Source organism: Marinobacter bryozoorum, assembly GCF_023156245.1.
Classification (GTDB): domain Bacteria; phylum Pseudomonadota; class Gammaproteobacteria; order Pseudomonadales; family Oleiphilaceae; genus Marinobacter; species Marinobacter bryozoorum.
Map to the genome: position 1 here is coordinate 1 of NZ_JAKZAH010000015.1, position 57,671 is coordinate 57,671.

Sequence of the window (57,671 nt, forward strand, 5' to 3'; positions counted from 1 at the left end):
TTCTGCTCCTTCTCCCAATGCATCGTCCTCCTCGGCTCTGGCCGAGGAGAATGCACTGCTGCGTGAGCAGGTCCAGACCCTGCAGCGCCAGCTGGACTGGTTCAAGAAGCAGCTGTTCGGCCCCAAATCCGAGAAGCAGGTATTTGACCTGCCGGGCCAGAACAGCCTGTTCCAGGACGGCGATGCACCGGTTCCGGAGAACCCACCGGAAGAGAAAAAGCGCACGGTTAAAGCCTATCAGCGTGGCACCGGTAAGAAGCAGCGGGACGACGACTGCCTGAACGACACCGGCCTGCGCTTCACCGCCGATGTGCCGGTGGAGCTCATTGAACACCTGCCACCGGAACTGACCGGGCCGGAGGCTGACCAGTACGAAGTGATCGGCAGCAAGACCACCTACCGGCTGGCCCAGCGGGCCTCCAGCTATGTGGTGCTTAAGTGCGAACGCCCGGTGTTCCGGCGCAAGGGCACCGAGAAGCTCATCACGACACCGGCTCCGTTCAACGTGCTGGACAACAGCCTGGCCGATGTCAGCCTGCTGGCCGGGTTGCTGGTGGACAAATTCCAGTTCCATCTGCCGCTGTATCGCCAGCACCAGCGTATCCAACAGGCCGGTATCACCGTCAGTCGCAGCACTCTGACCAATCTGGTCAAGCGTGCCATCGACCTGCTGCGCCCCATTGTGGATGCCCAGACCGACAACGTACTGCGCAGTCGGGTACTGGCCATGGACGAAACGCCCATCAAGGCCGGTCATCAGGGCCGGGCCGGCCCGCAAAAGGGCAAGATGAAATCCGGCTGGTTCTGGCCGCTGTATGGCGATGCCGACGAGGTGGTGTTCACTTACTCTAACAGCCGTGGGCGTGCCCATATCGAAGAAGTACTCAGCGAATCGTTCAGCGGCACCCTGATCAGTGACGGCTATGCGGCCTATGCCCGTTATGCCGCAGCCCAGGAAAACGTCATCCACGCCCAGTGCTGGGTGCACAGTCGCCGTTACTTTATCGAGGCGCAGAAGGATCATCCGGAGATAGTCACCGACGCGCTGCAACAGATCGCCAAGGTGTACCGGAATGAAGAGGCCATCAAAACCCAGGGGCTGACTGGCGAGAAGAAACGCCAGTACCGGTTGGATCACTCGAAACCGGTGGTCAGCGACTTCTTCCAGTGGTGCCGGAATCAGCTTGAGCAAGGCGCTCTGGTGCCCAGCGACCCGCTGACCAAGGCTCTGAACTACGTGCTCAGTCGGGAAGCCAGCTTGAGCGTGTTCCTGGAGAACCCGGACGTGCAGCCAGACACCAACCATCTGGAACGGGCTCTGCGCCCAATCCCCATGGGCAAGAAAAACTGGATGTTCTGCTGGACCGAACTGGGGGCGGAACACCTGGGCATCATCCAGAGCCTGATCAGCACCTGCAAGCTGCACGATATTACCCCGTACACGTATCTGGTGGACGTGCTGCAACGCATCAGCCAACATCCGGCCAGCGACGTAGCCAACCTGACCCCACGACTCTGGAAAACCCGGTTCGCAAACCAACCGTTACGCTCGCTGACCGACCCACGCCACCCAGATCGACAGAGCCCAAAACCGGAGGCTACCGTCCATGCGTATTGACGACATGAGCATCGACCAGTTGCTGGAACTGAATCAAATCATCTGCCGGCGCATTGATGAACTGCGGGACCGGGAAAATCTACAAGCACTGAGCCAATTACGGGTGGGCCTGAAAGTGACTTTCGAGGCCCGGGAAGGCCCCGTGCTGGGGATCGTTACGAAGATCAACCGCAAGAGCGTGATCTTGTTGGCCGAGGACGGTACAAAACAATACAAGGTCTCGCCGGAATTATTAAGGCCCCTGCGTGACGTGCAGTAGGCCAACTACGTCGTGGAATGAACGCTTACGCTGCAGAAGACGATGAAAACGGCAGCAACCTGGAAGAAGCCTTTGTAGGCCTGAAGTACGGCGTGGCCTCCGTTTCTTTCGGCAAGCAGAACTTCGCCTCCGACGAATTCGGTATCGAGGAAGCGATCGAAGTCGAGACCATTGATGAAGACCGGTTTGACGACACCGGAACCGACGGCGATGACACCATCCGTGTCGACGTTGAACTGGACAAGGTCTACTTCGCAGCCTCCCATGAAATGGATGCCAGCGACGATGACGACGGCATTGATGGCGAGTTCTATGACCTGTTCGTCGCTACTGACCTGGCAGGCCTGGAGCTCGCTGCCGCCTATCAGCTGTGGAACCCGGTTGACCTGGACGACTCCGTGGGTACATGGGGCCTGAGCGCTTCCTATAACTTCGGTTTCATGAACCTGGCCGCCGACTACAGTGTGTCTGACTGGAGTGACGTGGGTACCTGGGAAGAAGAAGACATGACCCAGTACAACGTCGCCGCCGTTTTCCCGGTTGCCAGCACCACCGACGTGGCACTCGGCATGGGTAACAAGGATTCTGATGCCTGGGAAGAAGACATCACCGAGTGGTACGCGAACGTAACCTACAAGTTCCCGGCCCACAAGAACGTCAGTGTATTCGCAGAAATCGCGCAGAGTGACGAGGAATACGCTGATGGTGATGACGCCGAGCTGGGCTTCCTGGCCGGTATGCGGGTGAAGTTCTGATCGCGGAACCTCAACCGGTTTGTGCCCTTTACATCTGACTTGAGTTTGAGTTGACGACGCTTCGCCGGCCCCCAGGGCCGGCTTTTTTGTTTCAGGCAGGGCGCCAGTAGGCGGTTTCGCGACCGGCAGGGGCCGGCGTGGGCAGGTCCAGGGGGGGCACCTGCTGGTGCAGGAACCAACGCTCTGCGACCACCTTGCGGGTAAACCAGTGGGACTTCATCAGGCTGGCGGCCAGTGGGACCTTGACCCAGTCCGGTACCAGGGCCCCGCTTTCATGGTTCATGGACCGGGTGCCAAAACGACGGGCAATGGCTTCGCCGTAGGGCTGCAGGCTCCGCGCTGTCAGGTCGGGCTCGGAGCGGATGACATTAGCCGCGATCAGCGCAGACTCTACTGCAGGGCGGATGCCCTCGCCGCTCTGGCCGAAGGCCAGGCCCGCAGCATCCCCGATCAGCATCAGGCCATCGTCGACCAGGGGGCGCTCGGCATGGTCGTACAACAGGTAGGCGTGTCCCTTGAAACGGCCCGGGAGGTCCGCGGGAATCCGTCCCTGTTTCTGCATGAGCGCGATGAATTTTTCCAGGTGACGCGATAGCCGCCGCGGATCTTCCCGGCCCAGGCCGACATTCAGGTGGTTGGATTTACGGAAGATCCAGGCGTAACCGCGCAGGTCGCCACAGAACCAGAGTTCAGGCCGGTCGCCCCGGACCTGGCAGGTCGCGGCCTGCTCCGGGGTCATCTCGAACTCCATTTCCTTGGCCGTTACCACGCTTTCCCGGCTTCCCGGTCCCGCACCGATGTACTGGGCCACCGGGCAGAAGTGCCCGCCTGCACCCACCAGTAACGGGGTTTCCCAACGGTGGTTGATGACCCAGTTGCCGTTGGCCTGGTAGATGGACTCAATGGGGGTGTCCAGGGCCTGGTCTGTGCGGGTGCGGCTGAGCAGGTAATGGTCAAACTCGGAGCGGCGGACGCCATAGCTGACGGTTTCGCCGTGATCATTCTCAACGGCGCGGCGGCCAATCATGCCGATACGGAACCCCCGGACGGGTTCCAGCACATGGTCGCGGCCATAGTCGCCCGGGGTTATCTGGAGTGCGTCGAACACCGCCGGTGTCACCCAGCCGGCACAGCTTTTGTCCCGGGGAAAGCGGGCCTTGTCGATGAGCAGGATCCGTTTGCCAGTATTCTGCAGTGCCCAGGCCAGGGTTGAACCTGCAGGACCACCCCCGACGATAATCAGGTCATAGTAGTCCATATCAACGGGCCCCGTGGCATGACAGACGCAATGTCAGCATGTGGCTGGCTCCTGGTTTATTGTTCTTGGTTAACTTTCCTTAAGACTCCAACAGTATAGAAAATGATCGGAATTTGTCACCTGTTTGTTCACGACATGGCAAAGGCCACCACCAGCCCGGCCGCAAGGGAGAGGGCCATGGGACCGCCCACCAGCAGGCCAAGGCGCCCGCTGCCGATGGAGGCGGCCATAACCGATTTCACCAGGTTGTTCACAGAGGCGGCGATGACGATGCCCAGGACCGCAGTGGCAGCAGCGATGCTCTCCAGCGACATGCGGGTGAGGGAAAGGGTTATGGCATCGACATCGGTAATACCCGAGGTGGCGGCCAGCACATAGATGCCCAGGTCCCCGAGCCATTCCCTGAGCCACTCCCCCAGTACCAGGATCACCGTGAGCAAGACCCCGAAAACCAGGGCAGACTTGAGGTCCAGGGGGTTCTGGTTCAGCTCCGGCTGGTCCACACGGATATGGTGCCGGTGGGTGACCCAGATCACCGCGGCAGCCACGTAAAGGATGGTGGCCATGGTCACCACCGGCCAGGTCAGGGCGGGCAGCAGGCTATGGTTGATAATGGCGCCATAGACCAGGATACGAGGAAACATCGTGCCACAGGCAATCAGAATGCCGGCCCCGTACATGGGCGCCAGGCCAGGACTGTAGCGGGACTGGCGGGCAAAGTGCAGGGTCAGTGCGGTGGAGGAGCTCAGGCCGGCAAACAGACTGGTGAAGAGAATACCCTTCTCGGTACCGCCGACGCGGATGGCGAAGTACCCCACAAAGGACACGGAGGCAATCAGCACGACCATCCACCAGATCTCATAGGGATTGAGCACGTCGCCCGGTCCCATGCCCTGGTCCGGTAGCAAGGGCAGCATGACAACCGTGATCAACAGCAGTTTCAGGCCGGCGTCCAGCTCGTGGGCCTGCAGTTTATTGAGGGCACCGTGGATCTCTTCCTTGTTGTCCAGGATCAGTGCGGTAATGACGGCTGCGGCAGCCGCCAGCGCCATGTCCACCGCCACGACCATGGCGCCGAAGCAGAAGGTAAGCAGCAGGCCGATGATCCCGGTAATACTGTAGTCGCCGGATTCCGGCGCGCGGGCCCGGTAGGACACCAGGGTTACACCGGCAAGGCCCAGCAACATGACCGGAAACACCCAGGCTGTCAGGGTCTGGCTGAGCAGGGCCGAGATGGCGCCCAGAAGGCCGGTCAGGGCGTGGGTGCGGATGCCGGCAATGCGCTTGCCGGGCTCCCTGGCGCGGGCCTCCCACCCCCTTTCCAGGCCGATCAGTGCACCGAGGAGCAAAGCCACCGCCAGTTGAATGGCGATCTGGTTGTTGTCCACGAAAGAGCTTGCAACGTTTTCCACTGGGTTACATCCGGTTTACCGAGGTCAATGTGATTGCATCGAGGCGGGTAACTGCTTGTCAAGCATAGCGGAACGGGCCGGGGAGAGTGAAATGTCAGTCGTAACGCAGCGAGTTGTTGCGATTGGAACTCCCCTGGGGAACTCGGGTCAGACCGGCTTCATGTGACCACTACGACACTTTTCTAGAGGCCCCTATGTCCATTTTGTCCCAGACGGTATCTCTTGGCCCGCTTGGCTTTACCCTGTCCCAACTGCTGATGGTTTTTGCCCTGGTGGTGGCGCTGGTTGTCGGTGCACTGCTGGGCAGGCGTCACCGGGTGGTGGTCAGTGATGCCCTGTTCACCCTGGTCATGGTGGCCTTCGCCGCAGCCCGGGTCGTGTTTATCCTGCGATACCGGGAAAGCTACGACAGCTTGCTGGCCATGATCGATATCCGGGATGGCGGCTTCGACCTGACCGCCGGTGTCATCGCGGCCCTGTTGTGGCTTTGCTGGCGCGGCTGGCGCAGCAAATCGCTTCGCAAGCCCCTGTCGGCCGCGGTGTTGTCCGCCGTGGTGGTGTGGGGTGGCCTCAGTGGTCTGATCCTGTTGATGGACAGCGAGGCCAGGCCGGTGCCGGAGCTGGAGTTGGCGTCCATGGACGATGAGCCCGTCAGCCTGCGGGGGTTCCAGGCGTCTGCGGAGCGACCCATGGTGGTCAATCTCTGGGCCACCTGGTGCCCGCCCTGCCGCCGGGAAATGCCGGTGCTGGCCCAGGCCCAGGCCGAGCAGCAGGAGATCGAGTTTGTCTTTGTGAATGTGGGTGAAGGGCCGGAAACCATCAATGACTTTCTCGGCTCGGAGGAACTGGAGCTGGACAATATCCTGCTGGACCGCAACAACCGCCTCGGTGCCATGACCGGCGCCCATGTCCTGCCGACCACCTTGTTCTACAACGCCGACGGCATGCTGGTGGACAGCCATACCGGTGAGTTGTCCCGGGCAACCCTGCGCCAGGGACTGGAGAAGCTGGACTCCGAGTAATGGCCCAGGTGACGGCCAGGCTCAGGGCAGCGACTCCGGGGCCCTTGCCGTTAACAGCGGTACCGGCGCGGCGGGCTTTGCCTCCCGGTGCTTGCGTATGTTCCGGAACCAGCGCAGCGCCGGTTTCTCGATACCGTAATGGATCACCGCTGCCAGGCTGAAGGCCGTCAGCAGGGCCAGGCCGACACCGGCCCCTCCCGGTAACGCCAGTTCGTAACTCCAGCCGATTACGCCATAGCCGACATTCTGATGCACCAGGTAGAGTGCGTAGGACAGGCTGCCCAGCCACAGCAAGGGGCGAACGGCCAGCCGGTCCAGGTAGCCATTCACCGCGAGGACGAAGACCCCGTGGCAGCCCAGCACGAAGTAGCTGAACGGTACCTTGTAGGCCACCATGCAATGGCCGATGGCTAGCGCCAGCAACAGTCCGTCTGCCAGGGACAGGTGGCGATGCCGATGCCAGCGGTAGAGCAACATGCCGGTCACAAACAGCGGGGCATACCGGACGAACAGCAGGTCCTTGACCAGGAATTCGATGGCAGCTGGAATCTCCTTCCACCACAGGACTCCGACGTAGCTCACCGCGACCCAGATCCATAGCAGTGGCCGGATCCGGGACCACTGTCGCAGGGTGTAAAACATCAGGCCGATCCAGACGTAGAAGGTCGCCTCGATGACCAGGCTCCAGTAGGCGCCATCCACATGGGGAAAGCCCAGGTACTCGTGCAGCAGCGTGGTATTGAGCAAGGCACTTCCCAGCCCTACCGCCCGATCGTCGGGGCCGAGGGCGGCGACGAACAGCCAGGTAATGACAATGCCGGCCCAGAGGCCGGGTAACAGCCGCATGGAGCGGGCCATGGCGAACCAGCCCGCGGAGCGGGTGCGCTCAAGGGTCATGAAAATGACGAAACCGCTGAGGATAAAGAACAGGTGGACACCGTAGCGGCCGAACTCCAGCCATGCCCAGGGAGTAAAGCTGTGGCCGTAGAGCTCATGGTAGTAGGGCAGGTAATGGAAGAGCACGACGGCGAGGGCAGCGATGCCGCGCAGTGCGTCCAGGGCCTGTAACCGTTGCTGAGAGTCACCCATGATCGTTATCCTCCCTTTGATTGAAGCAGTATATCGGAGGCTTGGCGGGCGCCGAACGGCCTGGCTATACGATCCGGTTGCCTGCGGCTTACGCTGGCGTAAGGTCCGTAACGGCTGAACAACCACCTTGAACCGGGGATGCGCGGATGGTTCCAGATCTTGGAATAACGGAAGGGTTCTATGGGCCCATGTGGCAGTGGGCAGACCGGCGGGAACTGATGGCGCTGTTGCAGCCCCATGGCTATAACTTCTACTGGTACGCCCCCAAGGCCGATCGCTATCTGCGCCGGGCCTGGCAGGAGCCCCACCCGCCGGAAGCCGCAGAGGGCATCGCCGGGTTTGCCCGCTGGTGTGACGATCGGGGAATCGCCTTCGGGGTAGGGCTGAGCCCCTGGGAAGTGTTTAACCGGTTCGACGAAGCGGCAAAACGTGCCCTGTCGGACAAGCTGTCGTTCCTGGAGTCTGTGGGCGTCAGTCGCCTCGCCATCCTGTTCGATGACATGAAGGCGGATACGCCGGACCTGGCGTCGCGGCAGGGGGAAATCATTGACTGGATTGCCCAGCGCACCGGCTTCCGGCAACTGGCTGTGTGCCCCTCCTATTATTCCGATGATCCCGTGCTTGACCGGGTGTTTGGCCAGCGTCCCTCCGGTTACCTGGAAGGCCTGGGCCAGGCCCTTGATGCCGGCGTGGATATCTTCTGGACCGGGGAGGAGGTCTGTTCCCGGGAGATCTCGCCGGGCCACCTGCGCCGGGTGGCCGGCCAGTTGGGGCGCAAGCCGTTGCTGTGGGACAACTATCCGGTGAACGACGGCGATCGCATGTCCCGCCACCTTCACCTCAGGGGCTTTACCGGCCGTCCGTCAGCCAATGCCGGGCTGGTCAGCGGCCATGCCATCAACCCGGCCCTGCAGCCGCAGCTGACCGCCATTCCGGCGCTCACCCTTGCACTGAGCTATCAGCGGGGCGAGGACTATTGTTACGGGAAAGCCTTCCAGGAAGCCGCCCGGACCGTGGTGGGAGAGACCATGGCCCGGCAACTACTGGCAGACTTGCTGGTTCTCCAGGACACCGGGTTGCACCGGATTGGCCCCGAACGGCTGACGGGGCTGAGCGAGGCTTACCGGGGCTATGACCAGCCCGCCGCCCGGGAAATTCTGCGGTGGTTGGCTGGTGAGTACCAGGTGACTGACGAGATGGTCCAGACCCAGTAATCTGCGTGCCGGCCACCCTCGGTCAGCTGCAGTCGGGGGTAGGGCGGTTGCGGAATTGTTCCATCATCTGTTCCCGTTCGCGGTTTTCGTCCCGGTACCGGGTCGGTAACTGCCAGAGGGTGTACCAGTAATCACCTTGCACTACTTCGGGGTGGTCCTGCCCTTCATCCATGAATGGGGTCAATACCCGTACCTCCAGCTCCGGCGCCCTTTGCTCAAGGATAGCCACCAGCCCCTGGCGTTGCTCACTGTGGAAGGTGCCCGTGATCATCAGCACCTGGTGGCCGGGGTACTCCTGCCGTGCCTTCAGTATCTGTTCGGCCATGGTGCTGTCCCGCAATAGCTGGGCGAGGTAGGTGTTTTCCAGCCTTTGGCGGTTTTCGGTGGCATGGTCCCCACGGTTGCCACCGAGGGTTTCGAAGAAGCGTTCACGGTAACCCGGAACCGGCGGGAACGGTTCGGAAGGCAGCGCCTGGCGGCGGTCCCCGGGCAGTGATTCCACATAGGCGGCGCCCGCCCGTCCTGTACAGCGGACCGCCTCCGACGGTGCGTTGGCCGCAATCACCGGTAACCCGTGGCGACGGGCATACTCCATTAGCGGCCGGTAAGATCCCCGGTAGTTCTCCCAGGCGTTGGCATCCTCGATCAGTTCGTCTTCCCCCAGCTTATCCGCCAGGTAAAGGTCGATATCGGCCTGGGCGTCGGTATTGAACGCTTCCATGGCCAGCACCTGAGCTGGCCGGCGTTGATGGAGTTCGGCCTGCAACCGGGCCTGCAGCAGGTGAGCGCCCTGATGACCATGAAACTCGCCGATGACGACCACGTCAGCGGAGGTCAGTTCGTCGGCGAGGCGGCCCAGGGGGACAGGTTGTTGCTGGTGATCCCTTACTGTGGTGTCGTAGAACGTGGCTGGCGCGTCAGGGGCCTTTGCGGATGGTATTGACGTGCACCCATTCAGGAGCAGCCCGAGGAGGGCGGTAGTCATCAGGCCGGAAATCTTCATGGTCGCTAAGCACTCCCGTAAACGTGGTCTTCGCCATGGCTCGAGGCAGCCGGCGCTAACTGCGTTATTCTATAGGGCATTGTTCACCAGGCAGAGACTCTATGCTTCCCTTTCGTATTGTCGATCGCGTCAAGTTCCTTGTTGAGCGTCAGCTGGTCAAGGGCGCCGGTTTCCAGTTACTGGTGGTGGCCGCCTTCATTGCCATCATCTCCCTGGTGGGCGGCATCCTGGTGGTGCCCCTGGACGGCGACTTCGACCATATCGGCAATGCCATCTGGTGGGCCTTCCTGCGACTCACCGACCCGGGCTACCTGGGCGATGACGTTGGCGCCTGGCAGCGGTTTGTGTCCACCCTGCTGACCGTCAGCGGCTACGTGGTTTTCATGGGTACCCTGGTGGCGATCCTGACCCGCTGGCTGATTGCCCGCATGGACGAACTGGAGCGGGGGCTGACGCCGGTCACCCTGAAGAACCATATTGTCGTACTGGGCTGGACCAGCCAGACCCTGCCGCTGTTGTCCGAGCTGCTGGGTTCCACTGGCCGCATGCGGCGCTTCCTGGAAAAGCACGATGTATCCCGCCTGAACCTGGTGGTGCTGGCGGAGGAGGCCAGCGCTGAACAGGTCCATGAGTTACGAATGGAGCCGGGTATCGGGTCACGGGCGCGACAGGTCATCCTGCGCTCGGGCCTTGCCATTCAGCCGGACGCCCTGCACCGGGTGGCCTGTCTGGATGCGGCGGCGGTGATTGTGCCGAGCTCAGCCCATGAGGCGGGCAGCCTCGTAACGTCCGATGTGGAGACGGTGAAGGCCCTGTTATCCATTGCCGCCCAGGCCAGGCATTATCAGTCACCGTTGCCCTTCGTGGTGGCTGAGTTGCAGGACGTGCGCAAGTTGCCGGTGATCGAGCGTGCCTACCCGGGTTCGGTGGAGGTGGTAGCCGGGGATGTCACCATCAGCCGGTTGATGGTCCAGAACATCCTTCACCCCGGTCTGTCCGAGGTTTACAACGAGCTGCTGGCTGGCGAGGGTGGCAATGAGCTCTATGTTCGCAGCGGTGAGCCCGTCGCCGGCATGACCCTTGCCGAACTCGCAGCCCAGCGCCCGGATGCCGTAGTGCTGGGTTTGCTGCAGCCGGCCGGTGGAGGCTGGGGAGTGCACCTTGCGGCCCCTTCCGACACCCGGATCGAAGCCGTGGACAGGGTTGTTTTCATGGCACGGGCCTACGACGATACCGAGGCCGACAGCCACAAGTCAGCGCTGCCTGAAATCCGGCGCAGTCCCGCTGGCAGGGGCCGGCGGCCGGCACCGAGTCGTCACCGGGTGCTGGTGCTTGGATGGAACCGCCGTGTGCCCAGCCTGGTATCTGAAATGGCCAGTTATGGTCACAGTGACTTCGAGGTCGACGTGGTTTCGGTTGTGCCGGCCGGCGAGCGGGAGCGGGCGATCAGCCGATACCCCGGGGTTGACGGCGGCGTCAGCTGTCGTCACCTGGAGGCGGACTACATGGTGGAGGAGGAGCTTCGCCAGGTCGCACCGGCGGGCTACGACGCTATCCTTCTGGTCAGCAGCGACCGGCTGGCATCCGGGGAAGAAGCGGATGCCCGTGCCATGGTCGGCTACCTGCAGCTCGAAGACCTGTTATCGGAAGGGCCCCGGCGACCACAACTGATCATGGAGTTGAGCGACCCGGACAACCGCCAGTTGCTGTACGGCCACCAGAGCGAGATGATGATCAGCTCCATGATCCTCAGCCATGTGCTGGCCCAGGTGGCCCTGCGCCGGGAGCTGCGGGTGGTGTTGGACGACCTGTTCACCGTGGGCGGCCCGGAGATCCAGTTTCGCGATCCGGCCAACTATCCGCTGCCGGCCAGTGCGGACTTCCTGCTGCTGGAGAAAACCCTGGCCGCCGAGGGCGAGGTGGCTCTCGGTGTCTACCGTGCAGAGGCTGATGAGCGCGGCCATCGCCTCCAGCTCAACCCACCCCGGCGCGACTACCTGGAGCTGAAGCCTGGAGACCGGCTGGTCGTGCTTGCCCTGACTGGCGAAGGCAGGGAGGCTGGCGTCATTTAAATCAGTATGTTATTGGTCTGTCATGGCTATTCACGGGAAAAATGCCGGAAATAGATAATATAAATTTCAATTATGCGGCGTGAGTGACTAAAGTAACCCCCACTCTTCGGTGATCTGCTCAAATTTTGAGCGGGACGCTGGTTCACTGCAAGATCCTCAACCCTCAACTGCAAGGACTGAGACCATGCCTTACTCAAAAGACGTTGACCAGATTGCTGCTATCCTGAAGCAGAATCCGACCTGGAACGCTATCAACCCGAAGCACGCTGCCCGCATGCGCGCCCAGAACAAGTTCAAGACCGGTCTGGATATCGCCAAGTACACCGCCAAGATCATGCGCGAAGACATGGCGAACTACGACAACGACACTTCTCAGTACACCCAGTCCCTGGGTTGCTGGCACGGTTTCATCGGCCAGCAGAAGATGATCTCCATCAAGAAGCACTTCGGTAGCACCAAGCGTCGTTACCTGTACCTGTCTGGCTGGATGGTTGCTGCCCTGCGCTCCGAGTTCGGTCCGCTGCCTGACCAGTCCATGCACGAGAAGACTGCCGTATCCGGCCTGATCGAAGAGCTGTACACCTTCCTGCGCCAGGCAGATGCCTGGGAACTGAACCACCTGTTCCGTGCCCTGGAAGAAGCCGAGAACGCTGGCGACAACGCCAAGGCTGAAGAGCTGATCAAGCAGATCGACAACCACGAAACCCACGTTGTGCCGATCATTGCCGACATCGACGCTGGTTTCGGTAACGCCGAAGCGACTTACCTGCTGGCCAAGCAGATGATCGAAGCCGGTGCTTGCTGCATCCAGATCGAGAACCAGGTGTCTGACGAGAAGCAGTGTGGCCACCAGGACGGTAAGGTTACCGTTCCTCACGCCGACTTCCTGTCCAAGATCAACGCTGTTCGTCTGGCGTTCCTGGAGCTGGGTGTTGATGACGGTGTTATCGTTGCACGTACCGACTCCCTGGGTGCTGGCCTGACCCAGAAGCTGGCCGTTACTGACGAGCCGGGCGACCTGGGCGACCAGTACAACAGCTTCCTCGATGGCGAATACATCGACGACGCTTCCCAGATCAACAACGGCGACGTTGTCATCAAGTCTGACGGCAAGCTGATGAAGCCGAAGCGTCTGGCTTCCGGCCTGTTCCAGTTCAAGCCTGGCACTGGCGAAGACCGTGTTGTTCTGGACTGTATCACCAGCCTGCAGAACGGCGCTGACATGCTGTGGATCGAGACCGAGAAGCCCCACGTTGGCCAGATCGCTGGCATGGTAAACCGCATCAAGGAAGTGGTGCCCGACGCCAAGCTGGTCTACAACAACAGCCCGTCCTTCAACTGGACCCTGAACTTCCGTCAGCAGGTATTCGACGCGTGGCAGGAAGAAGGCAAGGACGTATCTGCCTACGACCGCGCCAGCCTGATGAACGAAGAGTATGACAGCACCGAGCTGGCCCAGCTGGCCGACCAGTGGTGTCAGAACTTCCAGCGTGACGCATCTCGCGAAGCTGGTGTGTTCCACCACCTGATCACCCTGCCGACTTACCACACTGCGGCCCTGTCCACCGACAACCTGGCCAAGGGCTACTTCGGTGACGAAGGCATGCTGGCCTACGTTGCAGGCGTACAGCGCAAGGAAATCCGTCAGGGTATCGCTACCGTGAAGCACCAGGACATGGCCGGTTCCAACATCGGCGATGACCACAAAGAGTTCTTCGCAGGCGACGCAGCCCTGAAGGCCGGTGGTAAAGACAACACCATGAACCAGTTCTGATCGAACGGTTCGTTGTCTGGTCCGGGCAGCCTTCGGGCGCCCGGCACCACTGACAAAAAAGCCGGCGGGAGATGATCCCGCCGGCTTTTTTGCGTTCAGAGGCAGTGGTTAACTGCCCACTGCCTGTTCGAACTGCTGGATGCGTTCCCGGGTGAGGGGGTGAGAAGACAGCGCACCGCCGATACGTTCACCCCAGCCGCTTTCCCCGGCTTCTTCGCCTGTGTCCTGTTGATGGGATGCTTCCAGTCGGAGCATCAGGTTGCTGAAATGGCTCGGGTCGAGCCCCTGTGAGAGCATCAGGTCCAGCGCATAGGTATCTGCTTCCCGCTCCATGTCCCGTGAATAGGACAGGTTCATCAGCACGGCCGGGGCAACCACGACCATGTCGGATGCGGCAGACAGGTCCCCCGTCATCATCACGATCATCCAGCCCACCAGCGACGACTGCACCACGCTCCGAAGGCCATGGCTGGCCACGACATGGCCCATTTCATGGGCCAGCACGGCTGACAACTCATCGGGGTCTTGCGCCAGTTCCACCATCTCGTCGGTAAAGATAATGGTGCCATCGGGCAAGGCGAGGGCGTTGGCGCCAATACCTTCGCCGCTGCGAAACATTACCTGGAAACTATACTCCGGCTCCTGGGCCAGGAGCGGGGCGAAATGCTCGTTCAGGGATTGTTGGCGTTCCGCTGGCAGTTCAGACGGCGACAGCATGTAATCGTCCATCTGCTGCAGGGTTTCCCTGGACATCCGGGCTGCCAGCTCGTCCGGGAGGGTATGGGCCACCAGCGACGACAGCGCCGGGATGCCGTGGGTAAAGGTCAGTACCGTTACCAGCGCGGTGACCAGCGCCGCCAACAGGATCAGTCCAAGGTGATTTTCCAGTTGATGGACCAGCCGGGCACCCAGACCCTGGTGAACACGGCGCGAGAGGGTGTCCACCTGGTCGTTCTCGATGGTTTCGAATACCCCGTCGTCCAGCAGGTAAAGGTATCGAGGCGTGTTGCCTACCCTGGGGCTCAGGGTGATTTCTGTGGACTTCAGGTCGCGGCAGTCCTCTGGCTGGTCGGTCTCGAGCCGCAGCCCGCCCTCCGCCAGGGACAGGCGGGCGGGGCGGCTGCGGGAGTCGGCGCCAGTGTAGAACCGGCCGTGTATGGTGAGCGCGGGCTCAGATCGGAGCGAAACCAACGTCGAATGCCTCCCCGAGTTCCTCGCCAAGGGCGCTGGTTCGACGACCCTCGGCGGCGACGAAGTGGTCCAGGTCACCCTGGATGGCCATGCTGGTGCAATCGGCGCGATACCGGGCCAGGCGCACCCTGGCCCAGGGCAGGTACAGGCCCAGGGTGAGGGCGGTAAGGAAGCTGTTGCTGACAAAGATCCAGGCCAGGCGGATGGGTTCCTGCTCGGACGCCAGCTGGTGATCGGCCAACTCGGTATGGTTCAGCATCAGGTTTGCCAGCCCGGCCTTGAAATAACCAAACAGGCCCAGGTACCCCAGGGCGCCGACGATCGGACCGATAACCGGGTTGATCATCGACAGCAGGGTAGCGGCCACAATCACGCCGATGGCGATCAGCAGGCCAATACCGAAGAAGCGATAGTAGGTGCCGGTGGTACCGTGCCACTGGAACGGGGTCGTGCCGTAGCGGCTGCCTTCCACCAGGAACCGGTGCCCCTTGCGGGCAATCAGCGGGGTCAGCAGGAACAGGCAGAAGGCGTTGAGGATTGGCCAGACCAGGGTGAGCATCAGTGCATCCAGGTAACGACCCTCGAAATCGAACCGTACGTTACGGTAGGCGGTATTGATGGCGTAGAACCGCAGCGAGCGAACGATAATCCACGGAGTCGCGAGGACCAGTAAGAGCATCAGAAACAAAGCAGCCATCGGGAAGAAAGCAAACGCCACGGAGTACAGGATCAGGGCCGCGAGGGCAATCAGGCGGCCCTTGAGTATCGTGAGGGGCTTGGCCAGGAACTGGAAACTGGCACCGTCCAGCTCGGTGTTGCCATAGAAGTATTGCAGGTTGCGTACCTTGGCCCAGGCAGAGTATATGCCCAGGGTAACAATGGTCAGAAGGATATTGACGATCCAGATCCCAAAGTATTCCTTGCCGTTACCGTGGAACAGGAACCTGGCGATGCGGGGTTGGCGATCGTCGCGACCTGTTTCGGTGGGCTCCGTGGGGTTCGGGGGCGGAGTGGGTGGTGTCGGCGGTACCACGGCAGCGGGAGCCCTCATGGCCACCTTGCTGGCCACGATGCCGGCCTGGAGCAGGCGGTTCGTGTACTTGTCTGCGGCACTGTCATCAAGGCCGGATTTCATCACCACGGGCTGTCCGGAGAACAGTTGATCTACCCTGGCGACCGAAATGCCGAACAGCGACTGGATATTGTCCCGGGCCTGGTTTGCCGGAACGTTGTCCGCAATGCGTCCGTCGAAGACGATTTTATATTTCTGGTCTGCCATGGCACTCCCTTGCTTGGTTGTATTGAGTGTTACTGGATGTGGAGAAGGTAACCCTCGTAGGATGAGCAGCAGTATATTAACTCACCGTCATAAATGAGCTGTGATGTCAGGCACAGTTTTCTGACATGCTTCCGGCTTAAACAGCTGTTTTGTAGACAAATCGGGAAAGGATCAGGAACGTTGACGACCGATCAGGGCATCGTATTTGCTGTACTGCTGGCCACTCTCGGCCTGTTCATCTGGAACCGCATCAGGTTCGACCTGGTTGCCATGTTGGCGCTGCTGGTGGTGGCCGTAGCAGGGCTGGTACCAACGGACGCGCTTTTTAGCGGGTTTGGGCACCCTGCCGTAATTACCGTTGCAGCGGTGCTGGTGATCAGTCAGGGGCTGGTGAATGCCGGCGTGGTGGACAGCATCGCCCGGGTGCTGGGGCGGGTCGGTGACCGGCCGGCCTTGCAGGTGGCTACCCTGACCGGTGTCGTGGCCCTGTGTTCAGGGTTTATCAATAACGTGGGCGCACTCGCGTTGCTGATGCCCGTAGCGGTTTGGATGGCGCGGGAATCCGGGCGTTCACCCTCCTACCTGTTGATGCCCCTGGCCTTTGGCTCGTTACTGGGGGGTACCATGACGCTGATCGGTACGCCGCCGAATATTATCATCGCCTCTTACCGTGAAGGAGGCAGTCCTTTTGGCCTGCTGGACTTTTTGCCGGTGGGTGCCGCCATTACCGTTGCGGGGGTTGCTTTTATCGCCCTGATTGGCTGGCGACTGACTCCCCGGCGGGGCGACGCAGACGACGGTGAAAAGCTGTTCAGTGTCGGCGATTACCTCACTGAGTTGAGGGTTCCGGAGGAGTCGGATTACATCGGTCGCCCGCTCCATGACCTGCTGTCCGACAGCCGTGATGACGCTGACCTGGCGGTGGTGGGCCTGATCCGTAACGGAAGCCGCCAGCTGGCGCCGTCCACCTACCAGGTACTGCGTGCTGGTGACCTGCTACTGGTGCAGGCGGATACTGACAGTCTCCAGGCGGTGGTGGACAAAGCCGGGCTTGAGCTGGGTGAAGACAACGGCGCAAACCGGGACGACCTGGACCAGGAGGACTACCGTATCGCAGAGGCGATCGTTACGCCGGACTCCTCCCTTATCGGCCATACCGCTAACCGGCTGCGGCTGATGGAGCGTCATGGGCTGGTGATTATTGCCGTCGCTCGCCAGGGGCACCGGCTCAAACAGCGGGTAGGTCAGATCAGGCTGCGGGCCGGTGATATCCTGCTGGTCCAGGGTAAGGACGACACCCTCAGCAATGCCTTGAGGGATATTGGCTGCCTGCCGCTGGCGGAACGAGGGCTGCAATTCGGTACCCAGCGCCGCACATGGATTGCCAGTGGCATCTTCCTGGGTGCGATCGCTGTCATACTGGCGGGGTGGCTGGCGGCTCCGGTGGCATTGGTGGGCGCGGCGGTGGCTATGGTGCTGGCTGATATCCTGGACACCACGGAGGCTTACCAGGCTATCGACTGGTCCATCATCGTATTGCTGGGCGCAATGATCCCTGTCGGTGGAGCCCTGGAATCATCAGGGGGCGCTGCCCTTATTGCCGGCCAGTTGATGGCGGTCGGTCAGGGGCTCTCGCCTGCGGTGCTGTTGGTTGTGCTGGTTACCGGGACCATGCTGTTGTCCAACGTTGTCAATAACGCAGCGGCTGCCATCCTGGTTGCTCCCATTGCACTGAGTCTATCGGGACAGCTGGATATTGCCTCGGATGCCACCCTGATGGCGGTAGCGGTCGGTGCCTCCTGTGCCTTCCTGACCCCGATCGGGCACCAGTCCAATGCCCTGGTCATGGAGCCCGGCGGCTTCCGTTTCGGTGATTACTGGCGCCTCGGCCTGCCCCTGTCCGCCCTGGTCGTTGCCATCTCGGTACCGGTGATCCTGCTAGTCTGGGCCTGAGGCACCGGTTTTATGCCCGGTCCCGGAAGTTGACTCCGGGGCGTAGCAGTCCTCTCAGAATGACATCCACCAGCGCTGGTGTCTGCTCCGCCAGGTTCCAGCGTTGGGGTGCTTTCAGCCATTCGAAGTAAATACCGGCGAAATAGGTGTGTATCGACATGGCCGCCAGCTTCGGGGTGACCCCCTCAGCGAGGTCGTGCCGGACCGGCTCGGCGCTGAAGTAGTCTGTCAGTTGCTCGACGGCTTTTCCGGACAGCTGGTCCTGGGCGGCCAGGCCGGTGTCGGACTCCGTGCGCAGGAACAGGATTGAAAACACCCGGAAGTGGTGTTCACTGGTGGCCAGCTGCCGCAGCGAGTCGATACAGATTGCCCGCAGGGCGGTAATGTCCCGTTGTTGCTCCAGTAAGTCCTCGAGGCGTGCGCTCATGGGGTTGCTGACCCGGCCGAGCATGGCCTCGAACAGGTCCTGTTTGTTGCGGAAATGCCAGTAGATGGCGCCGCGGGTAACGCCGGCGGCGCCGGCAATCTGCTCCAGCGATGTGCAGCTAACCCCTTTTTCAAAGAAGAGCTGTTCTGCCGCATCGAGGATGGCCTCCCGGGTGGCTTCAGCTTCCGCCTTGGTTTTTCTGGCCATGGTGGTCCTGGGTGGTAACGAATGTGGGCCACCGGATCAAGGCGGCAGGGCCGGGCCATTGTAGCCAGTTTTTCGTTGCATACATACAACCATGAATGTATTTTTGTCTGCCTTGCCTTTTCTCAAAAAATGACGGGAGTCCCTCCATGCTGTCTCGAAACCGGTCAAGGTCTGCTTTCACTGGCGTGTTGATCGTTATTACAGCGATGCTGCTGGCAGCCTGCAGTAATAACGATGAAGCGCAGTCGTCTCAGGAAGGGCCGGGAGGGCAGCAGCCGCCACCGCAGGTTCGTGTTGAAACTGCAGAGCCCACCCGTGTGGAGGTGAAAGAAGAGTACGCCGGCCGTGCCAGGGGCGCCCGTGAAGTTGAAGTGCGGGCCCGTACCCAGGGTATCCTGGAAGAGCGCCTCTACAATGAAGGTGAGCTGGTCGAGGAAGGTGACGCCCTGTTCCGCATTGACCGGGCCCCGGCGGCGGCGGCCGTTCAGGGTGCCGAAGCCAGGTTGCAGGTGGCTCGTGCTGAGCTGAGCCAGGCCCAGCGGGAATGGAACCGTATCTCCTCCCTCTATGACCGGGGAGCAATCAGTGAGCGGGACCGCGATTCGGCCCGGTCTACGCTGGAGCTGGCACGGGCGAACGTGGCGGTGGCAGACGCAGGCCTGTCCCAGGCCCAGCTCGACCTGGATTACACTGAAGTGACCGCGCCGGTGTCCGGTGCCACCAGCCTGGAAGATCTACCCGAGGGCAGCCTGATCCAGCAGGGAACCTTGCTGACCACCATTGTTCAGCACGATCCGATTCACGTTCGGTTCGCACTCCCGGAGAATGACGCGACCATCCAGCGCCGGGCGCGGGAGGCGATGGCGGCTTCCGGAAATGGTGACGATACCTTGTCTGCAGTGCTGATTACGGTGGATGGCGAGGCCTACCAGCACGAAGGGACCGTGGACTTTACGGCCAGCACCCTGGACCCGCGTACCGGCACGGTCATGGCACGGGCAGTGTTTCCCAACAAGGAATACCACATCGTACCGGGGCAGTTTGTAAGGGTGCGAATCCAGCTGCAAACCCTTGAAGGTGCCTTTACCGTGCCGGAGAGTGCTGTCGGTCAGGGGCCGGAAGGTGCCCGTGTGTTCGTGGTTGGTGAAGATAACAAGGTAGTCAGTCGCTACATCACGCTGGGCCCGGTGGTTGATGGCCTGCAGGTCATCACGGAGGGGCTGCAGGCTGGTGACCAGGTTGTCACCAGTGGCATGGTAGCGCTGCGGGATGGCATTGAAGTCGAGGTGGCCGGGTCCGAACCGGAAGGAGCCGAGTAATGCTGCGCACCTTTATCGACCGGCCCATCTTTGCGTCGGTTATCTCCATTGTCATTCTTCTCGGCGGCACTATCTCCCTGTTTGGCCTGCCTGTTGAGCAGTACCCCAATGTAGTGCCACCCCAGGTGGTGGTGGATGGTCGTTATTCGGGGGCCAGTGCTGAAGTGATCTCTGACGCAGTGGTGGCACCGCTGGAGCAGCAGATCAACGGCGTGGACGACATGATCTACCTGGAGTCCAACGCCACGGACTCCGGGAGCTTCCGCATTACCGTCTCCTTCGAGATTGGTACCGACCCGGACCAGGCCACCATCAACGTCAATAACCGGGTTCAGCAGGCCACTGCCAGCCTGCCCCAGGCGGTAAGGGATCTGGGGGTTACCGTGGAGGCCCGCTCCACATCGATCTTGATGGTGCTGGCGATGTCATCGCCAGACAGCAGCATGGACGTGGTGGAAATCTCCAACTACGCCCTGCTGAACGTACTGGACGAGCTGGTGCGGGTTCCCGGGGTAGGTAACGCTTCCCTGTTCGGTGCCCAGGACTACTCCATGCGTATCTGGCTGCGGCCCGACAAGCTGGCCCAGTATGAACTGACCCCTGCCGACGTGGCCGGGGCCATTCGTTCACAGAACGCACAATTCGCTGCTGGCCGTATCGGTGCGGAGCCGGCGCCGCAGGGCCAGGCCTTTACCTACAGTGTGTCGGTGCCCGGACGCCTGGAAAGCACGGAAGAGTTCGGTAACATCATCCTGCGCAGCGATGAGGATGGCGCCAGCCTGCGGCTCGAGGATGTGGCCCGTATTGAACTGGGGGCACAGAACTACGACTTCGACGCCACCTTCAACGGTGAGCCCACGGTGCCGGTTGGGGTTTACCTGCAGCCCGGCGCCAACGCGCTGGATGCTGCGGAAGCCGTGCGCGAAGCCATGGATGACATCAGCAGTCGCTTCCCCGAGGGGCTGTCCTACAGCGTGCCCTATGACACCACCCGATTTATCGACATCTCCATCCAGGAGGTGATCAGCACGTTTATCGTGGCGGTGCTCCTGGTGGTCGTGGTTACCTTCCTGTTCCTCCAGCACTTCCGGGCCACCCTGATCCCGCTGGTGGCTATTCCGGTCTCGTTGATCGGCACCTTCGCCGGCATGCAGGCCCTGGGCTTTTCGGTGAACCTGCTCACCCTGTTCGGACTGATACTGGCCATCGGGGTGGTGGTGGATAACGCCATCATCATCATGGAGAACGCCGAGCGGCTGATGAAGGAAGAAAACATGTCGTCCTACCATGCCTCGGTGGAAACCGTGAAGCAGGTGTCCGGAGCCGTGGTGGCATCGACCCTGGTACTGGTGGCGGTGTTTGCCCCTGTGGCGTTCCTCGGAGGGCTCAGTGGCGAACTCTACCGACAATTTGCCATTACCATCGCCGTATCCGTGGTCATTTCGGGCGTGGTTGCACTGACGCTTACCCCGGCCATGTGCGCCATGCTGCTCGGCGGTCAGCCGAAAAAGCAGATGATCCTGTTCCGCTGGTTCGACAAGGGATTCGATGTCATTACCAGTGGCTTTGTAAAGGTTGTGGATTTCCTGCTCCGGCACGTGGTGCTGGGGGTGTTCCTGTTTGTGGCCATGCTGGCGGGCACGGTATTCCTGTTGAACAACATGGCGTCCGGCCTGGTGCCCAAGGAAGACCAGGGCTTCGTGCTGGTGGCCCCATCACTGCCGGCGGCTTCCTCGCTGAGTCGCACCGCCGACATGCGGGACGACCTGGTCAGCCAGATGATGGAAGTCCCGGAGATCGCCAACGCCGTGGCATTCGCCGGTTATGACATTATCGCGAGCGCGCTGCGTACCAATGCAGGGGTGTCATTCGTCACCCTCGAAGACTGGTCCGAACGGGAAGGGCCTGGGCAGAGTGCCGATGCCGTGGCCGGCAAGATCATGGGTATCGGTGCCGGTATGCCGGATGCCCGGGTGATGGCCTTTACACCACCCCCCATTCAGGGCCTCTCGACCACGGGTGGCGTGGAAGGCTATGTACAGGTGCGGGGTGGCCGGACCACCGCCGAGCTCAAGGCCATCGCCGACCAGTTTGCCCAGGCAGCCAATCAGCGCCCGGAACTACAGAACGTGCGGGTGACACTGGATACCGGTATTCCCAAGTACGAGGCCTCCGTCGACCGGGAAAAGTCCCAGGCTGCGGGTGTGCCCGTGGACCAGGTCTTCACCACCATGCAGAGCACCTTTGGCTCGCTGTACGTGAACGACTTTACCCTGCTTGGCCGAAACTGGCAGGTAAACCTGCAGTCGGAAGGTGAGTTCCGCAGCCACCCGGAGGATCTGCGTCGGGTTTTCGTGCGATCCCAGTATGGCGAGATGATCCCGGTGAGCTCACTGGTTGACCTGGAGCGCAGTGCCGGGGCGGATATCCTCAATCGCTTTAACCTGTACCCCTCGGCCAAGCTGCTGGCGGAGCCTGGCCCCGGTTTCACGACCGGGGATGCGCTCCAGGCGCTGGTCGCCGTTGGCGACGATGTGTTTGATCGCAATACCCAGCTGGGCTGGACCGGCGAGGCCTATCAGCTGCAGGCCGGCGCGGACACCGGTATGATCGCCTTCGGCCTTGGTTTGCTGCTGGTGTTCCTGATCCTGTCAGCCCAGTACGAGCGTTGGGGACTGCCCCTGGCTGTGGCGACGGCAGTACCTTTCGGTGTCTTCGGCGCGGCGGCCGCCTCCCTGTTGCGGGGCTTTCCCAATGACATCTACTTCCAGGTGGGGCTGCTGGTACTGATCGGCCTGGCGGCCAAGAACGCCATCCTGATCGTGGAATTCGCCGCCCAGAACCGCCGTGCTGGCATGAGCAGCACGGAAGCAGCCAGCGAGGCGGCCCGCCAGCGTTTCCGGGCCATCATGATGACAGCGTTGACGTTTATCGTGGGTTCCATGCCGCTGGCCTTCAGTACGGGTGCTGGCGCTGCCAGTCGACAGGAAATCGGTACCGTGGTCGTCGGCGGCATGATCGTGGCCAGTACACTGGCGCTGTTCTTCGTACCGCTTTTCTTCAAGCTGATTGAAGACTTTGGTGACTGGCGACAGAGTCGCAAACGATCCGCTGCCAGCTGAGTCCAGACAAAGCCCGGTTCGCCGGGCTTTGTTCTGTCCGGGGTATTGATCCACTGTGTTAATCTTCGAGTAGATTCAGGTACGGAACTCGCGGGATAAAGAAACTCATGTATCAAAGAGATCAATTGCTGGCACTGCTTGAGGATGCCCGGCAGCGCACCCTGGCACTGGTGGACACGCTCGGGGACGACCAGTTGCAAGTGCCCTGGCACCCCGGAGTTAACCCGCCGCTATGGGAAATGGGGCATTCGGCCTTTTTCTACGAAGTCTTCGTGCTGAGCCTACTCGACGGCACGCCAAGCTATGATCCCGCCATGGACGACCTCTGGGATTCCTTCCATATTGATCACCGGGATCGCTGGAATCGCGACTACTTCCCGGGTCGGGAGAAGACCCGGGAATACATGCTCACCATCTACGACCGGATTGCCCGCCGTATCCGGGAGCAGCCCCTGGACGACCGGGCCCGGTACCTCTACCGCTATGCCATCTATCACCAGCACATGCACATCGAGTCCATGACCTGGTGTCGGCAGACCGTCGGCTATCCGGCGCCCCCCGGTGTTGTCGTTGATCAGGAGTTTTCCGCAACAAGGAAACAGCCGCTGGGCGATGCTGAGATTCCCGCCGGAACCTGGCTGATCGGCATGCCGGGAGATTCCCCGGATTACGCCGGCGATGACTTTGCCTTCGATGGAGAAAAGCCGCGCCATACCGTCGAGCTGGAGGCCTTCCGCATTGCCCGGGCGCCGGTCAGCAATGGCGAGTTCCTGGCCTTCGTGGAAGACGGCGGATACCGTCGCCCCGAACTCTGGTCCTTCGGCGGGCGCAAGTGGCTGCAAACCGAAACCGACGTTGCCCTGGTTCACGGCGAGCGGGAGCCGGTTATGCGAGCGCCAACACATCCCCTTTACTGGCGCCTGCATGGCGGTGACTGGCAGGAGCGCCTGTTCGACCAGTGGCGTCCCCTGGAACCCGATGCCCCGGTAGTCCATATCTCATACTGGGAAGCAGAGGCCTGGTGTAACTGGGCCGGCCGCCGGTTGCCCACCGAAGCCGAGTGGGAAGTAGCCGCCCTGGGCAACCGCCCCGGTGAGCCCTTCCGCCGCTTTCCATGGGGCAATGAGCCGCCCACCCCGGAACGGGCCGATATGGATGCCACCAGCATGGCACAGCAGCCGGTCAGCGCACTGCCGGCAGGGGAAAGCCCTTTCGGGTGCCGCCAGATGGTCGGCACCTGCTGGGAGTGGACCAGCGACCAGTTCCTTCCCTACGATGGCTTCAAGGTCGACATGTATCCGTTCATGTCGACTCTCCAGTTCGGAGATCACAAGGTCACCAAAGGCGGGGGCTGCGCCACTTCGTCGGTCCTGATCCGGGGAACCTATCGGCAGGCATACCTGCCGCAGCGCAATGACGTCTACACTGGGTTCAGGACCTGCGCCCTGTAATCGGACCACCCCGGAGAGCGACCATGAATGTATATGAAACGGATGAACTGCTGGGCCAGTACCTGGCGTTCCATTACGGCGACAGCTACTTCGGTGTCGGCAACTACCCCGCCCGCTGCGCCAGTATCTGCCTGGAGCATATGGCAGGGAAGGAGAAGAAACGGGCGCTGGACCTTGGCTGTGCCGTGGGGCGAACCAGCTTCGAACTGGCAAGGGCATTTGACGAGGTAGTGGCGTTGGATCTCTCCAACCGCTTTATCGAAGCTGCCAATACCCTGAAGCGGGATGGCGAGATCGATTATTTCCTGCGGGAGCAGGGGGAACTGGGCCATCAGGCAACGGCCTCGCTGGCCAGTCACCAACTGGCAAACCGGGCCGATCACGTCAGGTTCGAGGTGGCGGATGCCTGTAACCTGGGCCCGGAGCATGGGTGCTACGACCTGGTGTTCGCCGGCAACCTGATCGACCGCCTGCAGGATCCCGGGGCCTTCCTTTCGGGTGTCCACAAGCTGCTGAACGATAACGGCGTACTGGTGATCAGCTCACCCTATACGTTGATGCAGGAATTCACCCCGAGAGAAAAGTGGATAGGTGGTTTCAAGCGCCACGGTGCGCCGTTCACCGTACTGGACGGCATGAAGGATATACTGGCGCCGCACTTTGACCTGCTCGGCGAACCGGTGGACGTGCCCTTCGTCATCCGCGAGACGGCCCGCAAGTATCAGCACACCATTGCCGAGCTGACGGCCTGGCAGCGGAACGGTTAGAGTATTATTTCGGGACTTGAGGAAGTATTTATCGCTTGCGGTAGGCGTTGCTTCAGGGTCTGAGGCTTCTGTGCAATGCTTCGGGGCTGGGGTGCTTTCTCCGCTGCAATTCACGACCCATCCCTGGGCCGACCTTGCACCGCGCCATCCATGGCGCTGCTGCGAAAGCACCCCCAGCCCCGAAACATCCGTACAAATGAGTTGCCCTCAAGCTCAAGCATGCAACATTAGCTACGCTTGGTGTCTAACGGGCGGGTATTCTGTTGTCTTTGCTGCGGTAACTGGGAATTCACACGGGGATGTGGTGGGGGACCTTTTGGAGCAGCGCCATGGATGGCGCGGTGCAAGGTCGGTACAGGACGTACCGTGAATTGCAGCGGAAAAAGGTCCCCCACCGCAGCCCCAGGCACCCAAACGTAACCGCCTATAAACTAAGGATCAGCCCGAGGCACCCAATACCAACCGCCCACAATAACCAGTCAGCCCCAGGTACCCAAGCCAAACCACCCGAAGCAATCAGGCTTTCGGCATAGGCAACTCAGGCAACCCGGTTTCCCTAACCAGGCCCTGCATAAGCCGCATACTGGCGTCCTCATCCCCCATATGGGCATTCAGACGGCTCAGCTCAGCCAGGGTCTCCTGGCTGCGACGCAAATGCAGGCTGGTCTCGAAATACTCCCGGGCCTTGCCCCAGAGCTCATTGCGCAGGCTGAGGCGGCCAAGGGCCAACAGCAGCTCCGGATTGTTGGGCCGGTCCTGAAGCCAGCGCTCGGCCGCCAGCAACTGTTCATCCGGCTTCGACCCACAGATGCGCCCGTACAGATGAATCAGCTCGTCACTCCAGTGATTGCGAAGAACCTTCCGCAACAGGGTCTCGGCCTGTGCCTCCTGCCCGGCCCTGGCCAGCAGCTCGGCATAGACCCGGATAGTGTGCTCGTCACGGCGCATGGATGACGGGATTTCATCCCAGAGTTTCGTCAGGTCCGAAACCGTTGGGTCATCCCGGCGCCGGCTGTCATCCGCCGCCCGGTGCAAAAGGTTATGCCAAACGGTTCGCTCCAGCTGGCTCAACTCCTCCGGGTTTCCCAGCTGGCGTTTCCGCAGTTCTGGCAGCAGCCTCGACAGTTCTCGCCAATCTTCCAGCCGCAGGTAGGTATTTTTCAGAAGCTTGAGAACAAAGGGGTGATGAGGCGCCTGCTTGCGCAACCGGACCAGGGTGGCAAGGGCCTGCTCCAGGCGGTTGGCATTAAGCTGGAGCTGGGCCTGGGTAATGCCCACAGCCAGGTCTGAGCCGGGGGTGCTTTCAAAGGCCTTGCGCAGCAGCTCATCCACGGCGTCGTGGTCGCCGGACTCCGACGCTGCCTGGGCGGCGGCCAGGTAGTTGATCAGCGGTGTATCTGCCTGCTCGGCAGAGGCCTCCAGCTTTTTGCGTGCGTGGGGCCAGTTACCCTCAGCCAGCGCCAGTAACCCCTCGGTCGTGCGGCGGCGTGCTCGTAGCTGCTGGTTCCTGGCCAGCCACTGACTGACGGCTCCTGCTCCCATACTCAACCGGCGGATGGTCGAAATCAGCAGCATCAGCGCCAGGGTGAGGGCGACCAGCAGAACCACCCCGACCCAGAAATTGGTTTCCACCAGGTAATTGCCCAGGCTGATGCGGATATATCCAAGGTCATATTGCAGCCCGAGGCTCAGGCCAAGGCCAAGCAGCAGTGCAACGACAAGGATAATGACCAGCCGAATCATGAGTCATCACCCTCGTTGCCGCTAGCCGGTGCGTCGCCATCCATTTCGGCCTCGTTGTTGGCGTGGCGACCCGCGATACGACCTTTGAGGAGCGTGAGGGACTGGCTGATATCCGGCAACTCAGGGTTGATATCCTGGTCCCTGAGTTCCGCCAGGGTATCCCGCAGGGCGGTTACCCGGTTATCGGTACCGTCGTACCAGGTTTCCAGGGAGGTCACCGCCTTCTCCAGTGCCTGTGTATAAAGGTCTTCGTGCCCACGCAGAACCGCAAGTTCCGCCTGCTCCAGCATCAGTTGCAGGTTCAGCCTGGCCCAGGCGCTCTGGTCCGGGGACAGCAGAGGTTTGACAGGCTCGTCCAGTCGGCGAACAGACACCACGTTTGCGAGGCTGTCGGTTACTCTCTGCCAGGCCCTGGCGGCAGGGCCTTGTTCCTCAGCGGACGCTTGGGCCTGCCCGGATTTACCGCGATCAGAGCCAGGGGCCTGGTCCTTGATCAGGGCCTGGTCGGTAAGATCGGTGACGGTTTCCCGCGCTGCTTCCAGCTTCAGGTAAAGGCCGGTCCGGTCCACATCTGTCACGCTGCGAAGGGCCATGATCTCCCTGGCCAACCGCTCCCGTACCGGGTAGGTGCCCACGTCGTCGGTTTCCCTGAGCACGTCGTCAGCCGAGTTGAGCGCTGCGAGGGCACCGCGGATGTCCTGTTCGATCAGCAGGCGCTGATTGGCGATACGCAGCAGGTACTCCGCCTCTGCCAGCAGCCAGTCAGTGCGTGTACGGTTGCCGGTATCCAGTAATTCCCGGGCGTTGTGGTCAATCTGCCGTTGCTGTTCACCCAGTTGCTGTTGCTGTTCCCGGAGGCTGCTTTCCAGCGACTGCAGGCGGTCGCTGCGGTCATTGGTGCCCTGGTCGAGCCGCTGGTCAAGTTGGCGGTTCAGCTCACTGACGTGCCCAACGGACTGCTCCAGTTTTTGTTGAGACAGCCATTGTTGCCAGCTCCAGAGGGACAGGGCCACCAGGCCCACCAGCAGGATCAGGCAGAAAATCCACAGGGGCCAGGTTTTTCCCCCGGATGGCGGATTGGTGTGGGGGGTGGTAGCGGGCAGCTGATTGTTCGATTCGGTCACGGGCATCCTTACTGACGGTCAGGGCGTTCCGGGTGGCAGGTTATGCCGTTCTGTAGATGAGGATAGCAGTGAATCACCCGGTCCACGATTTCCTCGTCGGCCATGCCGGTGGCACTCACCACCCGGGCGAAGCCGGCTTCCCGGGCCTGGCGGGCGACCCGGTCAACGGGTACGAGGAGCAGGCTGTCATGGCAATTATGGCTGCTATTTTCACTCAGTGCGATGAAATTGTTCAATGTTTCCCCCGAGAGCGTGATGACAACATCGGGCTTGAAGTCGTCGAGGCTGGCTTCTACAAGTTCGCTGGGCGGGGAGGGCCGCTGTCGCCTGTACAGGGGAAGCACCGTGACCCGCGCACCCCGCTGTTCCAGGGTTTCCCGCAGCAGCTCCCGGCCCTGCTCGCCCCTGGCCAGCAGGACTTTGTCATTTGCCAGGGCCTGCAGCGAAGGATGCTGCAGCAGGGCCTCGCTGGTGAACCCGGTGGCTGGGTGTTCCGGGGCCAGGCCGGCCCCGGCCATAACTGCCGCAGTACCGGCGCCCACGCCGTACCACTGGATGCCGGCGGGCAACTGGGGCCACCAGGTATCAATGCGCTCCAGCAGTTGCCGGGCCGCGTAGGGGCTGACAGCAATGACATGCTGGTACAAGTCGAGGTCGAGAATGACCTGGCGAGCTTCGGGGGTTTCCGGCAGCGGTACCCGTTCGATCGCCGGCAGCACCCGGGCACTGGCTCCGGCGGCCTCAAAAGCGGTCGCCAGGCGGCTGGCTTCCGGTTCTGGCCGGCAGATCAGTACCCGGGCGCCGGCAAGGGCGCACGGCTTATTTCGGGGTGTGGCCATAGATATCGGCGAGAATCCGGTCCGCGCCCTGGTTGAGGAGGTCTTCTGCCAGCTTGCGGCCCAGCTTTTCACCGTCTTCCCGGGGGCAGCGGCCTTCCACTCGCAGGATCTGCTCGCCATTGACGGCCCCCACAAGTCCCCGCAGCCACAGGGTATCGTCATCTTCCAGCAGGGCGTAGGCGGCGATGGGCACCTGGCAGCCGCCCTCCAGGCGACGGTTAAGGGCGCGCTCGGCGCTGACCCGGTCCCAGGTATCCTTGTGGTTCAGGGGCGCCAGCAGGTCGATGAGCTGCTGGTCATCCAGGCGGCATTCGATACCCAGCGCGCCCTGGCCGACCGCAGGCAGGGAGAGGGTGTCGGGCAGGGTGTAGCGTATGCGGTTATGGAAGCCCAGGCGCTTGAGGCCGGACGAGGCCAGCACGATGGCCTGGTACTCACCGGCATCCAGCTTGGCCAGGCGGGTGTTCACGTTTCCTCGCAGGGTGCGGATGTCCAGGTCTGGCCGGTATGCTCGCAGCTGCGACTCCCGGCGCATGCTGGCAGTGCCTACCACGGCGCCGTGAGGCAGGTCTTCGACCGTGTCATAGTCATTGCTGATAAAGGCATCAGTGGGATCTTCCCGCTCGCAGATGGCGACCAGCCCCAGGCCTTCCGGGAACACCATGGGCACATCCTTCATGGAGTGCACCGCCAGGTCAGCGCGGCCGTCCAGCATGGCCTCTTCCAGTTCTTTCACGAACAGGCCCTTGCCGCCGATCTTCGCCAGGGGCACGTCCAGGATCTTGTCACCCTGGGTCTTGATGCCCAGCAGCTCCACTTCGACGTTATCGTGCAGGCGCTCCAGTTCGGCCTTGATGAATTCCGCCTGCCACAGGGCGAGGGCGCTGTTACGGGTTGCGATACGCAGTGTACGTTTTGCCATGATGTCCGTGTTCTTCAGCGGTGAGAATTCGTGGCGATACGGGGACCCCGCAGCCAATAAAGAGATGACCACAAGCCTAACGCGCCAGCCGCCAAAAGTCCCGTCTTCAGAGTTCCCGCAGGCGTTGCCGCACCCGGGCAACGTGCCGCCGGCTGACGGGCAGGGCATCGGGTACGTCGCTCAGCCTGAGCTGGCAGGCACCATCGTCCTGTCGCTCCAGCGCCTGGACATAGCGGGTGCCGACCAGTGTGTTGCGGTGAATCCGCAGAAGGTGATCCGGGAACCGCTGCTCCAGGGCCTTGAGGCTGAGATCGGTCAGGGTCTCGCCCTTGTCGTGATGGAGGGTGACGTACTTCTGGTCGGCTTCGCAATACCTCACCCGGGTCATGTCCACCAGTTCCGTGCCCCGGGTGCTGGTCACGCTCAGGTGCTGCGGGTTATCCGCCTGGCGGGTCCGCAGTGCCTGCAGCTGGGCACGGTTCAGCCGCTCTGCCCGGCGCAGCGCGTCGGCCAGTGCCTGGCGGCGTACGGGCTTGAGCAGGTAGGCGGCTGCCTGCACGTCGAAGGCGCGTATGGCGTACTCGTCGTAGGCTGTGCAGAAGATAATGGCGGGCGGGGCAGTCTGGGTGCCGAGCTGCTCAGCGATTTCCAGGCCATCGCCCCCGGGCATGCGAATGTCCAGCAGTAGGATATCTGGCGCGTGGCTGGCCACGGCTTCCAGTACCTGCATTCCGGTGGCCGCTTCCGCCACGACCTGGTACCCATCAAGTTCGTCGACCATGCGGCCCAGCCTTTCCCTGGCCAGGGGTTCGTCATCGGCAATGATTACTCGTCGCTGGGTCATCGGGGCATGCCTGTGGTTTGCCAGGGCAGTCGCAGGGTCACCGTGTAGCGATCACCCTGGTGGCTGTGCTTGAGCACGGCGGTTTCTCCGAACAGCGCCTGGATGCGGGCCTGGATGTTGGCCAGTGCCACACGATTGCCCCGGTGCTGACTGGCGCCACTGTCCGGTTTCGGATTCTGTACCAGCAGGTAAACGTACTGCCCGCTGCGCTGGCTTTCAATAACCACGGTGCCGCCTGACGGGCGGGGCTGGATGCCATGATAGATGGCGTTCTCCACCAGTGGCTGAAGTGTGAGGGGCGGGATTGCCTGGTCGCCGAGGGTTTCGTCTGTTCGCCAGTCCACCTGAAGGCGGTCCCCCAGGCGCAGTTGCTCCAGTGCCAGGTAACGGCGACACAGGGCCAGTTCTTCCCGCAGCGGCACCAGCCGCTCACTGGTGTTCAGGGAGGCACGGAACAGCTCCGACAGGTCGATTACAGCGTCTTCCGCCTGTTCGGGGCGGGTGCTGATCAGGCTGGCAATGGTATTCATGCTGTTGAACAGGAAGTGGGGGTGAATGCGGGCCTGGAGTGCTGTCAGCCGATAGGTCATTTCAGCCTGTTTTTGCTGGCGCCACTGGTCCTGGAGATAGAAATAGCGCAACACCATAAGGGTCGCAATGACGGCAATCAGCAGGCTTTTGCCCACGGCCTGCCATTGGCTGGCAGGTTCGTCAGGGAACAGGAAGCGGCTGGCCAGCCCGCTGAACAGAGCCACGTCAGCAATCACCAGGGCTACCATGGCAAGGGTGGCGCGGGTGGTGGTCAGGCGGGTAAGCCAGGGGCGGGCCAGGCAGATCAGGGCGGCGCTGGTCAGAACCGTCCACTGCGCCAGCAGCGAGACCAGGCCAAAATAGTTCCAGTCGACCCACTGACCCCGGGCGTGGGCCATGGCCAGCAACAGTGCTGTCAGTTCACTGCTGACCACCAGCAGGAACACCGACCGTACCCGGCACAGGTCCGGCACGAAAAAACCGGAAACACTACCCGGGGTGTCGTCCTGGCCGGTATTTATATGGCCGCCGGTGGTCATGCAGGTGAGAGTCCTCGTCGGGGTGTTATAATCCGCTCACATTTTTCGCGCCCGGACCATTCTGCCGGGCAGTCAGCAGGAAAGATACACCATGACCGATCCGAACAAGAGTTCCGAAAAGCCCTGGGGCGGCCGTTTCAGCGAGCCCACTGACGCATTTGTGGAGAAGTTCACGGCTTCTGTGGGCTTTGATCAGCGCCTTTATCACCACGACATCCGCGGCTCCATCGCCCACGCCACCATGCTGGCGGAGGTTGGCGTGCTGACCGCTGATGAGAAGCAGCAGATCATTGAAGGGCTGGAAGCTGTCCGCGCCGAGATTGAGCGGGGCGAGTTCCCGTGGTCGGTCAGTCTCGAAGATGTCCACATGAACATCGAGGCCCGGCTCACTGACCGTATCGGCATTACCGGCAAGAAACTCCACACGGGTCGAAGCCGAAATGACCAGGTGGCCACGGATATTCGCCTGTACCTGCGTGACGAGATTGATGCCATTGCGGAAGAGCTGGGCCGTCTGCGAGCCGGTCTGCTGGACCTGGCGGAGCGGGAGGCAGACACCATCATGCCGGGCTTCACCCACTTGCAAACGGCCCAGCCGGTCACTTTTGGCCATCATCTGCTGGCCTGGGCCGAGATGCTGGAGCGGGATACCGAGCGCCTGCAGGACTGCCGCAAGCGCGTCAACGTCATGCCCCTGGGGGCCGCTGCGCTGGCTGGCACCACTTACCCCATCGACCGGGCTCTGACCGCGCAACTGCTAGGCTTTGACCGGCCCACCGAGAACTCCCTGGACTCGGTCAGTGACCGGGACTTTGCCATCGAGTTCTGCAGCTTCGCAGCACTGCTGATGACCCATCTGTCCCGCTTCAGTGAAGAGCTGGTGCTGTGGACCTCTGCCCAGTTCGATTTCATTGACCTGCCGGACCGTTTCTGTACCGGCTCGTCCATCATGCCCCAGAAGAAGAACCCGGACGTGCCGGAACTGGTGCGGGGCAAGACCGGCCGCGTCAACGGCCACCTGGTCAGCCTGCTGACCCTGATGAAGAGCCAGCCGCTGGCCTATAACAAGGACAACCAGGAGGACAAGGAGCCGTTGTTCGACACCGTCGATACTGTGAAGGGCAGCCTGCGGGCCTATGCCGATATGGTGCCGGCGATCACCTCGAAGGCGGATAATATGCGGGAGGCAGCGCGCCGGGGCTTTTCCACAGCCACCGACCTGGCCGATTACCTGGTGAAAAAGGGTGTGGCCTTCCGGGATGCCCATGAAATCGTAGGCAAGGCGGTGGCCCTGGGTGTGGCAGAGAAGAAAGACCTGTCCGAAATGACCCTGGAAGAGCTGCAGCAGTTCTCCGATACCATTGGTGAGGATGTGTTCGACGTGCTGACGCTGGAAGGTTCGGTGCAGGCCCGTGATCACCTGGGCGGCACGGCGCCGGCGCAGGTTCGGGCCGCGGTCGCCCGGGCTCGCAAGCGACTTGCCTGACAAGGAGCTCAGGGATGCTACAGGGCCGGGAGGCCCTGTTTGCTCAGGCGATGGCGCCCGTTGAATGGCTGCCGGGTACGCTGGTGAGTTCGTCCAACGGTCGCGGGGCGCTGACATGGCGCCCCTGGATGAAATCTACGCCCAGGAGCTGCACCCTCTGACGGGCAATGTCGTTTTCAATGCTGGTGGCGATGGTAACCTTGCCGGTGGTATTGGCGATGCGCTGAAGTGCTTCCGCCATGACAAGGTGCGTGGGCTCATCGTGGAGACCTTCCATTAGCTCCGGTGCCAGCTTGATGTAGTCTACCGGCAGGCGGCCGGCCAGGCGGTAGCTTTCCATACTGGTGCCGGCACCATCCAGTGCTGTCTTGCAGCCCAGTTGACGCAACATGCGACAGAGCTGCCGGCATTCTGCCGTAAGGTTGACGGCGTGCCGGGCGGGGATCTCGAAACACAGGCTTGCCGGATCGAGCCCGGTTTTTTCCAGGGCCTGGCCGATAAACGCTGGCAAGGCATCGTCCTGCAGGGAGCCCCGTGACAGGTTGAAGCCACAGTATCCCAGCGATGTGGCAACCTCGGGATGCCGGTACAGGTGACAGAGCGTCTGTTTGATAACCTGCCGGTCGAGTCTGCGGGACAGTTCGAACCGCTCGATCAGCGGCAGGAAGTCTTCCGGGGTCATATCCCGGTCACCCTGGTCAAGGCCCCGCAACCGTGCAAGTACTTCCAGGCAGAGGCCCTGATCGGGGTGTTTCATGGCCTGAATCGCCTGGAACTCCAGCGGCAATCCGCCCCGGGCAAGGCTGTTACGGATGTGGGCAAGCAATGCCTTGGTACGGGCAATATCTTCTCGCTCGGCGGCGCGCGGGCGGGACCGTGCCGCTCTTCCGGGTGCCGGGAAAGGCGCCTCGCCATTGGCCAGGGGCGATGGTCGGTTCCGTGTGGCCTTCCGGACAACGACCCGGGCTGCCATGAACTGTCCGCCGCTGTGGCGAAAGGTGACGGTCAGGGGACGACCGCTGTCATGGTAACTGGCATAGTCCGGGCACAGGGGATTGTCCTCGGCAGAGGCAATCAACAGCTTGAGGGAGTGACCCTTGATATCACTGCCGGCGTAACCGAGCACGAGTGAAAGGTTTGGGTCCGTCTTCGCTATATTACCGTCCTGGTCGATGGTCAGAACGGTCGTCACACCTTCGCCGGCACCGGGGCGGTGGCGACAGATGACGAGCTCATTCACGTCAGAGTACTCCTGTCAGATCTTTTCTTTCTTATTCTCTGGCGCCCATTGCCGGGTACCTTGGCTGGTCAATCCTGACCCAGTCTTTCCGTAGACTGGTAGGCTATCCAAATGCCAAACTCGTCACATTGTACAGATTAAACGTAGAAAGAAAACGTCTCAGTTCTGGAGCCTGGTCAAAGAGTGCAGGAACGACCTGTTGTCATAGATTTTTCCGAAGGCGTTGATCGCAAGCTGTTGAAGGCGATCGTTACGCGCTTCCTCGCCCTGAACCGTGTGCGGCTCGACCGTGCCCGTTCTGCACTGACCCTGCGCCAGCAGATCGTGCTGGACCTGCTGCCACTGGTATTCCATCTCAATCACCCGGCAATGCCCGGGTACTATGCAGGTGAATGCGCCCACGGGCTGGACAGGTACGAGCCGTCTGACCAGGCCCTGCAGGCTGCACAGCGGATTGTCCGGTCGTTCCGGCCAGGCAAGCGTACGGCGACCGCAGAACTTTCCGGGCTGTTCCTCATGGGGAGCCCGGGCTCGCTGGGCCACTCGGTGGCCAGTGACCTGGATGTCTGGGTTTGCCATCGCCCGGAGCTTCCGCCCCACCGGGTAGAGGCGCTGCGGCAGAAAGCCCTTCGTGTGACGGACTGGGCGGCCAGCTTCGGCCTGGAACTGAACCTGTTCGTGTTCAGTGCCGAGGACTTCCGTCGGGGCCGTGATACGGCGCAGGTCAGCAGTGAGGACTGTGGCAGCGCGCAGCATTTCCTGTTGCTCGATGAATTCTACCGAACCGCAATTCACCTGGGTGGGCGGTACCCGCTGTGGTGGCTGATACCGGTACACGAAGAGGGGCGCTATGAAGAGCTGACCCGGTTCCTGCAGGACAACCGGTTTGTCCGTCCGGATGAGTACCTGGATTTCGGGGCCATACCCTCGGTGCCGGAGGCCGAATTCCTGGGGGCAGGGGTCTGGCAGCTTTACAAGGGCATCGAATCGCCCTGGAAATCCCTGCTCAAGCTGTTACTGATCGAATGCTACGCCCGGGACCGGGAACATGGCCTGCTATCGGCCCGGTTCAAGGAGGCGGTCTACGAGGGGCGTTCCAGTGTGGATGAACTGGACCCCTATGTGATGCTCTACCGGCGCCTGGAGCAATGGCTGCTGGCTACGGATGCGCCGGAGCGCCTTGAGCTGGTCCGGCAGGCCCTGTACCTGAAGAGCGGCCTGCCCCTGACCCGTTCCGCCGAGGTCTCTGGCCGGTGGCAGGGGCAAATTCTCCGCTTGCTGGTCGCCGAATGGGGCTGGGACCGGGGCGCCCTTACCGGGCTGGATGAACGACATCAGTGGCGAGTGGAAAAAGTACAGGTTTTGCGCCGACGGGTGGTTTCAGAGCTGACACACAGTTACCGGCTGCTTTCCCGTATGGCCCGCCGTGGCAACGTTCGCGCCGCCATCAGTGCCATGGACCTGAACCTGCTGGGGCGAAAACTCTATGCCGCCTTTCAGCGTAAAGCCGGCAAGGTGGAACTTGTTAACCCGGGTATTGCCCCCTCTCTGGGTGAGGAAAACCTGGCCTTTTGGCACGGTGGAGGCGCCAGGGCCCCGGGTGCTGGTGAATGGCGCCTGTTCCGTGATCTGGAGGGCACAGGGGGGAAGGGCGTGAAAGGCGCCATTCATCGTGCCGGCAGCCTGGTGGAGCTGGTGTTGTGGTGCCACTGCAATGGCTTGCTGACGCCTGCCACCCGGGTCAGCGTGCGCGAGGCTGCCTCCGGCGGGGACAGCGGCGCGCAGCGGGTATCCGTCAGCGACCTGCGGAATATGGCCGGGTTTATTGGCGCCCACCTGGGCGTCCTCGCGCCGGCGCCGCGGGACGCACTGATGGCGCCGGCGGTGCCGCTGGTGCACCTGCTTTTGGTAAATGTGGGAGTGGACCCCCAGGCCAGGCTTACCGGGAGGGGATTGCACAAGCTGAGCGGCCGGCACGACTCGCTGGGCTTCAGTGGTGGGCGTGACAACCTGGTAGCCACCATTGAGCAGGTCTCCATGAACAGCTGGCACGAGGTCAACCTGCAGCGCTATGTGACCGGCGACGCCCTGGTCCAGTGCCTCAAGAATATGCTGGCCCTGCTGGCCCGCAACCCCGCCCGGCCACCTCGTGTGGAAGTCTGGTGCGCCGGTGGTTCCCATGCGACGGCCATCACCCAGCGTATCCGGGAGCTAGTGGGCGATGTGACGCGCCAGTTCTTTGCCGGCGGCACAGGGCCACACCCGCTTCGTTACCTGCTCAAGGTGGATCAGCGCTGGTTTGTGCTGCATTTTGAGGGGCAAGAACCGGGGTTTGTCGGGCTGGCCACGGATCAGGCATTGATGGACTACCTGGCCAGTCCCCTGGATACCTATTCCCCGGTGGTGCCGGATCGCTATGCCCTGCAGGAGGACCCGGCATTCCGCGAAGTGTGTCGTGCGTGCCAGCCGGACGTGGTCCAGATGTTCTGGCAGCGGGCCGGTAATTGGGTGCGTTTCTGGGTCTCGGACGAGACCGGCTCCCTTTACGGTTGGCGCCAGCGCCGCGCCGGTAATCGCCGGCAATCGCTACTGCCGTTGATGCGCTTCCTGGAGAATCTGGGGGAGCGGCGCCGGCTGCGACAGATGGCGGGAGGGAGCCGTGAAACGTCCGAGCTCTTGTGCACCGAGGTCATCCTCGAGCGGGGCGAGTGTCGCCTGGAGCGCACCCCTCTGCCGCCGGAGTCCCTGTCTGTGGGGGGTATGGAGCTGCAGGCCGTCGGTGTTCAGCAAGGCGACGGGCGCCTGGCTTTTGACCTGTTCTGTGACGACGAGGCGTTCACCGTCGAGGATTACGGCGAACGCCAGATGGGCGCTGTCGTGGATTATATCCGGCAGCAGCGTCGCAGTGCCGAGTCCTATCCGGTCTATATCACGGACCTGCACCTGCCCCACGACCTGGATCCGCAGTTGTGGCAGCAGGAGCTGCAGACCTGCCAGTACGTCTGGTATCGCCATCAACTCCAGAAAGCACTTGAGGAGGCGGGGGAGCGCTCCTGACCGTTTTCTTGCGGGTTGCCTGGTACTTCGCGGCAGGCTCGCCCTGGCGGAGGGCGGTCAGGTATACTTACCCGTTGATTTCAATGTGTGGTCGGGTCCCGTTTCAAGGGGCCGCCGCCGGACGATGCAGGAAAGTTCCGATGCCTAGAACCGCAATCTGCCTGATGGTACTGGCCCTGACTGCGGGGCTGGCCGCCGGCTGTGGCCAGAAGGGCCCGCTGGAGCGTCCCCCCGCAGAACCTGCCGCGGTAGAGTCCCTGGCCAGCGACGACACTGAAACCCGTTAACAGGACCCTTTCATGGATCAGTTCAGCTATCGTGACGGCCAGCTCTTTGCCGAGCAGGTGGCCGTGGCCGACATCGCCCGGGATTTTGGTACGCCTGCGTACGTGTACTCCCGTGCTGCTTTCGAAAATCACTATCGCGCCTATGATGAAGCGCTTGCCGGTCATGCACACCTGGTCTGCTATGCGGTCAAGGCCAACAGCAACCTGGCGGTTCTGAATGTGCTGGCCCGCCTGGGTGCCGGCTTTGATATTGTTTCCGTGGGTGAGCTGGAACGGGTTCTCCGGGCGGGCGGCGATCCGGCCCGTGTGGTCTTCTCCGGTGTGGGCAAGCAGCCCCATGAGATGCGCCGGGCACTTGAGGTGGGGGTTCGTTGTTTCAACGTGGAGTCCGACACCGAGCTGGACCGCCTCAACGAGGTGGCTGGTGAGATGGGGGTGAAGGCCCCGATTTCCCTGCGGGTCAATCCGGACGTGGATGCCGGTACCCATCCCTACATCTCCACCGGTCTGAAAGAAAACAAGTTCGGTATTGATATTGCCGAAGCTCCCCGTGTCTACGCCCGGGCAGCCGCCATGCCCCACCTGGACATCCAGGGTGTCGATTGCCATATCGGCTCCCAGCTCACCACCGTGGACCCGTTCCTGGACGCCCTGGACCGGGTGCTCGCGCTGGTTGACCGGTTGGCGGAAGATGGCATTGCCATTCGTCACCTCGACATGGGGGGAGGCCTGGGTGTGACCTACGACCAGGAACAGCCGCCGTGTCCCGGAGACTATATCCGGGCCATGCTGGAGCGAATCGGCGACCGGCCCCTGGAGCTGGTTCTTGAGCCTGGCCGCTCCATTGCTGCCAATGCGGGCATCATGCTGACCCGGGTGGAGTTCCTCAAGTGCACCGGGCACCGTAACTTTGCCATTATCGACGCCGCCATGAACGATATGATCCGGCCTGCCCTCTACAGTGCCTGGCAGGCCATCATTCCGGTACAGCCGCGCACTGACGTGGCCGAGCAGGACTGGGACCTGGTAGGGCCGGTCTGCGAGACCGGCGACTTCCTCGGCAAGGACCGTCGCCTTGCGCTGACCGCCGGTGACCTGCTGGCAGTTCGTTCTGCGGGTGCCTATGGGTTCGTGATGAGCTCCAATTACAATACCCGCAACCGGCCGCCAGAGCTTATGGTGGACGGCGACAGGGTCCATGTAATCCGCGAGCGGGAAACCCTGGACGACCAGCTTCGCCAGGAACATTGCCTGCCCGATGAGTGAGGATGCGATGACGGGAGCCAGACGCAGCCAGGGTCCGCTATTGTCGTTCACCAAGATGCATGGTCTGGGTAACGACTTTATGGTGGTGGATGCTATCAGCCAGCCGTTCCGACTGCTTCCCGAGATGATCCGGCAACTGGCGGACCGGCATTTCGGTATCGGCTTCGATCAGTTGCTGGTGGTTGAGCCGCCAGGGCTGCCTGACGTGGATTTTCGCTACCGTATCTTCAATGCCGATGGCTCCGAGGTCGAGCAGTGTGGCAACGGGGCCCGTTGCTTTGCCCGCTTTGTGCGGGACCAGCGACTGACCAATCGCCGGGTTATCCGGGTACAGACGGCCAGTGGCGTCATTGAACTGAAGGTGGGCCGTGAAGGCTGGGTAACCGTGAATATGGGCGTGCCGGAACTTAACCCCGCGGCCATACCCTTCGCTGCGGATGACCGTCAGGTGGTCTATCCCGTCGAGGTGGATGGCGAGCTTATCGAGCTGTCTGCGGTCTCCATGGGCAACCCCCACGGCGTGCTGCTGGTGGACGACGTGGATACCGCCCCGGTGGAAACCCTGGGGCCCGTGCTGGAGCGGCACCCGCGTTTTCCTGCCCGGGCCAACATCGGCTTCCTGCAGGTTATTAACCGGGGGCGGGCCCGTCTGCGGGTGTTCGAGCGGGGCGCCGGTGAAACCCTTGCCTGCGGGACAGGTGCCTGTGCGGCCGTAGTCGCCGGGCAGTTGCGGGGGGTGCTGGATAATCAGGTACGCATCACACTGCCGGGGGGAGACCTGGTCATCGAATGGCAGGGCGAAGGGGCCCCTGTTATGATGGAGGGACCGACCGCACGGGTATTTGATGGCCAGGTTCGCCTGCCTGCCGAGCCGCACCAGCGGCGCCGCAATCGTCGACCGCCGGGGCGCCAGCACGAGCGCCGGCCGCCCGGTAAGCGATAACGCGCGGTCGGCGGATACACAGTCACCGGCCCGCAAGAAGGCCGTCGCAACAACAGGGGAACCTTCAGTGGATGCAACCATGACCGCCGAGCAGGTCGCCGAGTACCTGCGGAACAATCCGGATTTCTTCGTCGGTCGGGACGAGCTGCTGCGCTCACTGACCCTGCCCCATGACAGCGGGCGTGCGATTTCGCTGGTGGAGCGACAGGTACACCTGTACCGCGAACAACGGGATACCCTCCGTCACGAACTGGTAGAGCTGGTGTCTATTGCCCGCCAGAACGACCGCCTGTTCGAGAAAAGCAAGCGCTTGCTGATGCAGGTAATCGAAGCCCGCAACCTTACCGAAATGGCGGCCGCCATCGACGACAGTATCCGCGGTGATTTCGGTCTCGATGCGGCCTCCGTCATGCTGGTAGGAGGCGAGCTGCCAGCCGGCAGTACAACCGGGGCACTGCATGTGGTGTCCGAGGCGGATGCTGAGAAAAACCTGGGGGCGCTGCTGGATGGTGACCGGGCCGTATGCGGCCAGTTCCGGGAGGCGGATCGCAACTTCCTGTTCCCGGGTCGTGATGAGCCAGTGGCATCAGTGGCACTGGTGCCGTTGCGCACCGACCGTCTGGTCGGGGTCTTTGCCATTGGCAGCTGCCAGCCCGGGTACTTTGACCAGAGTATGGGCTCGCTGTTCCTGACCTATATCAGCGATACCCTCAGTCGCCTCCTGCCCCCCATGCTCCAGCGCCACCGCCAGGTGGAGCCGCTGCTGGACGCGGTGGCCGAATCCCGCTAAAGGGGTGCGGTCGGAAGCGGCTAACCCCGGGAATCGAGCAATGACAGGCAGGGAACCACAGACTCCCCTTCCGGACACCCTGACAGAGCCGGTGGACGCCTTTCTCCATTACCTGGCGGCCGAGCGCAGGCAGTCGCCCCATACCTGCAGCGCCTATCAGCGCGACCTGAAACGACTGGCCTGCTGGCTGGCAGGCCAGGAACCGCCGTTGACCCGGTGGGAAGACCTGGTGGTGGCGGATGTGCGCCGTTATACCGCCACCCTCAACCGGGAAGGGCTGTCCGGTCGCAGTATTGCCCGGGCCCTGTCCGCTATCCGGCGTTTTTTCGATTACCTGATTCGCGAGCATCGCCTGCGCAGCAACCCGGCCCTGGATGTGCGGGCACCCCGCAGTGGCCGTCGTCTTCCGGTAGCTGCGGATGCCGACCAGCTGGGCCAGCTCCTGGACACCACGCCCGAGGACCCACTGGAGGTTCGGGACCTGGCCATGTTCGAACTGTTCTATTCCTCCGGGTTGCGGTTGTCGGAACTGACCGGGCTGAACCTGCCGGACCTTGACCTGAAGACCGGTGAAGTCCGTGTGCTGGGCAAGGGCAGCCGGGAACGGTTACTGCCCGTGGGCCGCAAGGCACAGCAAGCCGTTCGCAACTGGTTGGGGCTGCGTCCGGCCCTGGCGCCCACTGGCGAGCCTGCGCTGTTTGTCAGCCAGCGCGGCGCCCGGCTCAGTGCCCGTAGTGTCCAGCAACGCCTCGACCGGTGGGGGCAGCGTTGTGGTGCGGACCAGCACCTGCATCCCCACCTGCTGCGTCATTCCTTTGCCAGCCACCTGCTGGAGTCCAGTGGTGACCTGCGTGCGGTACAGGAACTGCTGGGCCATGCGGATATTGCCACCACCCAGGTCTATACTCACCTTGACTTTCAGCACCTGGCCCAGGTCTATGACCGGGCCCATCCCCGCGCCCGCCGCCGGCGACCAGGGGGCCAGTCGGCAACGACGGAGCCGGACACCGGGTAAGCGCCCGGGCTCTGACCCGCAAAGCGCGGGGTGACCCCATTGATCCCTTCGACAGACTGTAACCACCAGTATTCGCAAGACAGGACCACACATGACATCGCGTAACCAGCTGCCTCCCTCTGACACCGGTAACGAAGCTGAGCTTCGCTACCTGGTGGAGCGCTTGCTGGCGCGGACCAGCCTGGCTGCCCAGGGGCAGGACCGCCAGCTCGACGAACTGCTTATCGAATTGCGCCAGTACCTCCGCGGGCAGGAGCGTTTTCCGGATCATCTGCGGACGATTCAGGAGCGGCTCGACAGTGAGCTGGAGCGGCTGGATGACCTGAATGGGCAGGACCGGCGCCAAACGGCCCGTATACTGGGCCAGCTTGTGGACATTGCCGGTCGCAGCGAGTACTTCCGGGCTAGTACCGACGAGTTGAAGCGCCTGTCCCGGAAACTCGGCTCCCGGGGGGTGTCCCGTGACGAGTTGCTGCCCTGGCTGGAGTCGTTTGCCGCGGTTGCCGAGCAGGCGCTGAGCGAAACTGCCAGCACCGGGGAGCAGCGTCAGGGTTTGCTGGGGCGTCTGTTTCAGCGCGGCGGAGTGGGTTCAGGGCAGGAACCCAGTGGAGTCGATTCATCGGTCGGGGAAGGACTGGACCTGCACGGAGAGGACCAGGCACCGCTGGTGGAAGATGAGTCCTCCCAGCGCCTGAGGATCGCCCGTCGGGTCGGCGAACTGATGGGCCGGGTGATGCAGCAGGTAGAGCTACCACCGGACACGCATCGCCGGGCATCCCTGCTCCGGGCGAGGCTGTCGGATCAGCATGACTGGGCGCTGTTGCGTCAGAGCCTGGATGAAACTGCGGATCTTATCATTGCCGTGGTCAGCCACAGCCAGCGGGAATTCCAGGGCTTCCTTCAGCGCCTGGACGAGCGGCTGTCATCCCTCCATGTACACGTCGCAGACCAGACCGACGCAATCGCGGGACGCCAGTCAGCCGCACAGGCGATGGAGCAAGCCGTCCAGGATGAGCTCCGTGACCTGGGGCAGTCACTGAGCCACCACTCTGACCTGGATGAATTGCGACGCTCGGTATCAGGTCACATCGAACACATTGCCGGTACCGTTCGTGCCTACCGGGCGAGGGAGCAAGAACGGGATGGGCAGCTGGCGGACCAGGTGGAAGCCATGCGGGAGAAGCTGGTGGCCATGGAAACCCACTGTGAGCAGGTCCGTGAACAGCTTGAGCAGGAGCGGTTGAGGGCGCTGACGGATACCCTGACCCAGTTGCCGAACCGGGAGTCGTGGGATGAGCGCGTCCGGTTCGAGTATGGTCGATGGCAGCGATATGGCCATCCGGTGGCGCTGGCAATGCTGGATATCGATCATTTCAAACAGGTTAACGACTCGTTTGGCCACAAGGCCGGCGACCGCGTTATCCAGCTGGTAGCAAAAGCACTGCAGGAACGACTGAGGTCTACAGACTTTGTGGCGCGCTACGGCGGCGAAGAGTTTGTGGTGCTGTTGCCGGAAACCTCACTGGATCAGGCGGTACGGTTGATTGATAACCTGCGGGAGCATGTCGCGTCGATGCCCTTTCACTTTCAGCAGGAACCGGTAGCCGTCACATTTTCGGCCGGCGTATCTTCGTTCCGGGAGGGTAGCCCCCCTGACCACGTCTTTGACGAGGCCGACAAGGCACTCTACCGGGCCAAGTCCGGCGGACGTAACCGGGTAGCCAGCGCCAGGGAGCTGACACCCTGATGAGACTGTGGTTCTTGTTTCAGATCCTGTTAGCCCTGATGGTTTCTCAGTCAGTGTCGGCAGAGCCTGAGCAGCCGGTCAACTGGCCGGTGCTGGGTGCCGAGCAACTGGCCCTGCTCGAAGAGATCGAAGCCCTGGAAGTCGGTGTCCGAAGCGGACAGCCACCCCTGGCGTTCACCACGGCTGAAGACCGGCTTGCGGGCACCTATGTGGACTATCTGACGTTGATCGCTGCCAGGCTGCGGGTTGGCCTGGACGTGGTGCCCCTGTCCGCAGATGGGGATATCCCGGCGTGGTCTGAGTCAGATCCCGCCATTCGTGTCAGCGCCCGGCGCCCGAACGCACCAGTACCGGAAGGGTGGTTGCGAAGTCAGCCGCTCATGGAGCTGACCTATGGCATTTTTTCCGATCCGGGCGATGCCGGAATCCGCAAACTGGGTGACCTGGAGCGGCGTCGGGTGGCACTGGTGGGAAAGGATACCAACCAGTTTGCGCTCCTGGACTCGGTCAACAGCTTTACCCCGGTGCCGGTCACCTCTGTCAGTGAGGCGGTTTCCATGGTGCTCTCAGGCCGGGCCGATGCCTTTATCGGTCCGGTACCGGTGGTGGTGGATTACTTGCAGTCAGCACTTATCAATGGCGTTGCCCTGGTCGCGTTGCTGGACCAGGATCCGGTGGACCTGGTGCTGGAGGTCCGGCAGGAAAGAGAGGTATTGCTGCCAATACTCAACGAGGCCATAGCATCGATTACCCACACCGACCACCGGCGCATTCGTTCCTCCTGGTTGCCGGAAGCTGTCGTGGAGACGGAGACTTCCGATGGCCTGACCCTGAGTGTCATCGAACAGGAGTGGTTGCGCCAGAATGGTCCCTTACGGGTCGCCTACCGGGAGAACTGGCCCCCCTTTGAGTTCACGGAAAACGGTAGTGACCGCGGCCTGGTTCCTGACCTGGTGCAGCGGATGGGAGAAAACCTCGGAACACGGCTGGAAAGGCGCACGGTATCTGACTGGACCGAGGCAGAGCGTATGCTACGCAACGGCGAGATCGATCTCTTGCCGGCCCTGCCCCGGACCCCGCGCCGGGAAGAGGACTTTCTCTTTACCCGTACCTACCTGACCCTGCCCATCGTGGTGGTTATCCGGGAAGATGGCCGCTTTATCGGGGACCTGCGGGAGCTCCGTGAGGAGCGTGTCGGTGTTGTCAGTCAGCATGCGGCCCACGATTACCTGCTGATCAACCACCCGGAGCTGAACATATACCCGGTGAACACCGTGCAGGACGGCCTGCTGGCCCTATCCAACGGTGACCTTGAAGTCATGGTGACCCATATTCCGGGCGTCAGTTACACGGTGGCCGAGCTGGGGCTTTCCAATCTGCGTATTACCAGTATCACGCCCTATGAATACGAATTCCGAATGGCGGTGAACCGTAATCGCGGGGAGCTGGTGCGCATTCTCAACAAGGGACTGGGCAATATCAATACCGCGGAGAAGGACGAAATCTACAACCGCTGGGTCTACCTCGACCTGGCGCAGGACGAGGATTACACCGCCATCAAGCGGGTGGTGCTGATCGCCGTGGTGGTGGTTCTGATCTTCCTGTACTGGAACCGCAAACTGTCCCGCGAAGTGGACGAACGCATTCGATCCGAACACGCACTGCGTCGCAGCGAGGATGAATTGCGGGCGGCCAAGCTGGAAGCAGAGCGCCTTGCCCGTGAGGCGGAGGGCGCGAACCGGGCCAAGAGCGAATTCCTGGCGAACATGTCCCACGAAATACGCACCCCGATGAATGCGGTCATCGGATACAGCGACCTGCTCAGCAAGACCGTGAGCGACCCCCAGCAGAAACACTACCTGGATGCCATTCGCGCCAGCAGTCGAAGCCTGCTGATGCTGATCAACGATATCCTGGACCTGTCCCGTATCGAAGCGGGCAAAATGCGACTGGAGTTCGGCCCGGTCAGTCTGCGACGGATGTTACAGGATGTGCGCCATATCTTTGACCTGCGGGCCCGTGAGCATAGTGTCAGCCTGGAAGTCAGCGTCGAGTCGGACATGCCTGCGGGCATGGTGCTGGATGAAACCCGGCTGCGACAGGTGTTGTTCAACCTGGTGGGCAATGCCATCAAGTTCACCCACGAGGGAGGGGTAACGGTCCGTGCCTCGGTGGCCGAACTCCGGCAGGAGGGTGAGCAGGAGTTGTGCAACCTGAGTATCGCGGTGTCTGACACCGGCATTGGTATCGCCGAGGACCAGCAGGAACGGATCTTTGATGCCTTCGAACAACAGGAAGGACAGAGTAGCCGCAAGTACGGCGGTACCGGCCTGGGCCTGGCCATCAGCCGCAAGCTGGCCAGGATGATGGGCGGTGAGCTGATGGTGAAAAGCCGAGAGGGCCATGGCTCCACCTTTACCGTGTTGCTGCCGGGTGTCGCGGTGGTGCCCATGGAGGACGAGCCGGAGGAACAGCCCGAACTGAGTCAGACGCCCATGACCGAAACACTGGACATGCAGGAGCGAAGCTGGCTGAAGGAGCAGCTCAGGGAAGATTTCGGTGATGACTGGCACACCGTCAGGGAGAGTGGTGACCCGGAGCAGATGCGATACTTCGCAGCGCAGGTGTTGAGCTGGGGCCAGCGTTACCGGTCCCGGGCCGTGACCCGTTACGCCGAGAAGCTGATGGCTGATGTCGATGCCTTCAACCTGGATGCCATCAACCATGCGCTGGAAGCCTTCCCGGACCTGCTTGGCAGTGAGCCCACTTCGAATCGGTAGCCAAGGAGCGGGTCAGGGCAGGCAGTCATACTGGTAGTGGCGGTCGAAGGCCACAGACACCATGTCATAACCCTGTCGGGACAGGTCACGGACCAGGTCTGTATTGGTCAGCAGGGTCCTGCAGATCCGGTGCACCTGGGCGATCTGCTGCTCGCGACTGTCATCACCCTTGCTGCGGAAGTCCACGATCAGGTATTTCCGGTCGATACCGGAGGTCACCGGAATATCCTCCCGCTCCACGCTGTCGAAGCCAATGTAGGTGAGCTCATTGTGAGGAAACAACCGGGTCATCAGCAGGTCGATATTCTCGGCACTGGCAGGTCCTGCAATAATGCCGCATAACATCGCGACCAGGATGACGGGAAATGAATGGCGGACCATCCGGGGGATCTCCTCTCGGGATACGTTTCGTTACACTCTGTTACGCAATTATTGCAGAAGCGGCCCGGCGGTGCTGATGACTTTGCGTGCATTTTTCAAGTTTTTACAAATTTCTCCCGGATTTTCGAAGGTATCGCGGCTTGGGGTGAGCATGCCGTGACTGGATCCTGGCAGCTGGTGTCGTTTCCGGGACATGCGCTTTTAGGCGACGGGCGCTAGACTACAGGTCGTTACGGAAATTGAAAGGAACAACCATGTTTCAACTGATTTTCCGGGGTGAATGCCAGCCCGGCACCGACGTACAAACAGCTCGGAATAACGCGCGCACCCTGTTCAAGGCGTCCGTGGAGCAGGTCGACCGGATGTTCAGCGGTCGCCCGGTGGTTATCAGGAACCGGCTGGAGCAGGACCAGGCGGAGAAGTACCGCTCAGTACTTGCCCGCCATGGCATGGTGGCCTATGTGGAGCCGATGGAAACACCGGAACCCCGGGCCCGGTCAAACGTGCCCGCAGCCTCCGCGACCCCGGAACAGGCTGCTGTAAAGGCATCGCCCCGCGGGGGTTCTGGACCTCAGATCGAACCCGGTGACCGCTTACGGGTCGCCGGAGAGAAAGCCGATGAAGTACTGGCCGGGTCCAGCCTTGGCCTGGATCCGGTCGGTACCCGCCTGGCGGTGGAAAGGGACGTGCCGCACCCGGTGTTCGAACACCTGGATGAATGGACCATCGCACCGGCTGGCACCGATCTGGGGGTAGAGCGAGAGGTGCCGCCGCCGGTGGTACCTGACGTGAGTCATCTGTCACTGGCGGACGAGCCGGAATCCGGGAAGCAATAAGCCGTGGGCCCCGGGCGGTTCATCGGACCATGCTGCCAGGCGTCTGCTCCAGGCTGCCGCGCCGATTTCCGGGGTTACAGCAGCGGCGCCATTAGCCGGACAGAGCGACAGGCCAGGCGGAACAGCAGTGAGCGGTCCTCATAGTCTGCCCGCTCCAGGGTCCGGCTGGTGGCCAGGTCCGCTTCCAGCATGGTTTGCACGTCCTGTACAAAGTCCGGCGCCGTAGACAGTGCCGTGATTTCGAAATTCAGCCGCATGGAACGGTTGTCCAGGTTGGCAGTACCCACCGCCGCATAGCGGTCATCCACCAGCACGGCCTTCTGGTGCATGAAGCCGGCATGGTACTGGCAGATCCGGATGCCGCACTCATTGGCATTCACCAGGTAGGAATAGGCCGCCAGGCCGATCAGCACATGGTCGGGCTTTTCCGGGATCAGGATTCGTACGTCCACCCCCCGCATGGCCGCCAGCTGCAGCGCATTCATCACCTGCACATCCGGTACGAAGTAGGGTGAGGCGATCCACAGCCGTTCACGGGCATTGTTGATACAGTTGAGGAAAAACAGGGTGCAGGTTTCCCAGCGATCTGCCGGGCTGCTTGGCAGGATCAGCACCTGCTGGTCGCCCCTGTCGGGCGTGGAGGGTTGCCAGTTCAGTTCCGGACTGTCCCCGGCCGCCCAGTGCCAGTCCTCCAGCCACGCCAGTTGCAGCCCCAGGGCAGCGGGACCTTCTATGCGACAGTGAGTGTCCCGCCAGGGTTCGGCGTCCATGTCGGTCCCCAGGTACTCGTCACCGAGGTTGATTCCACCGACAAAGCCAACGCTGCCATCGCAGACCAGGATCTTGCGGTGATTGCGAAAATTGATCTGCAGGCGCCGCCGGCGCACATTGCCATCGCCGAAGGATGCCACCCGGCCGCCTGCCCGCTTCAGTGCTTTCAGGTAGCGGCCCGGGAGCCAGATGCTGCCGATATCGTCGTAGAGGAAGTAGACCCTTACGCCCTGTGCCAGCTTGCGCTTGAGGATATGCAGGATACGGTTGCCGACCCGGTCTGAACGGACAATGTAGAACTCCAGCAGGATATAGTCCGTGGCATTTTCCATGGCCTCGAACAGGGCCTCGAACGTGGCGTCGCCGTTGCGCAGTAATGTGCAGGCATTTCCTCCCGTAAACGGCTGCCGTCCCAGGGTGGCCAGGACATTCAGTTCGTCCACGGTGCTGTCGTCGTTGGTGCAGGGCAGGCGCTCGGCCTGTCGCTCGTACTGGGCCAGAAGTGGCTCGAGGGTGCGGTCATTGAGCCGCCTGGCCCGCACGTAGCCGGAGAAACGGTTACGGCCAAGCAACAGGAACAGCGGCACCGCAATCCACGGCAGGCCGATCAGACTGATGATCCAGGCGATAGCTCCCTGTGCAGTGCGGTAGCTGAGCAACACGCGATACACGCAGAACAGGGCAGTCAGGTAGAGCCCGGTGATGGCGATGGCCAGCAGCGAAAAATCCGGCATGTGCTGTACTCTTGCAAACAGACCCTGCAACAATAGCAAACCCGGGCACTTCAAAGTATGGCGGCAGTATCATGGTTTCCCGCCGGGGGTCCGGTTAAACAAAAAACAGGAACAGCGAGGTATTCATGAGCGTCAGGTTACATCGTCGGATTACGGGTGAAGGCAAGCCCCTGCTATTGCTGCACGGGCTGTTCGGTTCCCTTGAGAACCTCGGGGGCGTGAACCAGCGGCTGCAGGATAACTGGGAAATCCACGGCCTGGACCTACGCAACCATGGTCGCTCCACCCATACCGATAGCATGGACTATCCTGCAATGGCTGAGGATGTGATTGCCTATATGGATGAACAGGGCCTGGAACGGGCCAGTTTCCTGGGGCACTCCATGGGCGGTAAGACCGCCATGCAGGTGGCCCTGAGCTATCTGGACCGGGTGGAGAAGGTGATTGTTGCGGATATCGCCCCGGTAACCTACCACCCTCGCCACGATGCCATCCTCGAAGGTATGAAAAGCCTTGACCTGTCAGCGGTTTCAACCCGCGGCGAGGCAGATGAAGCACTGCAGCAATACGTGGAAGTGCAGGAAGTCCGCATGTTCCTGCTGAAAAACCTGGTGCGTGTACCGGAAGAAGAGAAAGCCGATAACCCGAACGTGTTCCGCTGGCGCCTGAACCTGCCGGTGATCGAGGCCTGTTACCAGAACCTGGCCGACGCACCGGACGGAGACGGTCCGTTTGACGGACCGGTACTCTTTATCAAGGGTGCCGATTCCGCCTACATCCAGCGCAAGCACCGGGACCGCATTGATACCCTGTTTCCGCAGGCAAGCATCGAGGAAATCCAGGGTACCGACCATTGGCTTCACGCGGAGAAGCCCGATGAGTTTGCCCGCCTCTGCCGCGAATTCCTGGAAGGCTGAGCCGGGCTGCCGTTCGCGCACCAGGCACACAGTACGGGACCCTTTTTATGAAATGGCTGCTGATACTGCTGTTGATTGTCTTCGTAGTGCTTGGCGGGTTTCTGCTGAGTCCCTCGCCAATCGACAGCCGGGTCTGGCAGGCGCCTTCTGCCCCCTCCATGCAGGGGCCCCTGGCCCCCAACGAGCGGTTGCGCCTGTCGGATCTCCTGGCCAGGGGACAGCTGGAACAACCGGAAGATACCGCTATGGATGCCGGCGGCAGGATCTACACCGGTACGGCGGATGGCTGGATTGTTCGCCTGGAAGAGGGGGGAGAGCCCCGGCGCTGGAAAGAAACCGGTGGCCGGCCCCTCGGGCTGGACTTTGACCGGCAGGGCAACCTGATTGTGGCCGATGCTGAGCGGGGGCTGCTGTCCATCAGTCCCCAGGGCGATCTCCGTGTACTCAGCCGTGAGGCTGAAGGGCTGCCGTTCCGGCTGGCGGACGGGGTTGATGTGGGGCCGGACGGCAACATCTATTTCACCGACGCCAGCACCCGGCACCGGCTGGCAGACCACCAGCTTGACCTGCTGGCAATGCGCCCCAATGGTCGCCTGCTACGCTATAGCCCGCGTACCGGCGAGACCACGGTGTTGTTGAGGAATCTCTACTTCGCCAACGGCGTAGTGGCTTCACCCGACGGCGATTTCCTGCTGGTGGCGGAAACACCCCGTTATCGCATACTGCGATACTGGCTCACCGGCCCGGAGCGTGGTCGGGCGGAAGTATTCGCTGACAACCTGCCGGGCTTTCCGGATAACCTCGACGTGGATGATGCCGGGCGTTACTGGGTTGCCATGCCAGCCCTGCGCCGGCCTTCACTGGACTTTTTGCACCGCCACGCCTGGCTGAAGAACCTGGTGGCCCGACTACCCCCCTGGCTGCGCCCGGGCCCGGGTGAATACGGCCTTGTCGTGGCCCTGAACAGTGACGGGGGCATAGTCACCAGCGTACAGGATACCCGGGGAGACTATCTGTGGGGGCTCACCTCCGCCCGGGTTCATGGTGATGACCTGTACTTTGGCAGCCTGTATACCGATCGTCTCGGGCGACTGCCCCTGAAAGCGATTCCCGGGATGGGCGAGGGCAATGAGCCGCGTCCCGCAGACCGGTAAGCCCGTAACCGACCGAACAGTGTAAGGAGCAATGGCTTGAAAGAAGACCACCAGGGCGGGTTCCAGGACTGGGACCTGCCGGACCCCTTCACCCTGGACATCCAGGTGCGTCCGCAAGACACCGACCGTCTGGGCCACGCCAATAACGTGGTGTACGTGCGTTGGCTTGAAGACATCAGCTGGGCCCATATCGAAAGCGAAGGCATGACCTGGGCCCTGCATGAACAAACCGGCAAGGCCATGGCCATTACCCGGACAGAGATCGACTACCTGGCCGCGGCGAATGCCGGTGACCAACTTGTGCTGGCCACCTGGTTTACCGACTTTGACAATCGCATCCGCTCGGCCCGGCAGTTCCAGCTGGTGCGTACGGCGGACAGCAAGACCCTGATGCGGGCTATTTCGACCCATGCCTGTGTCAATATGCAATCCCAGCGCCCGGCACGGGTACCAGCAGAGTTTGCTGAAATCTTCCGCCGTATCCGCGTTGAGGGCGGTTTCAAGTTGTAGCGGTTAGCGCTCCATCGATAGATGCAGGGCCTTTGCTCAGTCGCTCAGCCCCAGGCACGAAGGACTGCTAAACTGATCAGTCACCATATCCAGTATCCGGTATGGTGGTGTTCATCGGGGAGAAAGTCATGGAACAAAACGAGGTATCCACCATGAAACGCCTGGTCTACAGGGAATTCGGTGAGCCGGAGGTGCTTGAGGTGGCAGAGGCCGAGGTGCCCGAGCCGGGCCCCGAAGACGTCCTGGTCCGGGTCCGGGCCGCGGGGCTCAATCCCATTGACTGGAAAACCCGTCGCGGGCTGGGCTTTGCGGCCCGCCAGATCAGCGACCGGCTGCCGTGGACCCCTGGCTACGACATGGCCGGTGAAGTGGTGGCCGTGGGGGACAAGGTAGACACACTGGTCCCCGGAGACCGGGTGCTGGGTATGGTCGGCTTTCCCTTGCAGGGTGGTGCCTGTGCCCAGTTCCTGACGGCACCCGCCGCAGAGCTTGCCATCGTGCCGGAAGAGCTGGATATACTGGCGGCTGGTGGCCTGCCGCTGGCGGGCCTGACCGCCTGGCAGGCCCTGTTCGATATCGGCGAGCTGGAACCCGGCCAGAAAGTGCTGATCCATGCAGGTGCCGGTGGTGTCGGGCACCTGGCGGTTCAGTTTGCCCTGGTGCGGGGTGCCCATGTGATCGCCACCGCCTCTGCCGACAACCGGGACTTCCTCGCCGGGCTCGGCGTGCATGAGGTTATCGACTATCACCAGGTGGACTTTGTCGACGAGTGCTATGGCCTCGACCTGGTGCTGGATCTGGTCGGGGGCGATACGGGCAAGCGGTCCCTGCATACCCTGAGCGAGCACGGGGTGCTGGTGACTATCCCTACCATTACCGCCGATGAGATCGTCAGTGAGGCGGAGCGCATGGGCCTGAAGGCCCATGGCATGACGGTGCGTCCGGACGTATTCCAGCTGGAGGAAATCCTCGAGCTGATCGAGGACGGTGATGTAAGGATACATGTGGACGGGGTATTTGCCCTGGCCGATGCCCCTGCGGGCCACCAGCTTTTAGAAGGAGGGCATGTAAGGGGCAAGCTGGTGCTGGACCTTCAGGGCGATTAGCGGTCTTTCGTCGCCTTGCGGGCGATGCGGTTAACCAGCCGGGAGGCGGCGATAAATCCGAAGCTGGCGGTGACCGGTGAAGCCGCGCCGAACCCGGTGGCACAGTCCAGCCTGACCGGGCCAGCGGTGTCCGGTTTCTGGTGGCACACTTCGCCGTCCGCTGCCGGGTAGATCAGCTGCTCGGTAGAGTAAACGGCTTCAATTCCGAAGCGGCGTTTCGGGTTCCGGGAGAAGCCGTACTCCCTTCGTAGCAGGTTGCGGATCTTGGCCAGCAACGGGTCCTGGGTGGTCCGGCTCAGGTCCGCGACTTCGATTTTCGTGGGGTCAAGCTGGCCGCCGGCACCGCCCGCTACGACCAGGGGAATCTTCCTGCGCTGGCAGTGGGCAATCAGGGCCGCCTTGGATTTGACGCTGTCGATGGCGTCCACCACGCCGTCCATCTCTTCCGTGATCAGCTCTGCGACATTCTTCGCGGTCACAAAGCCGAAATGCACCCGAATGTCCGCCTGGGGGTTAATGGCCCGCAGACGTTCTGCCATTACGTCGGTCTTGGTGCGGCCATACTGTCCTTCCAGCGCATGGAGCTGGCGGTTGGTGTTGGACACGCACACATCGTCCATATCGATCAGGGTAATGGTGCCGATACCGGTGCGGGCCAGCGCCTCGGCGGCCCAGGAGCCCACGCCGCCAAGACCCGCGACGGCAACATGGGACTGGCGGAAGGCCAGGCTGGCGCGGCGGCCGTAGAGCCGCTCGATACCGCCAAAGCGGAAAGCGTAGTCGTCACTGCTCATGGAACTGCCATATCAGAAGAGGTCGTAAGGCTGGCTATTCTACAGCAAGGGGCAGGCGGGGTGAGAGGGGGATTGCACGGACCCGGTCGGCAGGTGTCCGACCGGGAGCCGCAGGGGCAATCAGCGCATAAAGGGATTCAACAGACGACCGAAGGTACCCGTGAGCTTCAGTGGGGCGCTCAGCACGGACAGGGTAATGCAGTCCTCGCCTTCGAGGGCGACGGGCTTGTGCTCATCCTCCTGTCCCAGCATCACGAAATCCCACTGGTTGAACACGCCCTTGTTGTCGGAAAAGGCGCCCTGGAGCACGACAGTGGTTTCCTCTCCCCGGTGCGTATGGGCGGGAGCCTTGCCACCAGCACACAGCTTCTGAAGAACCACCCGGTCCTGCTGGCCCGGGAAGCGGTCAGTGATATCCAGCACGCTGACGTCCTTCAGTTGCCGTTTCCACGGTAAACCGTCCAGGTCGTCACCCAGTAGCTTACTCAGAGGGCTGCGGTGAACCCTGGGAGTTACCGTCTCGGGTGCCGGTTCGCTGTCGATGCGCGCCAGGATGCTGTCGAAGGTAGAGGCTTCGACGGCCACCTGCGACTGCTGCTCCATCATCACAGCGCCCAGGCTTTCCAGGGAATCTACCCGGCTGCGGCAGTGGCCGCACTTATCCAGGTGAAGCCGGATGCACAGGGCATGGGGCTCACTCAGGTTGCCGGCGCTGTATTCCATCAGCATCAGGCTGTCGGGGTGGTGACGGGTCATACGTTCTGATCCTGCAAAATTACCTTGAGCTTGTTGAGCGCCAGACGAACCCGGCTCTTGACGGTGCCGAGGGGGATCTGCAGCTCGTCAGCTACCATCTGGTGGGACTTGTGTTCCATGTAGACCTTGGCAATCACAGTGGTCTGTTCTTCCGGCAGGTGCCGGAGGGATTCCCGCACCCGGCGTTCGGACATCAGCCGGTGCAGAGAGGTTACCGGCTCATCTTCGTTTTCGCCGGGAATCTGCCACAAATCCTCGGTTTCCACCTGCATCTCGGCGCTGGTGCGCTGCATCTTGCGCAACATATCGATGCGCTGGTTTCGGGCAATGGTGAAAATCCAGGTGGAGGCGGCCGCCTTGCGCCAGTCATACAGGCAGGAACGACGCCAGATAGAGACGAATACCTCCTGGACCAGCTCCTCGGCATGGCTCGACATGCCATTGGCCATGGCGTAGTACTTGATCTGGGGGGCGAAGTGCTCGAACAGCGCGTGGTACGCCTGCCGGTCCTGGTTCTTGCCGACCTTCTCGAGCAGCTGGCTCCAGGGGTCTTTTCGCCCTTCGGCCCGTGAGGGCTTCTGGTCCAGTGTGGTCACTGGGCGCTCCTTGACAGCGACATGAGCTGAGATGTTATTCGTCATGATTGTAGCACTCGTCCTGCGATTGTCAGTCACGGGATTTACGCTACGGCGGAACAATCAGATCTGTTGTAGTGGTATTGATTCAGATCAATTTCAGAGAAATTTCGGCGCGCTTATGCCTTCAGGTTATTCTTCCAGGTAGGTGTAGCCCTCGAGCCCGGCCTCGAGTTCCTGCAACAACTGGTGCTGTTCATCGACTGGCATGTTACTGCTGGCGAACCTGGCCCGGTAGGCTTTGATCAGGGCCTGGGGGTCAAAGTTCACGTAGCGCAGGATATCTGCCACGGTATCACCTTCCGTGGGCTCGCTGACACGGAACTGGCCGTCGCTGTCCAGGCTCACGTCCACGGAGTGGGTGTCGCCGAACAGGTTGTGCATGTCCCCCAGGATCTCCTGGTAGGCCCCGGTCATGAAGAAACCGATGAGAAGCGGCTGGCTGTCGTCATGGTCGGGCAGGGGAAGGGTGGTTTCTATGCCCTGACCGTCCACGTAGCGGTCGATGCGCCCGTCCGAGTCGCAGGTGATGTCCTGGATCACGGCACGCCGGCTGATGGCACGGTCCAGGCCCTGGATGGGCAAAACCGGGAAAATCTGGTCAATGCCCCAGATATCCGGCAGAGACTGGAACAGGGAAAAGTTCACAAACAGCTTTTCCGCCAGTTTTTCGTTCAGCTCATCGAGGACTTCCCGGTGGGCCCGGTTGGTACCATTGAGTTGCTGCTGCAACTGGCGGCAACTGGCCGTGTAAATGCGTTCGGCATCGGCCCGCTGGCTCAGGGACAGCAAGCCGTGGGCAAACTGGGCATGCACATCGCCCATGGCATGGAGCAGGTCGTGGTAGATCTCGATTCGGGAGCGCGGGCTGGCGTCATCCGTCAGGTGGCAATAGTCGCGCCACAGGTCATGGAGCGGGTCTGGCGCATCGACGGCAGGGGCTGTGGGTACACGTGATTCGGGCTGCTCACGATCGATCACATTGGTCACCAGCACCGCGTGGTGGGCAGTCAGGGCGCGCCCGGATTCGCTGATCAGGTCCGGATGGGGCACGCCGGCCCGGTCGCATTCTGCCTGCAGGGTGTGTACCACGTTCCAGGCATATTCCCGCATGCTGTAATTCATGGAGCAGGTGCTGCGGGAACGGGTGCCCTCATAGTCCACGCCGAGGCCGCCGCCGATGTCCACGGTGTCCACTGGCGCGCCCAGCTGGCGCAGCTCGCTGTAGAAACGGGCGCACTCCCGCAGCCCTGTCTGTATATCCCGGATATTGGCGATCTGGGAACCCAGGTGAAAGTGCAGCAGTTGCAGGGAATCCAGCGCATCGGCCGCCCGCAGGCGCTCCACCACATCCAGTACCTGTCCTGCCGAAAGGCCGAACTTGGATTTCTCACCACCGGTGTTTTGCCAGTTGCCCTTGCCAATGGTCGCCAGCCGGGCCCGTACGCCGATGAGTGGACGCACTTCCAGCCGCCTTGCCTCGTCCAGGATCAGCTTCAGCTCGGAGGGTTTCTCCACCACGATAAAGACCCGGAAGCCCAGCTTCTGACCAATCAGTGCGGTGCGGATGTATTCCCGATCCTTGTAGCCATTGCAGACGATAACCGAGCCGCGCCCTGACGACAGGGCCAGTACGGCCATCAGTTCGGGCTTGCTGCCCGCTTCCAGGCCGATCTGTCCGTTACCGGCTGCCGGCTGGGCTCGCAACAATTCTTCGACCACGCCCCGCTGCTGGTTGACCTTGATGGGGTAAACGGCGGTGTAGTGGCCCTGGTAGCCGTGTTCGCTGGCGACATCGTTGAAGGCCTGGCACAGGGTATTGACCCGGTCGTGGAGGATATCGGTAAAGCGGAGCAGCACCGGCAGGGCAACACCGCTGGTGTTGAGCTGGCCAATCAGCTCAGGCAGGTTGATGCTGTGGCCGTTGTGGGCCCGGTGCGGCCGGATCAGCACATCACCGCCGGTGTTCACATCGATATAGCCATCACTCCAGTGGGCGATGTTGTAGACCTGGCTGGCAGTGGTTCTGGTGGTCATACTGGTATCCTGAATCGCAGACGGGGCAGTCTTGCCGGGCGCGCCCATTGTAGGCTGCCGGGGCAGCCCATGGAAACCGCAAAGCGCCCCTGCCCGGACAACAAATCCTTTGGTTGGCCGCCACCTGGGCCTACAATGGCGCCAACGATGACGGGAGGTTTTTAACGATGAGTTCACTGGATAACAACTGGTTCACCGAAGTCTTCCAGGACCAGGGGACGGCCTTTTCCCTGCAGGTTAGGCGCAAGCTGCACGAGGAACAGACCGAGTACCAGAAGCTGGAAGTGTGGGAGACAGAGACCTTTGGCAACCTGATGGTACTGGACGGCTGTGTCATGCTCACCAGCCGGGACAATTTCCTCTACCACGAGATGATGACGCACCCGGCGCTGTTCACCCATCGCGATCCGAAAAAGGTGGTGATCATCGGCGGTGGGGATTGCGGCACCCTCAAGGAGGTTCTGAAACACCCCGGGGTGGGGGAAGCCTGGCAGGTGGAAATCGATGAACGGGTGACCCGGGTGTCGGAGAAGTACTTCCCGGAACTGTGTGAGTCCAACCAGGACCCCAGGGCCAACTTCTTCTTTGGCGATGGCATCCAGTGGATGCGGGACCAGCCCCCGGGCTCGGTGGATGTCATCATCGTCGACAGTACCGATCCGGTGGGGCCGGCGGAAGGCCTGTTTGCGCTGGAT

General features: G+C 61.9%; 47 protein-coding genes (1 of these 47 running past the window's edge). 27 read left to right on the top strand and 20 right to left on the bottom strand.

Annotated features, from left to right (window positions below; all coding sequences use genetic code 11):
- Window positions 1-37 precede the first annotated feature (37 nt).
- From tnpC to MLC59_RS09990, 3 genes are read left to right on the top strand one after another with little or no spacing between them, the layout of a single operon-like run.
- A complete protein-coding gene (gene tnpC, locus MLC59_RS09980) occupies window positions 38-1,618 on the top strand; it encodes an IS66 family transposase (protein WP_248234067.1) in 1,581 nt (526 codons plus the stop codon).
- Window positions 1,608-1,877: a hypothetical protein gene (locus MLC59_RS09985; protein WP_248233911.1), complete on the top strand. Its 270-nt coding sequence runs from the start codon at window positions 1,608-1,610 to the stop codon at window positions 1,875-1,877. Before tnpC ends, MLC59_RS09985 begins: the two co-directional genes overlap by 11 nt.
- 17 nt (window positions 1,878-1,894) lie before the next feature.
- Window positions 1,895-2,632 (top strand): porin, encoded by a 738-nt coding sequence (locus tag MLC59_RS09990; RefSeq protein ID WP_248233912.1) that lies wholly within the window; start codon window positions 1,895-1,897, stop codon window positions 2,630-2,632.
- A 91-nt stretch (window positions 2,633-2,723) separates the two neighbouring features.
- Here the strand turns inward: MLC59_RS09990 and MLC59_RS09995 are convergent, their stop codons facing one another.
- The gene (locus MLC59_RS09995) at window positions 2,724-3,890 is read right to left on the bottom strand and encodes an NAD(P)/FAD-dependent oxidoreductase (RefSeq protein ID WP_248233914.1); all 1,167 of its coding nucleotides are present in this window, start codon (window positions 3,888-3,890) and stop codon (window positions 2,724-2,726) included.
- Window positions 3,891-4,018: 128 nt separating this feature from the next.
- Window positions 4,019-5,302 carry an MgtC/SapB family protein gene (locus tag MLC59_RS10000; protein WP_248233916.1) on the bottom strand — a complete coding sequence of 428 codons (1,284 nt, stop codon included), beginning with the start codon at window positions 5,300-5,302 and terminating at the stop codon, window positions 4,019-4,021.
- A 194-nt stretch (window positions 5,303-5,496) separates the two neighbouring features.
- Between MLC59_RS10000 and MLC59_RS10005 the strand changes: the two genes are divergently transcribed.
- A complete protein-coding gene (locus tag MLC59_RS10005; protein ID WP_248233918.1) occupies window positions 5,497-6,324 on the top strand; it encodes a TlpA family protein disulfide reductase in 828 nt (275 codons plus the stop codon).
- Window positions 6,325-6,345: 21 nt separating this feature from the next.
- Here the strand turns inward: MLC59_RS10005 and MLC59_RS10010 are convergent, their stop codons facing one another.
- Entirely contained in the window at window positions 6,346-7,413 is a 1,068-nt protein-coding gene (locus MLC59_RS10010) for an acyltransferase family protein (protein WP_248233921.1), read from the bottom strand.
- Between the two features lie 146 nt (window positions 7,414-7,559).
- On the opposite strand from MLC59_RS10010, the gene MLC59_RS10015 reads away from it, so the two are divergent.
- Window positions 7,560-8,627, top strand: coding sequence for a beta-N-acetylglucosaminidase domain-containing protein (locus tag MLC59_RS10015; protein ID WP_248233923.1), 1,068 nt, complete (start codon window positions 7,560-7,562; stop codon window positions 8,625-8,627).
- 22 nt (window positions 8,628-8,649) lie between these two features.
- Here MLC59_RS10015 and MLC59_RS10020 read toward each other — a convergent pair whose 3' ends face one another.
- Window positions 8,650-9,630, bottom strand: coding sequence for a ChaN family lipoprotein (locus MLC59_RS10020; RefSeq protein ID WP_248233924.1), 981 nt, complete (start codon window positions 9,628-9,630; stop codon window positions 8,650-8,652).
- 101 nt (window positions 9,631-9,731) lie between these two features.
- Here MLC59_RS10020 and MLC59_RS10025 point away from each other — a divergent pair, with 101 nt between their 5' ends.
- Window positions 9,732-11,702 carry a CASTOR/POLLUX-related putative ion channel gene (locus MLC59_RS10025; protein ID WP_248233926.1) on the top strand — a complete coding sequence of 657 codons (1,971 nt, stop codon included), beginning with the start codon at window positions 9,732-9,734 and terminating at the stop codon, window positions 11,700-11,702.
- Window positions 11,703-11,886: 184 nt separating this feature from the next.
- On the top strand, window positions 11,887-13,476 hold the full coding sequence (locus MLC59_RS10030; RefSeq protein WP_248233927.1) for an isocitrate lyase: 1,590 nt from the start codon (window positions 11,887-11,889) through the stop codon (window positions 13,474-13,476).
- Window positions 13,477-13,584: 108 nt separating this feature from the next.
- On the opposite strand, the gene MLC59_RS10035 is transcribed toward MLC59_RS10030, so the two are convergent.
- Both MLC59_RS10035 and MLC59_RS10040 read right to left on the bottom strand, forming a co-directional pair.
- Window positions 13,585-14,667 carry a M48 family metallopeptidase gene (locus tag MLC59_RS10035; RefSeq protein WP_248233928.1) on the bottom strand — a complete coding sequence of 361 codons (1,083 nt, stop codon included), beginning with the start codon at window positions 14,665-14,667 and terminating at the stop codon, window positions 13,585-13,587.
- Complete coding sequence (locus MLC59_RS10040) at window positions 14,648-15,946, bottom strand: YjgN family protein (RefSeq protein ID WP_248233929.1); 1,299 nt, start codon at window positions 15,944-15,946, stop codon at window positions 14,648-14,650. The genes MLC59_RS10035 and MLC59_RS10040 overlap by 20 nt, the downstream gene beginning before the upstream one ends.
- 180 nt (window positions 15,947-16,126) lie before the next feature.
- Between MLC59_RS10040 and MLC59_RS10045 the strand changes: the two genes are divergently transcribed.
- Window positions 16,127-17,899: an SLC13 family permease gene (locus MLC59_RS10045; RefSeq protein WP_248233930.1), complete on the top strand. Its 1,773-nt coding sequence runs from the start codon at window positions 16,127-16,129 to the stop codon at window positions 17,897-17,899.
- A 10-nt stretch (window positions 17,900-17,909) separates the two neighbouring features.
- Here the strand turns inward: MLC59_RS10045 and MLC59_RS10050 are convergent, their stop codons facing one another.
- Window positions 17,910-18,533, bottom strand: a complete 624-nt coding sequence (locus MLC59_RS10050; RefSeq protein ID WP_282450936.1) for a TetR family transcriptional regulator — start codon at window positions 18,531-18,533, stop codon at window positions 17,910-17,912.
- A gap of 146 nt (window positions 18,534-18,679) precedes the next feature.
- Between MLC59_RS10050 and MLC59_RS10060 the strand changes: the two genes are divergently transcribed.
- From MLC59_RS10060 to MLC59_RS10075, 4 genes are all read left to right on the top strand, one after another.
- Window positions 18,680-19,852 carry an efflux RND transporter periplasmic adaptor subunit gene (locus MLC59_RS10060; RefSeq protein WP_248233932.1) on the top strand — a complete coding sequence of 391 codons (1,173 nt, stop codon included), beginning with the start codon at window positions 18,680-18,682 and terminating at the stop codon, window positions 19,850-19,852.
- The gene (locus MLC59_RS10065) at window positions 19,852-22,974 is read left to right on the top strand and encodes an efflux RND transporter permease subunit (protein WP_248233933.1); all 3,123 of its coding nucleotides are present in this window, start codon (window positions 19,852-19,854) and stop codon (window positions 22,972-22,974) included. Before MLC59_RS10060 ends, MLC59_RS10065 begins: the two co-directional genes overlap by 1 nt.
- 107 nt (window positions 22,975-23,081) lie before the next feature.
- Window positions 23,082-24,425 carry a selenoneine synthase SenA gene (gene senA / locus MLC59_RS10070; protein ID WP_248233934.1) on the top strand — a complete coding sequence of 448 codons (1,344 nt, stop codon included), beginning with the start codon at window positions 23,082-23,084 and terminating at the stop codon, window positions 24,423-24,425.
- A gap of 23 nt (window positions 24,426-24,448) precedes the next feature.
- Window positions 24,449-25,192 carry a putative 4-mercaptohistidine N1-methyltransferase gene (locus MLC59_RS10075; RefSeq protein WP_248233936.1) on the top strand — a complete coding sequence of 248 codons (744 nt, stop codon included), beginning with the start codon at window positions 24,449-24,451 and terminating at the stop codon, window positions 25,190-25,192.
- A gap of 516 nt (window positions 25,193-25,708) precedes the next feature.
- On the opposite strand, the gene MLC59_RS10080 is transcribed toward MLC59_RS10075, so the two are convergent.
- The 6 genes from MLC59_RS10080 to MLC59_RS10105 all read right to left on the bottom strand — a co-directional run bounded on the left by MLC59_RS10080 (window position 25,709) and on the right by MLC59_RS10105 (window position 31,734).
- Window positions 25,709-26,935, bottom strand: a complete 1,227-nt coding sequence (locus tag MLC59_RS10080) for a heme biosynthesis HemY N-terminal domain-containing protein (protein ID WP_248233938.1) — start codon at window positions 26,933-26,935, stop codon at window positions 25,709-25,711.
- Window positions 26,932-28,065 (bottom strand): uroporphyrinogen-III C-methyltransferase, encoded by a 1,134-nt coding sequence (locus tag MLC59_RS10085; RefSeq protein ID WP_248233940.1) that lies wholly within the window; start codon window positions 28,063-28,065, stop codon window positions 26,932-26,934. The genes MLC59_RS10080 and MLC59_RS10085 overlap by 4 nt, the downstream gene beginning before the upstream one ends.
- A 2-nt stretch (window positions 28,066-28,067) precedes the next feature.
- Window positions 28,068-28,898 carry a uroporphyrinogen-III synthase gene (locus MLC59_RS10090; RefSeq protein ID WP_248233941.1) on the bottom strand — a complete coding sequence of 277 codons (831 nt, stop codon included), beginning with the start codon at window positions 28,896-28,898 and terminating at the stop codon, window positions 28,068-28,070.
- Window positions 28,879-29,820 carry a hydroxymethylbilane synthase gene (gene hemC, locus MLC59_RS10095; RefSeq protein WP_248233943.1) on the bottom strand — a complete coding sequence of 314 codons (942 nt, stop codon included), beginning with the start codon at window positions 29,818-29,820 and terminating at the stop codon, window positions 28,879-28,881. The genes MLC59_RS10090 and hemC overlap by 20 nt, the downstream gene beginning before the upstream one ends.
- A gap of 106 nt (window positions 29,821-29,926) precedes the next feature.
- Window positions 29,927-30,664 carry a LytR/AlgR family response regulator transcription factor gene (locus MLC59_RS10100; protein ID WP_248233945.1) on the bottom strand — a complete coding sequence of 246 codons (738 nt, stop codon included), beginning with the start codon at window positions 30,662-30,664 and terminating at the stop codon, window positions 29,927-29,929.
- Window positions 30,661-31,734: a sensor histidine kinase gene (locus tag MLC59_RS10105; protein ID WP_248233947.1), complete on the bottom strand. Its 1,074-nt coding sequence runs from the start codon at window positions 31,732-31,734 to the stop codon at window positions 30,661-30,663. The genes MLC59_RS10100 and MLC59_RS10105 overlap by 4 nt, the downstream gene beginning before the upstream one ends.
- A gap of 91 nt (window positions 31,735-31,825) precedes the next feature.
- On the opposite strand from MLC59_RS10105, the gene argH reads away from it, so the two are divergent.
- Window positions 31,826-33,220, top strand: coding sequence for an argininosuccinate lyase (gene argH / locus MLC59_RS10110; protein ID WP_248233949.1), 1,395 nt, complete (start codon window positions 31,826-31,828; stop codon window positions 33,218-33,220).
- Window positions 33,221-33,263: 43 nt separating this feature from the next.
- Here the strand turns inward: argH and MLC59_RS10115 are convergent, their stop codons facing one another.
- Window positions 33,264-34,460 (bottom strand): EAL domain-containing protein, encoded by a 1,197-nt coding sequence (locus MLC59_RS10115; protein ID WP_248233950.1) that lies wholly within the window; start codon window positions 34,458-34,460, stop codon window positions 33,264-33,266.
- A 183-nt stretch (window positions 34,461-34,643) separates the two neighbouring features.
- Between MLC59_RS10115 and MLC59_RS10120 the strand changes: the two genes are divergently transcribed.
- From MLC59_RS10120 to MLC59_RS10155, 8 genes are all read left to right on the top strand, one after another.
- Window positions 34,644-37,517 (top strand): class I adenylate cyclase domain-containing protein, encoded by a 2,874-nt coding sequence (locus MLC59_RS10120; RefSeq protein ID WP_248233952.1) that lies wholly within the window; start codon window positions 34,644-34,646, stop codon window positions 37,515-37,517.
- A gap of 140 nt (window positions 37,518-37,657) precedes the next feature.
- A complete protein-coding gene (lptM, locus tag MLC59_RS10125) occupies window positions 37,658-37,804 on the top strand; it encodes an LPS translocon maturation chaperone LptM (protein WP_248233954.1) in 147 nt (48 codons plus the stop codon).
- 12 nt (window positions 37,805-37,816) lie between these two features.
- The gene (gene lysA, locus MLC59_RS10130; RefSeq protein ID WP_248233956.1) at window positions 37,817-39,070 is read left to right on the top strand and encodes a diaminopimelate decarboxylase; all 1,254 of its coding nucleotides are present in this window, start codon (window positions 37,817-37,819) and stop codon (window positions 39,068-39,070) included.
- Between the two features lie 7 nt (window positions 39,071-39,077).
- Window positions 39,078-40,013 (top strand): diaminopimelate epimerase, encoded by a 936-nt coding sequence (gene dapF, locus MLC59_RS10135; RefSeq protein WP_248233958.1) that lies wholly within the window; start codon window positions 39,078-39,080, stop codon window positions 40,011-40,013.
- Window positions 40,014-40,092: 79 nt separating this feature from the next.
- Window positions 40,093-40,803, top strand: a complete 711-nt coding sequence (locus tag MLC59_RS10140; RefSeq protein WP_248233961.1) for a DUF484 family protein — start codon at window positions 40,093-40,095, stop codon at window positions 40,801-40,803.
- Window positions 40,804-40,843: 40 nt separating this feature from the next.
- The gene (xerC, locus tag MLC59_RS10145) at window positions 40,844-41,818 is read left to right on the top strand and encodes a tyrosine recombinase XerC (protein WP_248233963.1); all 975 of its coding nucleotides are present in this window, start codon (window positions 40,844-40,846) and stop codon (window positions 41,816-41,818) included.
- Window positions 41,819-41,909: 91 nt separating this feature from the next.
- Complete coding sequence (locus tag MLC59_RS10150; RefSeq protein ID WP_248233965.1) at window positions 41,910-43,565, top strand: diguanylate cyclase; 1,656 nt, start codon at window positions 41,910-41,912, stop codon at window positions 43,563-43,565.
- Entirely contained in the window at window positions 43,565-46,345 is a 2,781-nt protein-coding gene (locus tag MLC59_RS10155; RefSeq protein ID WP_248233967.1) for an ATP-binding protein, read from the top strand. Before MLC59_RS10150 ends, MLC59_RS10155 begins: the two co-directional genes overlap by 1 nt.
- 12 nt (window positions 46,346-46,357) lie before the next feature.
- On the opposite strand, the gene MLC59_RS10160 is transcribed toward MLC59_RS10155, so the two are convergent.
- Window positions 46,358-46,726, bottom strand: coding sequence for a phosphoribosylformylglycinamidine synthase subunit PurS (locus MLC59_RS10160; protein ID WP_248233970.1), 369 nt, complete (start codon window positions 46,724-46,726; stop codon window positions 46,358-46,360).
- A 254-nt stretch (window positions 46,727-46,980) separates the two neighbouring features.
- On the opposite strand from MLC59_RS10160, the gene MLC59_RS10165 reads away from it, so the two are divergent.
- Entirely contained in the window at window positions 46,981-47,562 is a 582-nt protein-coding gene (locus MLC59_RS10165) for an SRPBCC family protein (protein ID WP_248233972.1), read from the top strand.
- A gap of 74 nt (window positions 47,563-47,636) precedes the next feature.
- Here the strand turns inward: MLC59_RS10165 and cls are convergent, their stop codons facing one another.
- On the bottom strand, window positions 47,637-49,067 hold the full coding sequence (gene cls / locus MLC59_RS10170; RefSeq protein WP_248233974.1) for a cardiolipin synthase: 1,431 nt from the start codon (window positions 49,065-49,067) through the stop codon (window positions 47,637-47,639).
- 125 nt (window positions 49,068-49,192) lie between these two features.
- Here cls and MLC59_RS10175 point away from each other — a divergent pair, with 125 nt between their 5' ends.
- The 4 genes from MLC59_RS10175 to MLC59_RS10190 all read left to right on the top strand — a co-directional run bounded on the left by MLC59_RS10175 (window position 49,193) and on the right by MLC59_RS10190 (window position 52,754).
- Complete coding sequence (locus MLC59_RS10175; RefSeq protein WP_248233975.1) at window positions 49,193-49,984, top strand: alpha/beta fold hydrolase; 792 nt, start codon at window positions 49,193-49,195, stop codon at window positions 49,982-49,984.
- 47 nt (window positions 49,985-50,031) lie between these two features.
- Window positions 50,032-51,138, top strand: coding sequence for an SMP-30/gluconolactonase/LRE family protein (locus MLC59_RS10180; RefSeq protein ID WP_248233977.1), 1,107 nt, complete (start codon window positions 50,032-50,034; stop codon window positions 51,136-51,138).
- Between the two features lie 36 nt (window positions 51,139-51,174).
- Window positions 51,175-51,648, top strand: coding sequence for an acyl-CoA thioesterase (locus tag MLC59_RS10185; RefSeq protein WP_248233979.1), 474 nt, complete (start codon window positions 51,175-51,177; stop codon window positions 51,646-51,648).
- Window positions 51,649-51,776: 128 nt separating this feature from the next.
- A complete protein-coding gene (locus MLC59_RS10190; RefSeq protein ID WP_248233980.1) occupies window positions 51,777-52,754 on the top strand; it encodes an NADP-dependent oxidoreductase in 978 nt (325 codons plus the stop codon).
- Here MLC59_RS10190 and tcdA read toward each other — a convergent pair.
- The 4 genes from tcdA to speA form a co-directional block, all read right to left on the bottom strand.
- Complete coding sequence (gene tcdA / locus MLC59_RS10195) at window positions 52,751-53,548, bottom strand: tRNA cyclic N6-threonylcarbamoyladenosine(37) synthase TcdA (protein WP_248233983.1); 798 nt, start codon at window positions 53,546-53,548, stop codon at window positions 52,751-52,753. The two genes, MLC59_RS10190 and tcdA, sit on opposite strands and share 4 nt — an antisense overlap.
- A gap of 120 nt (window positions 53,549-53,668) precedes the next feature.
- Window positions 53,669-54,304 carry a ChrR family anti-sigma-E factor gene (locus tag MLC59_RS10200; RefSeq protein ID WP_248233984.1) on the bottom strand — a complete coding sequence of 212 codons (636 nt, stop codon included), beginning with the start codon at window positions 54,302-54,304 and terminating at the stop codon, window positions 53,669-53,671.
- A complete protein-coding gene (locus MLC59_RS10205) occupies window positions 54,301-54,900 on the bottom strand; it encodes a sigma-70 family RNA polymerase sigma factor (RefSeq protein ID WP_248233986.1) in 600 nt (199 codons plus the stop codon). The genes MLC59_RS10200 and MLC59_RS10205 overlap by 4 nt, the downstream gene beginning before the upstream one ends.
- A gap of 171 nt (window positions 54,901-55,071) precedes the next feature.
- Window positions 55,072-56,976, bottom strand: coding sequence for a biosynthetic arginine decarboxylase (gene speA, locus MLC59_RS10210; RefSeq protein WP_248233987.1), 1,905 nt, complete (start codon window positions 56,974-56,976; stop codon window positions 55,072-55,074).
- A gap of 167 nt (window positions 56,977-57,143) precedes the next feature.
- Here speA and speE point away from each other — a divergent pair, with 167 nt between their 5' ends.
- A protein-coding gene (speE, locus tag MLC59_RS10215; protein WP_248233990.1) for a polyamine aminopropyltransferase crosses the window boundary here: on the top strand, window positions 57,144-57,671 show its 5' portion. It continues 354 nt past the right edge of the window; the window shows 528 of its 882 coding nt (coding positions 1-528); it begins with the start codon at window positions 57,144-57,146; its stop codon lies off the right edge, out of view.

Coding starts and splice junctions, on each gene's coding strand:
- MLC59_RS09985 (WP_248233911.1), top strand. CDS start 1,608: ATGCGTATTGACGACATGAGCATCGACCAGTTGCTGGAACTGAATCAA.
- MLC59_RS09990 (WP_248233912.1), top strand. CDS start 1,895: ATGAACGCTTACGCTGCAGAAGACGATGAAAACGGCAGCAACCTGGAA.
- MLC59_RS09995 (WP_248233914.1), bottom strand. CDS start 3,890: ATGGACTACTATGACCTGATTATCGTCGGGGGTGGTCCTGCAGGTTCA.
- MLC59_RS10005 (WP_248233918.1), top strand. CDS start 5,497: ATGTCCATTTTGTCCCAGACGGTATCTCTTGGCCCGCTTGGCTTTACC.
- MLC59_RS10010 (WP_248233921.1), bottom strand. CDS start 7,413: ATGGGTGACTCTCAGCAACGGTTACAGGCCCTGGACGCACTGCGCGGC.
- MLC59_RS10015 (WP_248233923.1), top strand. CDS start 7,560: ATGGTTCCAGATCTTGGAATAACGGAAGGGTTCTATGGGCCCATGTGG.
- MLC59_RS10020 (WP_248233924.1), bottom strand. CDS start 9,630: ATGAAGATTTCCGGCCTGATGACTACCGCCCTCCTCGGGCTGCTCCTG.
- MLC59_RS10025 (WP_248233926.1), top strand. CDS start 9,732: ATGCTTCCCTTTCGTATTGTCGATCGCGTCAAGTTCCTTGTTGAGCGT.
- MLC59_RS10030 (WP_248233927.1), top strand. CDS start 11,887: ATGCCTTACTCAAAAGACGTTGACCAGATTGCTGCTATCCTGAAGCAG.
- MLC59_RS10040 (WP_248233929.1), bottom strand. CDS start 15,946: ATGGCAGACCAGAAATATAAAATCGTCTTCGACGGACGCATTGCGGAC.
- MLC59_RS10050 (WP_282450936.1), bottom strand. CDS start 18,533: ATGGCCAGAAAAACCAAGGCGGAAGCTGAAGCCACCCGGGAGGCCATC.
- MLC59_RS10060 (WP_248233932.1), top strand. CDS start 18,680: ATGCTGTCTCGAAACCGGTCAAGGTCTGCTTTCACTGGCGTGTTGATC.
- MLC59_RS10065 (WP_248233933.1), top strand. CDS start 19,852: ATGCTGCGCACCTTTATCGACCGGCCCATCTTTGCGTCGGTTATCTCC.
- senA (WP_248233934.1), top strand. CDS start 23,082: ATGTATCAAAGAGATCAATTGCTGGCACTGCTTGAGGATGCCCGGCAG.
- MLC59_RS10075 (WP_248233936.1), top strand. CDS start 24,449: ATGAATGTATATGAAACGGATGAACTGCTGGGCCAGTACCTGGCGTTC.
- MLC59_RS10080 (WP_248233938.1), bottom strand. CDS start 26,935: ATGATTCGGCTGGTCATTATCCTTGTCGTTGCACTGCTGCTTGGCCTT.
- MLC59_RS10085 (WP_248233940.1), bottom strand. CDS start 28,065: ATGCCCGTGACCGAATCGAACAATCAGCTGCCCGCTACCACCCCCCAC.
- MLC59_RS10090 (WP_248233941.1), bottom strand. CDS start 28,898: ATGGCCACACCCCGAAATAAGCCGTGCGCCCTTGCCGGCGCCCGGGTA.
- hemC (WP_248233943.1), bottom strand. CDS start 29,820: ATGGCAAAACGTACACTGCGTATCGCAACCCGTAACAGCGCCCTCGCC.
- MLC59_RS10100 (WP_248233945.1), bottom strand. CDS start 30,664: ATGACCCAGCGACGAGTAATCATTGCCGATGACGAACCCCTGGCCAGG.
- MLC59_RS10105 (WP_248233947.1), bottom strand. CDS start 31,734: ATGACCACCGGCGGCCATATAAATACCGGCCAGGACGACACCCCGGGT.
- argH (WP_248233949.1), top strand. CDS start 31,826: ATGACCGATCCGAACAAGAGTTCCGAAAAGCCCTGGGGCGGCCGTTTC.
- lptM (WP_248233954.1), top strand. CDS start 37,658: ATGCCTAGAACCGCAATCTGCCTGATGGTACTGGCCCTGACTGCGGGG.
- lysA (WP_248233956.1), top strand. CDS start 37,817: ATGGATCAGTTCAGCTATCGTGACGGCCAGCTCTTTGCCGAGCAGGTG.
- dapF (WP_248233958.1), top strand. CDS start 39,078: ATGACGGGAGCCAGACGCAGCCAGGGTCCGCTATTGTCGTTCACCAAG.
- MLC59_RS10140 (WP_248233961.1), top strand. CDS start 40,093: ATGACCGCCGAGCAGGTCGCCGAGTACCTGCGGAACAATCCGGATTTC.
- xerC (WP_248233963.1), top strand. CDS start 40,844: ATGACAGGCAGGGAACCACAGACTCCCCTTCCGGACACCCTGACAGAG.
- MLC59_RS10150 (WP_248233965.1), top strand. CDS start 41,910: ATGACATCGCGTAACCAGCTGCCTCCCTCTGACACCGGTAACGAAGCT.
- MLC59_RS10155 (WP_248233967.1), top strand. CDS start 43,565: ATGAGACTGTGGTTCTTGTTTCAGATCCTGTTAGCCCTGATGGTTTCT.
- MLC59_RS10160 (WP_248233970.1), bottom strand. CDS start 46,726: ATGGTCCGCCATTCATTTCCCGTCATCCTGGTCGCGATGTTATGCGGC.
- MLC59_RS10165 (WP_248233972.1), top strand. CDS start 46,981: ATGTTTCAACTGATTTTCCGGGGTGAATGCCAGCCCGGCACCGACGTA.
- cls (WP_248233974.1), bottom strand. CDS start 49,067: ATGCCGGATTTTTCGCTGCTGGCCATCGCCATCACCGGGCTCTACCTG.
- MLC59_RS10175 (WP_248233975.1), top strand. CDS start 49,193: ATGAGCGTCAGGTTACATCGTCGGATTACGGGTGAAGGCAAGCCCCTG.
- MLC59_RS10180 (WP_248233977.1), top strand. CDS start 50,032: ATGAAATGGCTGCTGATACTGCTGTTGATTGTCTTCGTAGTGCTTGGC.
- MLC59_RS10190 (WP_248233980.1), top strand. CDS start 51,777: ATGGAACAAAACGAGGTATCCACCATGAAACGCCTGGTCTACAGGGAA.
- tcdA (WP_248233983.1), bottom strand. CDS start 53,548: ATGAGCAGTGACGACTACGCTTTCCGCTTTGGCGGTATCGAGCGGCTC.
- MLC59_RS10200 (WP_248233984.1), bottom strand. CDS start 54,304: ATGACCCGTCACCACCCCGACAGCCTGATGCTGATGGAATACAGCGCC.
- speA (WP_248233987.1), bottom strand. CDS start 56,976: ATGACCACCAGAACCACTGCCAGCCAGGTCTACAACATCGCCCACTGG.